A 55,925-nucleotide genomic window follows, 5' to 3' on the forward strand; every position below is an offset into this window, starting at 1 on the left:
CTGCCTTGTGCCGGGTGAGCTGCCTTTCGGCGGCAATTCTTTTCGCTCATCGCTGATTCCCGCACTTCCCAACGCTGATCGGCTCGTCCACCCGACAGCCAAGCTTACACGTTAGACTGTCAGTCAACATTCAATATAATAGACGAATTCGATTCAACCCAGGAGAAGTGCGTTCGGACAAAGAAAAACCCGGCATAGCCGGGTCTCTCGTGAGGATGAACTGGCTGGCGACGCCAATCGCCGACAATGCCCCTATCGCATGAAGGCATTTTAGCCCGCGCCATCCGACAGTTCAAGGGACTCGCGTTTTTACGCCACGGTCTTTGTTTGCCCCGCGCTCTCAATAACGAGAGGACGCGAATGGAGATGCTTGACCAAAATCCGATTACGCCTTTTGGACAGCGACCGCTATCGCTTAACTCCCTCAGGGCGCAGCGCGACGTCAGGGAATGCCCCAAGGGCAAGCCGGTGCACAAATGGCAGGTGTTCCGAAACATCTGCGAAGCGCGGGCATCGCTGCCCGTGTCTGAGCGGGCGCTCGCCGTCCTCAATGCACTGCTCTCTTTCCACCCCGACACGGTGTTGACCGCCGGCGCCGCCGACCTGGTCGTGTTCCCCTCAAATCGTCTTCTCGCCCTGCGCGCCCACGGGATGGCGGTCTCCACCTTGCGCCGCCATCTCGCGGCGCTTGTCGATCACGGACTCGTTCTCCGACGCGATAGTCCGAACGGCAAACGCTACGCGCGAAAGACGAGCTCGGGCGATATCGAACAGGCGTTTGGCTTCGATCTCGGACCGATCGTGGCCCGGGCCGAGGAATTCGCTGCTGCGGCCGAAGCCGCCATCGCCAAGCGCCAGGCGCTTGGCATTCTTCGCGAACGGATGACCTTGGCGCGGCGTGACATCGCTAAGATGATTGCAACTGGTGTGGAGCAGGGTGTCGCCGCCGATTGGGCCTCCTATCATCGGACGTTCCGAGAGATCCTGACCCGGCTCCCTCGCGTCCCGACATGCAAGGTCCTTCAACCCATCGTCGTCGAACTGGCGAGCCTGGCAAAAGCGATCGTCAAAGCTCTTGAACAACATCTTGATCCGATCGAGCCCGGTCCGCTAATTCCGCCGGCCGATCAGATTAATTCATTCCCGGAGAAGCCCAACCCACCCGAACCTGACCCGGCACCGGGCGCCCACGAGATGGCCGACTCTGACGGCTCCCGAACCGCCAACGCAATCCCCATTCGCATGGTGGTCGAACTCTGTCCCGACATCGTCGACTATGCGCGCGGCGGCATCCGCACCCCACAGGATCTAATTGCGACCGCATCAACCGTGCGTCCCATGCTCGGCATCAGTCCGAGCGCCTGGGAGGAAGCCCGCATCGCAATGGGCGATGGACAAGCCAGTGTGGTGCTCTCGGCCATCCTGCAACGCGGCAACGCCATCAAGAGCCCAGGAGGCTATCTCAGAATCCTGGCCCGCCGGGCCGCGGACGGGAAATTCTCAGTCTGGCCGATGCTCATGGCGCTTCGGCGGCAAGGGCGGGCTGCCGGTGACCGAGACCCACCCTCATCTTCCTTCCCGGATGACTTTTCGCAGAGGTGATCCTGCTTACTCGCACCCATCATTCGGTCGTCGCGTCGCCACGAATATGAGGCCTCGGCGGGACGTTTCCGTCAAAGTTCGCGCGGAGGCGGCAGGCGGCCGATCCGTTTGAGGTGGTCATAGACAATGCGGTCGATGATCCGAAGCGGATGTGTTCGCTCCTCGGCGGCCATTTGACGGACCACAAGGTCGATCGCATCGGGGAAGCGCAACGCGTAAGGTCGAGACGAGGATCGCTCACCGTAGGCATCGAATGGATTTCGATCGCGGACTTTCTGAGGGCGCGGCAGCTTGCGTGCCGCCGCACTTTCCGCCGACGCGGAGTGTACCACTGGCGCAACGACTTGATCTTCATACGCCGGCGTCACGACGACCGGCTTGGCCGCGAAAGCATCGGGCGCCGACGTGTTGACCCGATGGGCGCGGAACGCGTCGCGGGGCAGGGAAGGGCGATCGGGTTTCTGTCCTGAGGCGGGATCCGTCATGCGGCGTCACCCTGGTCGGCACCTTGGCTTGCAGCGAGCAATTCGCGGACGACCTGATCGGCGTTGTAACGGGCCTTGCGGACCGATTCGTCCTTGTCGCTCATCTGGTACAACGTGCCGTGTCCGCTTGTCATGGTGCGATATGTGACGCGCCGGTAAAGGGCATTGGCGCAGACGGGGACTTTTTCTGCATCGAAATAGGCGACGACCTCCTTGAGGGGGCGGGTGTTTCTGTCGAGGCTGTCATATTCGTTGAAAAGAACGCGATGCTGGCTCATCGGCAGCGTTGAACTGGCCGCATGCTGTTCGAGATTGCGGATGGTGCGCACGACCTGCGAGGCATCGAAGGTGTGCACCTTGCAAGGAAAGACGACGAGGTCGGCGCGCAGCGCCGACTGAATCAAGACATCACCATAATAGCCGGGGGTGTCGATGACGACGACGTCATAGCCATCCAGCCGACCGATCGCCTGGGCGAGGACAGTCTCATCGGGCGCGCGCACCAGGTCCACGCCCTGCGGGCTCAAGCCACGCGCGACCGACGACGCATGCCATTGGTAAGAGGACCCTTGGGGATCGGCATCGATGATAGCGGCCGAGTAACCGTGCTTGGCGAACTCGCCGGCGAGGATGATCGCTACCGTCGTCTTGCCGCTTCCGCCTTTCGGGTTCGCCACGGCGAAGATGCTCGGCACTTGGTTCTCCCTCCGGCATTTCGCTCCATTAACGGAATAACAACATACAACATAATGAACGCGCAGCAATCATGCATTGTCTTTTTCCGGTAGGTCAGGATTGTCGTTTTGCCGCAATGCCCTCCTGCGCCAGTCCGTCATGTCGCGAATGCGGTGATGCCTCATTGTGGCGATGTCGGGAATCGGTTGTTACGGCATTCGCGGTTTGCGGCATTGGTGCGTTACCGTGCTACGGTATTTCGTTGATGCCGCCATCACGACATGGCCGAATTGCGGTATTTCTGCAATCGCGTGCAGCGCCTCCAGGCGCTGCACGCCGTAGGGTTGGAGAGTCATACTGACAGCTCTTCGGACGCAGGCGCCCTTCATGCGCTGGGTATCTAACATTCAGTGTATTAGATATTGGTTGACAAGATACCGGTTTGTGGGCCAAACTGGAGGACGGCTGCTGGACGCAGCGGGAGAGCGCTGACCCGCGATGGCGGCAGAGCCGCGCGCGAACGGGAGGGAAGGGAGCGCCGATGGCACGCTCCGCCACAGCACCGCGACGCAAGCCTAGGCTACGAACGGAGTTGTCGGACGCCGACGAGGCGCGGCTGCAGGCGGCCGTGGTGCTGTTCGGCGTGCCGAAGGCCGAGGTCGTGCGGCGCCTGATCCGCGCGTCGGTGCAGGCCGGCCCGGCTCTGTCGGCCGACAACACCCGCACCGTCATCGAGCTCGCCCAGCAGGTCCGCATGGTCGGTCGCAACCTCTCGCAGGTCCTGCGCGCCATCCACCGCGGCCAGGCGGTGCGCATCGAGGACACCGAGCCAGTGTGGCGCGGACTGCACGAAGTGGTCGCCGCCATCAATGACGAGCTGACCGAGATAACCGTTGCCTACGGCTCGAAGCTGCGGCGCCAGGCTGGGCTTTCTCTGCCGGCTGAAGTCACAACAGAGGACGCCGGATGAACAGGGCGGCGCAGATCGCCTGGTGGGTGGCGCAGGTCGAGGCCGCCCGGACAGTCGTCGGCACGGCCGCCCAGTCGCGGCGGCAGCCGCGAGGCTTCGTCGGCCTTGACGAGGAGCCTCGACGTCGCGTGCCGCGCGTCGCGCCGCGTCCCAAATCGCCGCCGTCGGACCGGGTCATCCGCGGCCAGACGATTACCGGCGGCCGCGACGAGGAGCGCTCGCGATCATTGCCGGCGTCGTCCGCCGGGGGCGGCGGCGGTGGAGCGGCTGCCGGCCGTCCCTCCGCGCAGTCGCCAATCTCCGGCGGTTTTGGCGCGGGAGGGCAGGTTGCGGTCGGCCGCGCCCGGCAGCTCGCCTCCGGCTACCAGCCGGCCGTCATCAAGGTTCTGTCCTACGCCCACGGTACCGTCCGGGCCACCAAGACAGGGCAGTACGTGCAGCGCGAGGACGTGCCGCTCGAGACTTACGACGGGCGGATGCTGACGGACCGCGAGGCGGTCGCCGACGAGATTAAGGCCTGGTCGGTCAACTTCTCGAAGCGGGCGGAGAGCCGGGACGTCAGCGCCGTCCGCCTGTTGCTGCGCGGCGTGAAGGATGGCGAAGAGGGACGCGACGCCTACGAGAAGGCGATCGCAGCCGGCTTCGCGGGGCACCGCTACGCCTACCGGATCGACGCGACGTCGTCAGGCGAGCTCGAGGCGCGTCTGGTCGTCGCGTTGGCGGGGCCGCCGAAGGAGCGGTTTCGGGTTCGCGAGGAGCGGGTGGGGGACCAGGAGAACGGCTTCACCCGCAAGCGCTTCGACATGGCGTCGGAAGGGAAGATCAAGGACCGCATCCACGCGGCGACTGGCGTCGACACACAGACGATCGGCGTGTCGCCCGGAATGACTAACCACGGACGCAGCGGCGTCACCTACCGCCTCAACAAACTCATCGCGCAAGGCGCGGCCGTCGACGACAAGGGCAAGGCCGTCGCCAACGTCGCCGACACGCGGATCGCGGCGCGCAAGTGGGCCCCTTCGCTGCGGTCGCAGTCGGTGCGCGACACGATGCACCTGATGCTGTCGGCGAAGGCGGGCACCGACGTCGAGGCGCTACGGCGCGCCGCGCGCAGCTTCCTGCACGACCGCTTCGGCGACCACAAGTTCATGTTCGGCATCCACGTCGACAAGGAGGCGGCCGGCCACATCCACGTCCACGCGGTTATCGCCGCGAAGAGCGAATCCGGTCAGAAATTGCACCCGGGCCCGGAGACGTTTCGCGAGTGGCGCGCGGCCTACGCGCAGCACGCCCAGGCGGAGGGGCTTCGCATCGTCGCGACGGCGGCGCGGGAGCGGGCGTCCTCGCAAAGCTACGGCCCGAAGGACAAGGCTATCGTCGACGCCGCCGACCGGCCCCGTCCATCGCGAGAGGCGCGGGATCGGGCTTACGCCGCCGATCCCGCTAATCGAAACTTGATCAACAATGCGCGGCAACGCATCGCAACCGCCCTTTCCAACCCGATACGCTTGCCCATGTCGCCGCCAGACCGCAGAGCCGTGAGCGAGAGCGTGCTGGCTTGGCGCACCGTGGCGGCCGAGCAGCCCGCGAACCCGCAAGCGAAAGACATGCTGGAGCGGCTGCTGGTGGCTCAGGCGGTCGGCGGCATCCTGCAGGCGATCGGGAAGCGCGTCGAGCACCTAACCAAAAAGGACGCCGCAATGGCGATCACATCGGAGCAGATGGCGAAGGACCTTCGGACCATGACCGATGCGGTGTCGCGGACAAGCGACCTGCTCGACGGCCAGACGAAGCAGCAGTTCCGCGAGACGTCCGCGCGATACCTGGAAACGCTCGCGAACAGGATCGACCTGCAGCGGGCCCAGGAGCGCGGCGTCCAGCAGCTCAGCCGACGCGAGATGGAGGCGATCGTCGGGGAAAACGCGGACAGGCTCGTCGCCCGCGCTCAGGACGTCAGCGCGCAGGAGCGGCGCGAAGTCCCCGCAGCCGAGCGTTTCGCTGACCGCGCGCGCGATGCGAATCGGCGACAGGAAGCGAACGCCGCCATGGATCCGACTTCGCAGCGGGAGCTCCGCGCCGAAAGGGCGATCGTCGCCGGTTCGCAGCAGTCGGCCGCCAGGGACGTCCGCGAGGCCGCGGCGGCCGCGGACGCGGCGCGCATGATCGCCGGGCACCCGGAGCAGACAATTCCCGATGCCCTGGTCCAGACGGACGCTCTTGCAAAGCTGCGATCGGAGCAAGAACGGATCGTACAGGAGCTGGAGGCTGCGAAAGGCGACACCCAGTCGATCAAAGGCCAGCGGCAACGGTGACCGGAGTTCGGATGAGGCATGAGGTGAGCCCGATTCATGAGGTCGAGCCTCTGCCTTCTGAGCTCAAATCAGCGGAACGCTATCCGCCGCCAAGCGGTAGCTATGAAGCCGAAGATCGCCGCCAGCATCAGCAGAATAACTACGAGCGCTAGCCCGAGGCGGTGCGCGGCGAAGAACACCGGCGACCACAGGATGAGCGCGAGTTGCGCTTACCAGACCCACGTCGGCCAGCCACGGCGATTGCATTCGAAGGTGCGCCTGCACTACGGAAAACCAGCCTTGCGCGGGCGTGATTAGGCGGCCTTCTCGACCTCGATAGTCACATGCGAGAGCTCGTGAATATGGGCCAGCTTTTCCCGGTAAATAGATGGCTCTTGCGGGACAGCTGTGCGAATTGACACGATAGCCCCATGATGGCCGGGGCCAAGCTGCCAGACATGCAGATCGGTAATCCTGTCACCCTCGCCCTCGATGACCTCACGGATTTCCTCCGGCAATTCCTCGTCGGCCGGAACATAGTCGAGCAGCACCCGGCCGGCATCGCGGATGAGGCCCCAAGACCACCGGGCGATAACCAGACCGCCGACAATGCCCATGGCAGGGTCCATCCAGTCCCAGCCGTAGAGGCTTCCAAGCACCAAGGCGACAATTGCCAGCACAGAGGTTAGGGCGTCCGCCAACACATGGAGATAGGCTGCTCGCAGATTGTTGTCGCCTGCATGTTCTCCGTGATCGTGGACATGCGGACGCGCGTGATCGTGATCGGGATCGGGCGAATGCCCATGGTGATGGCCATGCCCATGATGCAAGTGGTCATCACGCAAGAGCCATGCGCAAAGGAGGTTCACCCCTAGGCCAATGACGGCAACGTTGATCGCCTGCGGGAAATTGATCGCCACCGGGCTGTAGAAGCGCAGCAGGCTTTCCCATCCGATCAGCAGGGCAATAAGAGCCAACACAACGGCACTGGCAAAGGCGGCCAGTTCGCCAAGCTTGCCCGTTCCAAAGGTGAAGCGTGGATTCCTCGCGTTCTTGCGGGCATAGAGATAGGCGAGCGCGGCAATAAGCATCGCGGCGGCATGGGTGGACATGTGCCAGCCATCAGCCACAAGGGCCATAGAGCCGTATATCGACCCGGCCGCGATCTCGGCCACCATCATCGTTGCCGTGATCGCAATGACAATCCATGTCCTGCGCTCGTTGCGCTCGTGATTGTCGCCCAAGAAAATATGCTCGTGTGGGCTCGAAAGCCGCGCGGAATGATCGGTCATTTTAGATACGCCCTAACGACCTCGATCAACTCGGCCGCACCTTGCGCCCGCGCTGCATTGTCGTCTTTGTCGGGGTTGGAAACATGCTCGCGGATATGATCCTCGATCAACTCGGCCGTCAGGCCGCTGACTGCGCCGCGCACGGAAGCCGCGAGGTTTAGAACCTGGCCGCAGGAGGCGTCGGCCTCCAAGGATCGCTCGATAGCTTCGATCTGCCCTTTGAGGCGGCGCACACGTGCGAGCAGCTTGGTTTTGTTCTTCGTAGTATGAGACATGATATAGGGGGGTATCCTATTATCGGGTAGAAGGCAAACTTCCATTACGGGCGATCTGAGCGTGACTTGATGTAATTTGCAGCCAAGAGACTTGAGATAACGTCCGTTGTCCCGCATGGCATCTGCGACGATCCGCAGCATTGCAAGCCCGCCGGTCGTAAACCCTGCAGCTAGGTTGCGGTGGCCAGGGACCAGATGCCTAGCCTCACAGTCTGGTCATCTGTCTTCATTCAAAATCACGCTCAAGCCGCCTTAGGTATGTCTTGCGGCGTGCCCTTCGGCAGCGCGTCGGCGGCCTTGCCGTCGCGAGGCAATCCGCGCCCCTTCGCGAGGCCGAAGATCGCCGGTATTACGATGAGGGTGAGGAGCGTGGATGAGGTCATCCCGCCGATCATCGGCACTGCGATGCGCTGCATGATCTCAGATCCATTGCCGGTGCTCCACATGATGGGCAGAAGACCCGCCATAATCGCAACTACCGTCATCACCTTGGGACGGACGCGGTCAACGGCGCCCACGATGATGGCCTCGTGGAGATCTCGCTTGGTGAGGACGCGGCCATCGCCGCTGCATTTAGCCTTCATCTCGGCTAGAGTATGGTCGAGATAGATCAGCATTACGACGCCGGTCTCGGCGGCGACACCCGCGAGCGCAATGAACCCGACCACGACGGCTACGGACAGGTTGAATCCGAGCCACCACATCATCCAGATTCCGCCGACCAGCGCAAAGGGCAGCGAGAGCATGACGATCAAGGTCTCAGTCATGGCCCTGAAGTTTAGGTACAGCAGCAGGAAGATGATCGTGAGCGTTACGGGGACCACGATTTTCAAGCGAGCGGCAGCCCTCTGCAAATATTCGTACTGGCCGCTCCAGACCACGTAGTAGCCGGACGGGAACTGGATGGCCTCGGTGACGGCGCGCTGAGCGTCGGCGACGTAGCTGCCTAAATCCCGATCACGGATGTCGACGTAGATGTAGGTCGCGAGCTGCCCGTTCTCACTCCGGATGGACGTAGGTCCCCGCGTCGGCTCGACCTTGGCGACTTCGCCCAACGGGACGGCACCGCCCGCCGGCATCGGCACCAGGATGTCGCTGGCGATGGCCTTTGGATTGTCCCTGAGATCGCGCGGATAGCGCATGTTTACCGTAAAGCGTTGCCGGCCCTCAACGGTCGTCGTGACCGTCTGGCCGCCGAGCGCGGCCGCAATGGTGTCCTGCACGTCCTGGACCAGAATCCCGTAGCGGGCGAGTGCCTCGCGGTCTGGCACGATCTCGAGATAGTACCCGCCGACCGCACGCTCCGCGTAGGCCGAGGACGTGCCGGGCACGGTTTTGATGGCGCTCTCGATTTGCTTGGCTAGGCGATCTATCTCGACCAGATCTGTGCCCATAACCTTGACGCCGACCGGCGTGCGAATGCCGGTCGAGAGCATGTCGATGCGGGCCTTGATCGGCATCGTCCAGGCATTCGAGACGCCGGGGAATTGCAACGCCCTGTCCATTTCCGCGACCAGGCTGTCGATGGTCACGCCGGGGCGCCACTGCTCTTTTGGCTTCAGGTTGACCACGGTCTCGAACATCTCGATCGGCGCAGGGTCGGTTGCGGTCGCAGCCCGTCCCGCCTTGCCATAGACGGAGGCGACCTCCGGGAACGCCTTGATGATCCGATCCTGCGTCTGCATCAGTTCGGCCGCCTTCGTGACAGAGATGCCGGGCAGCGTCGTCGGCATGTACAGCAGCGTGCCCTCGTTAAGCGTCGGCATGAATTCGGTGCCGAGCTGCCGCGCGGGCCAGATCGTTACGGCCAGTACCGCTACGGCGGCGAAGATCACCAGGATCTTCATTCGCAGCACGGCCTTGATCACGGGCCGGTAGATCCAGATCAGGAAACGGTTGATGAAATTCCTGTCCTCCGGGACGATTCTGCCTCGGACAAAGATCACCATCAGCGCCGGCACCAGGGTGACTGACAGCAGGGCCGCAGCGGCCATGGCGAATGTCTTGGTGAACGCCAGCGGGCTGAATAGCCGCCCCTCCTGCGATTCCAGCGCGAAGATCGGCATAAACGATACGGTGATGATGAGCAGGCTGAAGAACAGCGCGGGCCCGACCTCGGAGGCCGCATCGATCAGAATCTGCACACGCGACTGATCTGGTTTGGCTCGCTCGAGGTGCTTGTGCGCGTTCTCGATCATGACGATGGCGGCATCCACCATTGCGCCGATCGCGATCGCTATGCCGCCTAGGCTCATGATGTTGGACCCGAGCCCAAGCAGCTTCATGGCGCCGAACGCCATCAGGACGCCAACCGGCAGCATCAGGATCGCTACCAGCGCGCTGCGGACGTGCAGTAGGAAGACGATGCAGACAAGCCCGACGACGATGCTTTCTTCGAGCAGGGTGTGCTTGAGCGTGTCGATGGCCGCATAGATAAGGCTGGATCGGTCGTAGACGGGCACGATTTCGACGGACTTGGGTAGACTGCTCGCGATTTCCTTGAACCGCTTCTTCACATTCTCAATCACATTGAGGGCATCGACCCCAAAACGCTGGAGCACGATCCCGCTTGCGACCTCTCCCTCGCCGTTCAGTTCGGCGATTCCGCGTCGCTCGTCCGGGCCCAATTCGACGTGGGCGACGTGCCGCAGCAGCACGGGCGTGCCGTTGGCGGTCTTCAGGACGATGTTGCCAAGATCGTTGATGCTTTTGACGTAGCCTTTGCCGCGGATGACGTACTCGAACTCAGACAACTCCACCGTGCGCCCGCCTACGTCGGCGTTGCTGGCGCGGATGGCGTCGCGGATCTTTTGCAAGCTGATGCCGCGGTCCCGCATCCGCTGAGGATCGAGAACCACGTTGTACTGCTTAACGAAGCCCCCGATGCTGGCAACCTCGGCGACGCCTTCGGCCTTGGCCAGCGCGAACTTCAAATTCCAGTCCTGGATTGTACGGGTATCCGCCAAGTTCAATTCCTTGGATATGACGGCGTACTGGTATACCCAGCCAACGCCGGTCGCGTCGGGCCCGATCGTCGGTGTAACGGCGGTCGGAAGTCTTGAGGCGGCGCCGTTCAGGAACTCCATAACGCGCGAGCGCGCCCAATAGATGTCGGTGCCGTCTTCGAAGATCACGTAGACGAATGACACGCCGAAGAAGGAAAAGCCCCGCACCACCTTGGACTTCGGCACGGTCAGCATCGCAGTCGTCAGCGGGTACGTGACCTGGTCCTCTATGACCTGAGGCGCCTGCCCGGGATACTCGGTGTAGACGATGACCTGTGTGTCGGAGAGATCGGGGATCGCGTCTAGCCAAGATGCACATACGGCGTGCCTTCTCGCGCAGCAACGCCCGAGATGTCCCATCGCCGCGATAAGTTCAAAAACCGCTCGCCGTTAGGTAGGTTCTTGAGATATTCGATGACGACAGGCTCCTCTCCGGTGGGCGGATCATGGCGAACGTGTTGCGGGACGTACCGCGTCTCTCCTGTCCGACCTGATGAACGTCTACCGGCTGATCATGGGGCCGGACGTGAGTGACCGCATCCTCGCTCACGACATCATGATCATCAACGCGATCGGCCTTCTTGTCCTCAGGAATAATGGTCGGCACCACAATGTATTTCGAGGCGGCGTTGTTGTTCGCAAGGGTCGGATTTGTTTGATCATCTCTGCCTTCATTTGACCGGCGGCGTGTTCCTGTTCGTTGGATCCTTCGGCCTCGCCAAACTGCCCGACACGTTGCGGCGCCTAGGACCAAGACGACAACGTTCGGCATTGGATCGCTACTCGTCACATCTATGTTCTTTTTGTTTTTCTGCGTCAGGCGTCCGGCATCCATGAACTCCTAATCACGCCGTTCCTGTTTCTAACGGCGCCGGTGCGCGAAGATGCTCGCCAAAGCGTATGTCTTTGAAACAAGCAGGGCCGTTAGCTGATAACAGCAGCTAGTCTAACGCCACCCCATGGACCACGCGTCCGGCTAGAACTTCAAATTCGCAAACGCACGTACCCCGATGCCGGGCATGAGGACCACATCCTTGGTATAGGAAACGTGGTTCCGGATATTCTCGTTCAGCAGGTTGTTTCCCACGATGCCGACCATCATCTCGCGGGCCCCGAACCAGGAAGAATCGAGCCTTGTCCTGTAGCTGACCTCCGCCTTCAGCAGGTTATAACCTCCTGTCGGCGTCTCGCCGATTGGCGCGATATCGTTCTGGGCGAAGGCGTGCAGCAGATTGATCCGCGTCAGCCAGTTGGCATCGCGCCAGAACAGGCCGCCGCCGACGCGCACCGGCGGAATCCGTGGAACATTGGTGCCGTCGCTGAAGGTCGCGCGCACAACGTCGAACTGATTTTCAATGCCCCAGATGCCGCCATGGAGCGGCCCGACATCCAACTGGCTCTGGAACTCGCCGCCGCGGAAGGTGGCGTCGCGTTGCGAGTAGATCGCCTGGTTGAGCTCGAGTGGAAAGGCCGGATCGGCAGAACCAACGCAGGCGACATCCTCGCAGGTGTTGCCTGTGAGACGACGGTAAATAAACCCATTGAACTTGGTGTAATAGGCCGTCGCTTCGAATCTGAAAGGACCGGTCGCCCGCCGCAATCCCAACTCGATCGTCTTGGCAGTTTCCAGACCGATATTGGGGTTGCCGATGTCGAAGGTGGCGGTCGCGTCATGCGCGCCGCGCGAAAATAATTCGGCTGGCTTCGGCGCGCGCTCGACATACTGTGCGGTGATGCTGGCAGCCAGATCGCCCGGAAGATTCTGGATCAAGCCTACGCTCGCGCTCTTCGGCGTGAAGCTTAGATGGCGCGCCGTTGGCGGGCCGATATCCCCGGGGCTGGGGTTGAGGTTGAATAGCTCCGGAATGAACGCCGGCGTCGTTCCACTGAGGCTGACATGCTCGATGCGGCCGGCGATCTGCGCCTTTGTCGTCTCGGTGAACTTGAGCTCGTTGAACACGTAACCGGCGACCCTGTTGTTCTTGTTGGGATCCCACAATCCGTTGAGCGGGCTCGTCGGATCGACCGAGTTCGACGCGGTCAACTCCTGATGCCCGGCCTGCAGGCCGAAGGCGGTCGTAACAGCGGCAAAGCGTGCATTGAACGGCGCCATTTGCACCTCGAAGCGCCCTTCCTGCTCCCTGTTCGTAAAGGTCTGCAGCACGCCGGTGGATGAGAAGTCGGCGGGATCCGTAAGCCCGATTTCGTTGTGCTTGTAGTTGGTGGCGCCTGCCCAGAACCTGATCGCGTCGATCGCCGCCGCATCCGGCCGGTATTCGCCCTTGGCCGTGAACTTGGTCTGTCGCGCGTCCATGCGGATCTGGTGATCCGAGCCCTCGATACCCGGAATCCGATAGAGCGAATCGTTCTGCGTGACGGCAGCGCCGATGAAGCCGCCGTGGAAAATATAGGAGCCGCCGATCGAGGCGCCGGTCGCTTGCGCCGCAGAGTTTGGCTGGTAGCCGTCCACAGGCCGCGTCCGATCGACCAGGTATGGATAGCCGGGGATGCTGTAATCGCCAGCCTTGCGGCCATGGGCATCGGCATGAATGGCAAAATTGCCGCCGCCGCCATCGAGCAGGATGCCGCCCTCAAGGCCGCGATCGACCGAACTGACCGCCGTGCGCGTCTCGGCGTTGACGCAAGACGACGACTGCACATTCGCCAGCGGCGCCTTGACGGGCAGACCATAGCTTTGGAATGGCGCCGCAGCGCAGGCCGGCAGGGCGTCGGGAATTCGATTATTGGTCGCGCTGACGACACCGCCGATTGAGGTCGAGCCGTAGCGCAATGCTGCCGGACCGCGCACGACTTCGACCTGATTTGTTGTCAGGGGATCGATGGGTACGAAGTGATCCTCACCGAGGTCGGAGACGCCGCCGGCACCAACGCCGTTCTCGATGATGCCGACGCGATTGACGTCGAGGCCGCGGATGATCGGCCGGCTGGCGGCGCCCGGCGCGAAGCTGGAGCCGGTGATGCCGGGTTTGGAGAACAGCAGATCGCCGAGCGTCGCGCCGCCGGTACGGCGGATTTCCTCGTTAGTCACGACGGTGACGGTTGCGAACTGGTCGGTCACGACGGGCAGCACGCCCTGCTGGGGCGCTGCGGCGAGGGGCGCTGGTTGCGGTTCTGGCGTGTGCTCGCGATTCTGGCCGGGCGCTGCGCGGGCGACGCGCGTCGGCGTTCGTGCAGGCACGGGTTTGCGCCGCACGATCGGGCTCGGCGCCGTCACGGTGATTTCCGGCAGGTGTGTCGACGCAGTTGGCGACGCCGCGCCCTGCGCCAGGGCGCCGTTGCCCGCCGCGCATAGCAACAGCCAACTAGCCCCACCGATGCGGAACGCACGTTTATTCTTGAATGTCATTGTCCGATCCTGTCCGCCATGAGCGACGGATCGATTCCGATCTTCCCTCAGGAAACCGCGCCTGACGCGTCAACCTTGGGAACGGTTTAATTTTGATCGACTGTCAGAAGGCGGGTGGTGCGCGAGACTGGAACGCGAGATGGGAAAAGCTGAGATGTGCGAATTCAGCGCTGGTGACCAGGTACAGAAGTTCGACAGCCCCCGGCAACTCCAGCACGGGCGGCGTGATGAACAGGAAATTCTTTGCCAGGGAGAGGACGGCGCAGACCGCGCAGACATTGGCAGTGTGCTGGTCGTTAGCGGGGCCAGCAGGCTGCTGCGGCTGCGCGGCTTCGGGGTGCGCTTCTTGTGCGGCAATGGGCGTGGCGGTCGCGCGACTGGCGCCGGTCAGCCCGATTTGACCGGCCGGTGCGGCTGCCGTGTGAAAATGCCCCCACGACAGCGCAAGCTGGATCGCGATCGCAAACAGCGCCAGCCGAGAGCCGTGTTTGAGGTGCTTTCGAAGCCAGTTCACGACGATGACGCCCTGTCCTCCTGGGACGGCACGGGTATCCGCCATCCTATGTTATATTATAACATATCGAGGACCGCGGCGGGAGTGTCAATGAGACACCGGGCTTCCTCCTTCCGCGCCCTGACAATTCCGGAAAGTGTGAGATTCGCGCAACATCGGCGCGCTTTTACCTCGCGCCGTCTATGTTGCTAATTGACGTTCCTTGGGAGTTGGGAAGACAACTTTGCTATAACATGTGCTGAACGGCCTTGAAGGTAGCGGTGATTGAGAACCACATAAGCGAGGTCAACATCGACGTCGCCCTCGTGCGCGATTGAGGTGCGAACTATCGCGGACCGACGATGGTTGGTGAGTTCTGATCGGTCGCTTTATATGTCTTTTTGTGCGGAGGGTTGTTCCGTTGGCCCTAACGGAAATTCGCAAACAAGATCCCTGGCGTATACGCATTCGCGCTCTCATTCTGGGTCGATCAATCTCGCATCACGTTCTGCCGTCACCATTCCTGGATATTTATCGCCTTGCGGCCGGTGCCCGTCAGCCGGCGCCGATCCGGTAAGGGCTGAACTGCTCCCGAAAAGAGCCTAAGCGATCCGGACGGTCTGTTGGCGAAAGCGACCGAGACCAGCCGCAACGGCCTCTTATCCAGCAACGATTGCAGCCACTAGGTTCTTGGCATCCTTCCTCGATTGTGGCGGATCACTGCCGTGGTGCCGACGACAAGGAGCGGCGAAGATAACGATCTCGCTGCTTCGAGATGCCGCCGAGACGTTGCCGGTCACTGCTCGAGTTCTGCTTGGGGACGAGGCCGAGCCAGGCTGCGAACTGGCGCCCGGAGCGGAACTGGCTGGGCTTGCTGACGGTGGGCCAGGATCGCCGTGACTGTGATCACTCCGATGTCTGGAGAGGCCGCCAACCACCGGGCTCGCGTCGTTCTGGCGATGCCATTCGTGCAAGACCGTGTCGAGTTCCCGCAGTTTAACCAGCGTCGTCATCGCAATCTTCGGAATCTCCGGAAGAAGGGTCTGTCGATCTCGTGCACAGGGAAGAAAGCGCGCGTCAGCTTTACGGGGTCACCACACCTGTCAAAGCTAAATCAGCGCCAAAAAGCCACAGTTGTTCACCCGTCAGCCGAGCCATGATATGCTGGGACTAAACACCTAGGCCACGCGCCGACAGATGTTCAGACAAGCGGCGCTTGCGCGGCCTGATCCGCTGGCTTCCGGACTGCCGCGTTGGGCGGGACATCCATGCGCCGCTGAAATGACGAGCTTAACCTCTCAGTTCTCCAGTTTCGCGACGCGCAGGCGCAGTGCGTTTCCGACCACGCTTACCGACGACAGCGCCATGGCCGCCGCGGCGATGATCGGCGACAGCAACAGTCCGAATACCGGATACAGCACACCCGCCGCGATCGGTATTCCGGCGGCGTTGTAGATAAAGGCGAAGAACAGGTTTTGGCGGATGTTGGCCATCGTCGCTTCCGACAGGAGGCGCGCGCGGACGATGCCGCCGAGATCGCCCTTCAGCAGGGTTACGCCCGCACTTTCCATGGCGACGTCGGTGCCGGTGCCCATCGCGATCCCGACTTCGGCCGCCGCAAGGGCAGGGGCATCGTTGACGCCGTCGCCAGCCATCGCCACGATTCGTCCTTCCTTCTGTAGCTTCACGACGACGGCGCTCTTTTGATCGGGAAGCACTTCCGCCTCGACATGGGATATGCCCAGCCTCTTTGCTACGGCGCTCGCCGTGGTACGGTTGTCTCCGGTCAGCATGATGACCTTAATGCCGTCCGCAGCCAGCGCCTCCAAGGCGCCGGGCGTCGATGGTTTGATGGGATCGGCGATCGCGAAGAGTCCGGCGAGCTTTCCGTCGACCGCGATATTGATGACGGTGGCGCCGTCGCCGCGGAGCGCTTCGGCCTGCGCTTCCATCGGTCGGGTTTCGACGCTGAGCGACTCCAGGTAGCCGACGTTGCCGAGCAGTATGTTCTTGCCGTCAACCTTACCCGTCACGCCTTTGCCGGTGGGGGAATCGAATTCCTCCACGTTTGCAAGCGCCAGATCGCGCTCTTTGGCCGCGCGAATGATGGCGTCGGCCAGCGGATGTTCGCTGGCGCGCTCGACGCTCGCTGCGAAACGCAGCAACTCATCCTCCCGGAATCCGGCGGACGGTACGATGGAGACGACTTTGGGTTTGCCTTCGGTCAAGGTGCCCGTCTTGTCGACGACGAGCGTGTCGACCTTTTCCATGCGTTCGAGCGCTTCGGCGTTCTTTATCAGCACACCGACCTGCGCGCCGCGTCCGACGCCGACCATGATCGACATCGGGGTTGCGAGGCCGAGCGCACACGGACATGCGATGATCAACACGCTGACGGCCGCCACCAGACCGAACGCCAGGCGGGGCTCGGGGCCGACCATGGCCCAGACCACGAAGGCAACAAACGCGGCCACGATCACCGCAGGCACGAACCAGCCCGCGACCTGATCGGCGAGACGCTGGATCGGTGCCCGCGACCGTTGCGCTTGCGCGACCATCTGCACGATTTGCGACAACACCGTATCGCGGCCGACCTTCTCGGCCTGCATCACGAAGCTTCCGGATTGATTGAGCGTCCCGGCGATCACCTTGGCACCGGTCTCCTTGTTGACGGGCATGGACTCTCCGGTCACCAGGGATTCATCGATCGATGAACGCCCCTCCAGAATGACCCCGTCGACCGGGACTTTTTCGCCCGGACGGACGCGCAACGTGTCGCCGACGTTGAGACCATCGAGCGGGACTTCGCGGTCGGAGTCGTCCTCCGCAACGAGGCGCGCCGTCTTCGGGGCGAGGTTGAGCAGGGCCTTGATCGCGCCCGACGTTGCCTCGCGGGCACGCAATTCGAGCACCTGCCCCAGCAGCACCAGGACGGTGATCACCGCCGCCGCTTCGAAATAGACGGCGACGGCGCCGTCATGGCCGCGAAACGCGGGCGGAAATACCTCCGGGGCAACGGTGGCGACGACGCTGTAGACATAGGCGACACCGGTCCCCATCGCGATCAGGGTGAACATGTTGAGGTTGCGGGTCACCAGCGACTGCCAGCCGCGCACGAAGAACGGCCAGCCCGCCCAGATGACGACGGGTGTCGCCGAGACCAGTTGAATCTGGTTCGACAGCGTTTGGTCGACCCAGCCGTGTCCGCCGAGCAGATGCCCGCCCATTTCGAGAACGACTGCAGGCACAGCGAACACGAGGCCGATCCAGAACCGCCGGGTCATGTCCGCCAGTTCGGGGTTCGGCGCGGCGTCGAGTGTTACCACTTCGGGCTCCAGAGCCATACCGCAAATGGGGCAACTGCCGGGACCGATCTGTCGGATCTCCGGATGCATCGGGCATGTGTAAATGGTGCCTTCCGGAACAGGCTCTTTCGGTGTGGCCTTGGACTTGTCGAGATAGGTTTCCGGGGCCCCCGCGAACTTGGTGCGACAACCTGCCGAACAGAAATGATAGGTGCGACCTTGGTGATCAAACCGGTGCTTGCTCGTCGCCGGGTCGACGGTCATTCCGCAAACCGGGTCCAGAACCTTGCCGCTTTCCGCGGGAGGTTGATGATGTCCATGGTCGCCGCGGCCATGGCCGCCGTGACCGCCGCAGCAAGCCGATCCGGTTTCGTGTCCCGGAGCTGCCGTCGAGGAGCGGACCGGCTGGCCCATGGAACTTGCGTTTCGTGTCCCGGTCATTTAGGTCTCCTCATAGGCTTGAAACCGATACCCAGTAGGGGTATATAGGGTAGATGCGAAAAGACATCAAGGCGTCGTGCCAGAAGCGCCTGAGCCGAATTGAGGGACAGGTGCGCGGCCTCGCCAAGATGGTGGAGGAGGACCGCTACTGCATCGATGTCGTAACGCAGATCTCCGCTGTTCGTGCCGCATTGCGCCGCGTCGAGGAGGAGGTGTTGAAGGACCATGTCGCCCACTGCGTCGAGCAGGCGATCGCGAGTGGCGACAAGGCGGATCAGCGTCGCAAGATCGCGGAATTGATGGCGGTGGTCGGACGAGCGGAACGATGAACGCTCCGGTTCGGTCTTGGCGACACGAAGATTCGCGACTATGATTCGGAGTTCGGGCGACAGATCGAAAGCGGTGACGCATTAATGTTGGTCGGACTTACCAGGACGCAATGGCGGAGAACAGGGTGGTTCGTCGCCCTGGCTTATCTGTTCTGCGTGCTGGCGCCGACGCTTTCCTTTGCATTGCCCGGCAGTCAGGCTACGCCTTATTGCCTGAACGACGAGAATCACGTCCCAGGCATGGTCCACGTCCATCATGAAGGCGTCATGCACGTCCAAAAGGACGGACATGCTCATCATCATTCCGGCGTCCAGGTCCACGCTGATTCATCGGCGGATCATGATGCGAAGCCGCTTGCGCTCAAGAGTGACGCTGGTCCGGTAAAAGCGCCGCATTCGGCGGATGGAAAATGCTGTGGCCTCATGTGCGTCACTGCGCTTCCTGCAACCCTCGTCACGGTGGCAAAGCCATCGGTGCTGCACGCCATCCGCGTATCTGACATCCATCGGAAACTGGCAGATAACGCGCCTCCGCGGCTTTATCGTCCCCCAAATTCCTGACCTGACAACAGCATGACGCGGTGCGTGCCGTGCGAGGCACGTGAGCCTGTGGTCCATCGTCAATTTAGGGAATTTTTATGTCGGCGCAAATTGGGACGAGTGTCGCCACCGTCGGTTCGGTGGTGCGCGGGATATTCGGAAGAAGGTTTAGCACATTCGCAGGTATGGCTTTGACGGCCATGACCCTCGGTGGCTGCACGGTACCGCTGGCGCCGCTCGTCAGCGCGGACCCCGCTGATCCGGGGGCAAAGGTCGCGGGTGTCAGCTACCGGTCGACCATCGCCCCGTACGACAGCCTTCGTCCGACGACACCCTCCGGCTGGAAGGAACAGAACCAGAGCGTCGCGCGGCCACCCAAATCGGGGCATGAGCATTAGGAGCACGTCGTGAAAATCATCAGTGGCGTGTCGTCGCGTCAGAGCCGCTTCCGACACCATCGGTCGGCTTTGGCGCTCACCGTTTCCATTCTTCTTTCCGGTTGTGCGACGTTTTCGCCGGATCGAGGAATGGGCGTCGTGTCCAATATCGCCGGTCATACGATTAAGAAGGACGTGGTCGCGATCCGCTCCGTGGAAGAAGCCCAGCATGCGGACGATACCGTCAAGCGGCTACTGCGCCGCGCTCTCAACGTTGACACCGCCGTCCAGGTCGGGCTGCTCAACAATCGTGGCTTGCAGGCCGCTTACAACGAATTGGCGTTGGCGGAAACAGACCTCGTCCAGGAAAGCCTTCCGCCCAATCCGGTTTTTTCTATTTCTAGAATCGGGGGTGGCGGCGCGGTCGAAATCGAGCGTCAGGTCGTCGGGGACATTCTGGCGCTGGCGACGTTGCCCTTCCGCTCCGAGATCGCGCGGAGACGATTCCGTCAGGCGCAATTGCGGGCGGCATTGGAGACCTTGAGACTCGCGTCCGATGTGCGGCGATCCTACTACCGCGCTGTCGGCGCCAACGAAATGGTCGGGCTTCTGACAGACACCAAGTCCATGGCGCAAGCGACCGCGAAATTGGCTGCGAAGCTGGGTGAAACCGGTTCGCTCAACAAGCTCGATCAGGCTCGTGAGCAAGTCTTCTACGCGGAGACGACAGCCGATCTGGCCTCGGCGCGGCAGGAGGCGATGAGCTCGCGTGAACGTCTCGCTCGGTTGTTGGGTCTTTGGGATGGCGACCTCACGTTCCGCCTTCCGAAAACGCTCCCTGCGCTGCCGCGGCGTCCCTCTGCGTTGCCGTCGATCGAAGTGGATGCGGTAACGCATCGGATCGATCTTCAGATCGCTCGCATCGAACTGGATGCGTTGGCGAAAGCACTCGACCTCACGGAAGCAAGCCGTTTCGTCACGCTGCTCGACGTGGCCGGTATTGACCGCAAAACGCGCGATCCGGAAGGCGCGCCATTTCGGGAACGCGGTTTCGACATCCAATTTCAGATTCCGATCTTCGGCGGCGGCGAGGTCCGGGTGCGGCAAGCGACCGAAATCTACGATCAGGCGTTCAATCGCCTGACCGAGAAGGCAGTTAACGTCCGTTCGGAGGCAAGAAACGCCTACCGCGTCTATCGCTCCACTTATGACATCGCCACCCAATACCAGCGTGAAGTCTTGCCGCTGCGCAAGATCATCATCGAGGAAATGCAGCTGCGGTTCTCCAGCATGCAGGCGGGCGTCTTCGCTCTGTTGATCGAGACACGGCAGCGGATCGCCGCTCTGCGCGCATCAATCGCGGCCAAGCGCGCCTTTTGGCTGGCGCAATCGGACCTGCAATCGGCCGTCAACGGTGGCGGCACCGCAGACGCCCAAAATGAAACCCGTCTGACCACGACCGCCCAGGCGGGCGGTGGCGGTGGCCAGTGAAGGAGAGAGACATGCTATCGCGAAGAGGATTTCTCGGAACGGCGGCGCTGGTCAGCGCGAGTGCCGTCAGCGGCCGCGTGCAGGCGGCCAGCATTCCGGAAGCACCGCTCATGGATAAGATGACGATGCAGCCGCCGTTGCACCCGACCAGCGGACCGGACTATCGGCCTGTCGTGACGCTCAACGGCTGGACCTTGCCATGGCAGACGAACGGCGACTGGAAGGAGTTTCACCTTGTCGCCGAACCGGTGGTTCGCGAATTCGCCGAAGGCATGAGGGCAAATTTATGGGGTTACAACGGCCAGGCCCCGGGTCCGACAATTGAGGCTGTGGAAGGCGACAAGGTTCGCATCTTCGTCACCAACAAGCTGCCCGAACACACCACGGTTCATTGGCATGGGATGCTGGTACCGAATGGTATGGACGGAGTGGGGGGAGTGACTCAGCCTCATATTCCTCCGGGGAAAACCTTCGTATACGAGTTTGAATTGAAGACGAGCGGAACGTTTATGTACCATCCGCACTCAGACGAGATGGTGCAGATGGCGATGGGCATGATGGGAATGTTCGTGGTGCACCCGCGCGACTCGTCCTTCCGCCCGGTCGATCGCGACTTCGTCTTCGTCATGAGTTCGTACCTGATCGACCCCGGCACTTACCTTCCTCAGGTCAGCGAGATGACCGACTTCAATATGTGGACTTGGAATAGTCGCGTGTTTCCGGGTATAGATTCACTGCCGGTGCGGCTTGGCGACAAGGTGCGCGTTCGCATGGGCAATCTCACCATGACCAATCATCCGATTCATCTGCACGGCCACCACTTCGCGGTGAGTTGCACTGATGGCGGCTGGGTGCCGGAGAGCGCGCAGTGGCCCGAAACGACGATTGATGTCCCGGTCGGGGCCATTCGCGCCTTCGACCTCATCGCCGACAATCCGGGTGACTGGGCATTCCATTGTCACAAGACGCATCATGCTATGAACTCGATGGGTCACGAGGTCCAAAATTTGATCGGAGTATCCAAGAAGGATTTGGCGAAGGCGGTCGGCAAACTCGCTCCGGATGCAATGGTGATGGGTTCGACCGGAATGGCGATGGGTGCAATGGAAATGCCGATGCCTGATAACACACTGATGATGATGACGGGATCCGGCCAATTCGGCCCCATCGAGATGGGCGGTATGTTCACGGTGATGAAGATCCGCAAAGGGATGGCGCGCGATGACTATCGCGATCCAGGGCCATACAAGAACCCCGAAGGCACGGTTGCTTACGAGGTCGATGCGACGGGCGATCCGATTCCTTCGTCGTCAAAGCCCAAGGCAATGCCCCACGATATGGAAGGCATGAAAGGAATGGAAATGAAAGAATGAAACGATACGAGGAATGTAGCAGATTCGACATTCTTCGTGCCATCCTTAACGAGGGCCTCGTGAGAGCGGATCAGCCTTGTCGTTACGGCGGTGGGCAAAGGTTGTGAAGTTTTAAGCCAGAACGCTGTGCTGCCGCCTTTTGCTTGAGGTGTTCAGTATGATGTTTTCTCTTCGTTTATCGTTCACTTTGTTGGTTGAGTTGATCGAGGATGCAGATCGACGCCAGCGTCGGCGGAATAGTGCTGGTGACAATCGTGACCCGGATTAGTCGTGGTCAGTTGACCCGGAAAATCTGCCTACGCGAGAATTTTCATGGCCCATTTCTGACAATGGACTTGGCACAGCCATGTGAAGCAAACATTGAAAAGCTCTCCGACTGACAAGCGCCGACAAGGTGTTCTCGAGCTCAATCATAACTGAGGTGCAAAGCAGGGCGTATGGAGATCCATAAATGAATCGAATTATACTCGGGGCTGTCCTTCTCGGCATGATACTGCTTCTCGGAGCCGGTGCATTCATCTTCTCTGGAACTTACAACATTGGCGCGGACGTTCCGCATTGGAATTTGACCAGCAAAATCCTGGAAGTTGCCCGCGACAGGGCCATTATGGTTCGTGCACGCGAAATCAAGGTGCCAGACCTGACCGGCGATCGGCTAATTCTGAAGGGAGCGGGACAGTATGCCGCGATGTGTGTGGGCTGCCATCTTGCACCTGGCAGAAAGGATTCAGAGATCCGGTCCGGTCTTTATCCGCAGCCGCCAAATCTCTCGCGGGTTAAGATTGATCCGCAGAGGACCTTTTGGGTGACGAAGCACGGCTTGAAGATGAGCGGAATGCCGGCATGGGGGTTGGGGCATGATGATGAAACGATCTGGAGCATTGTTGCCTTCGTTCAGAAATTGCCGGATATGTCGCCGCAGGAGTACAAGGACATTGTGGCCAAGGCACCACCGGACGAAGAGATGGAATCCATGGATCAAGATGGCGCCGGCCACGAACATCAGCACGTTAACGAGTTACATCAGCACGGCGCCGAACCCGAGTCCTCAAAGGATGCGCGACGGCCGCCTGATCATTCTCGCTAGTGCTCGTTGGCCAGAGATGGGCACGCGAGTAGTCGCGACAGGCCGGAAGGACTGCGATGAGCCCTGCCATGGCCCGTCCGCCCGTATCGATGTAATGCTGTCTCAATAATCATCGCAGGTTCAATCTGAAAACGAGGCTTCCTCCGACGTGAGGAAGTTCGGGATGCCACTGTATCATTGCGCTACCATCGATCCGGAAGCCACGTTCCTGATAGAACGCGATCGCATCGGCGTTGTCCGCCCAGACATGAAGTGTTATCGAAGAAAAATACTGCTGCCGTGCCTCCTCAACAACGGCTTCGAGAAGTCGAGTGCCGACGCCTCTCCTATGATGTGCGGGATCCACGGCGATGTTGTTAAGCAAATAGCTGTGAGGGTCGTTCAAACGGGTTCGTGCCTCAAGGTGTTCCTCGCGCGCCGTCAATTTTATTCCCATCCTATCATTCTCAATGGCTTTCGCCGGAAACCCGTTTGCAAGGCCGACGATCCTGCCATCCAACTCAGCGACAAAGCAGTTCTGGTACGAAAAGAGTCCTGTGGGGCTTGCGATCATGTCGCGATAAATTAAGCGAGCGTCCGAGGTCGGATCGATGCCCTTCGCAATGAACGAAAGCGTGTCTCCGCCCGCGAGATTCGCCAAATCGGCAAGCTCACTGTAATCCGCCGCAGTGGCCTTTCGGACAACAAAGCCCCATACGTTGCGCTGCGCGCGGCCTTCAGATTGACCTCCGCTGACTAGCGGACCATCCAGTTTGCGTTCTGTTTCAGCCGCCCTCGCCGCAGAGAGCGCACCGAACATCATCGTAGCCTTTCAAAGGAACGAAGATGAGACAGAAATCCGGAACCGGGAAAGCACCAGCCGAACAGATTATCAAGGACATCCGCCGAGCGACCCGCAAGCAGTATTCAGCGGAAGAGAAGATCGGCATCGTGCTCGAGGGCTTGCGCGGCGAGGAGTCGATTGCAGCGCTGTGCTGCCGCGAAGGGATCGCCGAGAGCCTGTATACAACTGGTCGAAGGAATTCCTCGAAGCTGGCAAGAAGCGGCTCGCCGGCGACACGGCGCGCGCCGCCACCAGCGACGAGGTGAAGATGCTGCGCAAGGATCATCGCCTGGAAACTCTGCACCACGATGAAGGCTGAAGACGTCACCGACACACTGACCCTGGCGCTGCGGGCCTCCGGCTGTGACAGCGCCAAGGTGGTGCAGCGGCCACGGCTGCTGTCCGACAATGGCCGTCCTACGTGTCTTCCGACCTGGCCGCCTGGCTATCCGACAAAGGCATGGACCACACCCGCGGAGCGCCCTGCCACCCCCAGACTCAGGGCAAGATCGAACGATGGCACCAGACGCTGAAGAACCGCATCCTGCTGGAAAACTACTTTCTGCCGGGTGATATCCAACGGCAGGTCGCGGCGTTCGTCGATCATTACGACCACCGCCGCTACCACGAGAGCCTCAGCAATCTCACACCCGCCGACATCTACTTCGGGCGCGGGCGACATCATCATGCTGGAAAGGGAAAGGATCAAACGCGAAACCATCAAACAGCGCCGCTTGCTTCATCGAGAAGCGGCTAAAATGACAACCCTAATGGGCCGGAGCCTCCGTTAGCTCACGCAGCCAGAGGTCTCAAAAAACCTGACGACGGACAGTGGCCGCGAACATGAGCGGCAGCATGACCTATCTGATCGATGCGGAGACGGTGTGGGCGGTCGTCCACGTACCGGTTTCGGTACCGTTTGGACGCTGCGCATGCTCCTTGCGGCCCTCACCGTTGGTGTGGCGGTCTGGGGTCTCCGTTCAAAGGTGGCGGCGCATCACCAGAATTGGATGACCCCGCTCCTGGCCGCCGTCCTTTTGGCATCGCTCGCCGGGACGGTTCACGCCCAGATTGAGGAAGACTGGGCTGGCGTCATGCATATTGTTGCCGATGCCGTACCTCTTCTTGCCGCCGGAGCTTGGCTCGGCGACCTCATTCCGCTGGCGTTGATCCTGCATCGCTATCTCGGAATGGACCTGAACGTCGGACCGAAGGACATCGAATTCTGATGCGGTTCTCCGGCATGGGATATCTTGCGGTCGCTGCGTTGATCGGGCGGGCCTCGTCAACGGCTGGTTCCTAATCGGATCGCTGTCTAGATTGCTGAACACGCCGTACGGCCAAATCCTTCTCGAGAAGCTTGCCCTGTTTGGTGGAATGCTCGCGCTCGCGGCGCGAACCGATTCTGGCTCGCTCCGTCGAACGGGCTTCGAACAACGGATGCGGGATTGGCGAGGTCGTCCGCAAGGCTGCGCAACCAATGTGCTCGGGGAGCAGGTCTTGGGATGGATAGTTCTCCTGGTTCGGTCAGCATCCTCGGCACGATGCAGCCGGCGGTGTGGCATTGATTGCTCCGACGGTTTCCGAGGCTGCACAGAGCACCACTATTCGTGTTCACAAGGATCCGAGTTGCGGTTGCTACTCAGGCTGGGTGCGGCATCTGGAATCTGCGGGGTTCAGCGTCGCGGTTCAAGAAGACAGAAACCTTCAGGGCATCCGACAGCGCTTGGGCGTCCCGACCGATCTCGCCGCATGCCATACGGCCGAGGCGGGCGGGTACGTCATCGAGGGTCATGTTCCGGCGCCGGCCATTCTGCGCCTATCGAAAGGGCGCCCCGTTGCGACAAGCATAGCGCTCCCGGGAATGCCAGTGGGTCGCCCCGGCTTGGAGGGCGGCACACCCGAAAAGTATGCTATCATTTTGTTCGGGCCGAATGGTCGGCGCGCCTACATGGAATTCGAAAGCGTGCGTTCCGTCGGGTGAAGTGGTGCGAGCAGTCAAAACCCAGCTGACCTACTTGTCGGTAATTGGCTGCACCGACCTTGTATGTTGTGCCATCTCATGCATGGGTTTTGATTTCAATCGCTGACGCAGACGTTCAATGCGCGCTTCAATCGAGATCGAGATGGGTTTGCGCGCGCGCATGGCAGGCCGCTCAATTAACAGCCACGATGGAAGTGCGACAGCCATGGCCAACACAAGCGAAAGCAGTGTTAGCGACCAAACGCTGATGCTTGGTTGCACTAACATCAATGTTTGTGTGATTGGCCAGCCGAATATGTAAATGCCATAGGAAAGATCAATGCGATTGGTGAGACTGCGCAGATGACCGGTGGGCAGCTTGCCAAGCCAGACAATTGCGTACCCTGTCGCAAAAAGCGAAACGATGCGCTCGAGAGGAGATCCAATCGTGAACCAAAACAAAACGGATACTGCGGCCACGGCGAAGGCGGACAAAACGATCTGGTTCCGGAAAACATAAAATCCGACGCCTAGAGAAAAACACAACCAAAAGCGCGCCGCTTGATCGAGTGGGGTTGTGTCGTGTCCAGAACGAACGAACAGAATTCCTCCCGCAATGGTCCACGAGATGCCGAACAGCCAAGTAAACCGACGTTTGGTTACAAACCCAAACCACGCGATAAATGCGAGCAACAAATAGCATGCGGCCTCATACTTCAGTGTCCAGATTGACGCATTCATCACGGAAGGATGAGGGTTTCCGCCGAACACGCCGGGCAATCCGGTGGCCGCGGAATTCAGAAGCAGGGTACTCACGCCGTATCGCCAAACACGGGTGTCCGAAAGGAATTGCGTCGGTGTGCAAGTCGTAACGATCGCTCCTACGAGGACCAGGAGCAGTGCGCAGGCCCCGAGTGCAGGAAATATTCTGAGGCCGCGCGCCACCATAAACTCAGTGGTAGAGGGCGATTTAGCGAGACTTCCGGCAACCGTTAAGCCGGACAGAACGAAAAACACATTGACTGCGTGATCACCGAGATTGAAGTAGGTGATGCTGGAAAGGATTTCATCGGCCTTGTGACCAGAGTGTAAGAAGACGGCATGAGAAATGACCACGGCCGAGGCGGCCAGTAGACGTAATAGGGTAAAGTTGTTCTGTTTCGGATCAAGAATGTCTCCGACTCGGGTTAGTGCCATCTTCCCACCTATTTGAAGAACGGCGTGATGTGCCGGATTGTTACGACATGAACTGCAGTTTCAATCATCAGCAAGGAGTGCGCCAACGGTATGACTCTACGGGGAACCCGAGCGAGGCTAAGAGACCGAATCGGAAGCTGGTCGCCGACTTTACTCATCGGAAAGGCGACGACCGAGCCCCTTGAAACCTTAACCGACGGGCGTTTCTGAAAAGTTGAATTGGAGGCACGCCTGTCCAGGCAGTCATTTGTCAAATATTCACTTTGGGCTTTCCAGCCCAGCGTCGTTCCTGGCTTCGTGCGATTGTCACAATTTACTGCCTCTGATCGAAGCAGGTTTTCGACAACCGCAGCCATGGCCGCGGTTTCTCGATTACGTCTCCTCTTTTGCGGCCAGGGCCGTGTATGATCTGATTCCGTCCGCCGCGTGCGTCAAGGCGCCGGCGTGATCGACTGGACGGTATAGGTGCCGCCGGAGCTGCTCAGGGTGAAATTGACCTTATCGCCAGTCTTCACCTTGGCGAGATCGACGGACGGCGCAACGGCGAACTCCATCTTCATGGCGGGCCAGTTGATGGCCGGAATTGGACCGTGATCGAAGGTGATCTTGTGATCCGCCGCGTTCAGCGCCGTGACAGTACCGGAGGCGGTCGCCGTCTTCGCGGCCTTCTTGTCGCTCATTGGCGGCACCTTCTTCATGTCCTTCATATCGGACATGCCCGCGTCTCCCTGAGCGAGCGCGGTGCCCGCCTGCAGCGTCAATGCCGCGCCGAGCAGCGTGGCAGCAAGAACTCCGGCACGCTGGGCCCGGCGATAGTTATCGACAAAGTGCATAGATATTCTCCTGTTTGGCATGATGGTTGGCAACACCACGGCGGGCGTGGATTGCTGGGTGATGAACGATTGAACGGGAGGGGCTAAATCGCCCTCGCGCCACAGCCGCCGTTTCCGGCTCGCGATCCTTGTGTGGCCGCTCGGCGTCACTGCACGTTCTCCGCACGATGCAGGTCGAACGTCGGCGTCAAATTCCGATGCTTGCCGTCTTTCTCTTCGCCGTCCCACGGCGAGGCGGGCAATCCAATTCCTTTTACCACCGCGAAGATCGCTGGAATGACAACGAGCGTCAGTACCGTCGACGAAACCATGCCGCCGATCATCGGCACGGCAATTCGCTGCATGACCTCTGAGCCGGTCCCCGTACTCCAGAGAATCGGCACCAAGCCCGCCATGATCGCGACGACGGTCATCATCTTGGGTCGCACCCGGTCCACCGCGCCGAGCATGATCGCATTGTAAAGATCGGCTCGCGTGAATGGCTCTCCAGTGGCCGAGCGTTCCGCCTTCAATTCGGCCATGGCCTGTTCGAGGTAGATCAGCATGACGACGCCGGTCTCGGCCGCGACGCCGGCCAGCGCGATGAAGCCGACGGCGACGGCGACCGACATGTTGAATCCGAGCCACCACATCAGCCAGATGCCGCCGACCAGCGAAAACGGCAGTGACAGCATCACGATCAGGGTTTCGGCCAGTGCCCGGAAATTCAGATAGAGCAGCAGGAAGATGATCAGCAAGGTGACCGGAACGACGATCTTGAGCCGCGCTTCGGCGCGCTGCAGGTACTCGAACTGTCCGCTCCAGGAGACGTAATAGCCCGGCGGAAACTTGACTTTCTCCGCGACCGCCTGCTGTGCTTCTGCGACGTACCCGCCCAGATCGCGACCGGTGATATCGACGAAGATGTAGACTGCGAGTTGACCGTTCTCGGTGCGGATCGACGTGGGGCCGCGGGTCAATTTCACGCTGGCGACCTGGCCGAGCGGCACGCTCCCGCCGGACGCCAGCGGCACCTGGACGTCGGTGCTGATCGTTTGCGGGTTGGAACGCAACGCGCGGGGATACCGGATGTTGACGGAATAGCGTTCCCGGCCCTCGACCGTCGTGGTTACGGTTTCACCGCCGAGTGCCATGGAGATCACGTCCTGGATATCGCTGATCGTGAGTCCGTAGCGGCCCAACGCCAAACGATCGGGGATGATCTCCAAATAGTATCCGCCAATCACGCGCTCCGCGTAGGCACTTGAGGTGCCGGGCACCGATCTAACCACCCGTTCGACTTCGCGGGCGATCTTCTCCATTTCCCCAAGGTCCTTGCCGAAAATCTTGATCCCGACGGGGGTACGTATTCCGGTCGACAGCATGTCGATGCGAGCGCGGATCGGCATCGTCCAGGCATTCGAAACGCCGGGAAACTGCAGTGCTTTGTCCATCTCGGCCTTGAGACTGTCAATCGTCACGCCGGGCCGCCATTCCGACTTCGGCTTCAAATTGATGATGGTCTCGAACATTTCGGTCGGCGCCGGATCGGTGGCGGTCGAGGCGCGGCCCGCCTTGCCATAGACCGATGCTACTTCGGGGAATGACTTGATGATGCGATCCTGAGTCTGCAACAGCTCCGCAGCCTTGGTGATGGACAGCCCGGGCAGCGTCGTCGGCATGTACATCAAAGTGCCTTCATTGAGGCTCGGCATGAACTCGCTGCCGAGTTGGCGGGCAGGCCAGATCGTGATCGCAAGTGCAATCAGTGCAAGCATGATCGTCAATGTCTTGGCGTTGAGAACCCACCGGATCACCGGTCGATACACCCAGATCAGGAATCGGTTCACGGGATTCTTGTGTTCCGAGATGATGCGCCCGCGGACGAAGATGACCATCAGGGCAGGCACCAGCGTGATCGAGAGCAGGGCGGCCGCGGCCATCGAAAAGGTCTTGGTGTAGGCGAGCGGCCCGAACATGCGTCCTTCCTGCGCCTCCAGGGTAAAGATCGGCAGGAACGAGACGGTGATTACCAACAAACTGAAGAACAGCGACGGTCCGACCTCGCTCGCCGCATTGATCAAAATCTGCGTCCGCGGCGTTCCGGGCTTCGCGCGCTCCAGGTGCTTGTGCGCATTTTCGATCATGACGATCGCCGCGTCGATCATGGCACCGACCGCGATGGCGATGCCGCCAAGGCTCATGATGTTGGCGCCGAGCCCCATGAATTTCATGGCGGCGAAGGCCATTAGGATTCCTACGGGGAGCATCAGAATGGCGACGAGCGCACTGCGCAGGTGAAGCAGGAAGACAAAGCAAACCAAGGCAACGATGATGCTTTCTTCGAGCAGGGTGCCCTTGAGCGTTTCGATGGCCGCCTTGATCAGTTCGGAACGATCGTAGACCGAGATGATCTCGACGCCCTTGGGCAGGCTTGAGGCGATCTCCGTAAGACGCGCCTTGACGTTGTCGATGACGGTGAGGGCGTTGGCGCCGAAACGCTGCAGCGCGATGCCGCTGACGACCTCGCCGTCGCCGTTGAGTTCGGTAATTCCTCGCCGCTCGTCCGGACCGAGTTCGACGCGAGCAACGTCCCGCAATCGAAGCGGAGCTCCCGCGTCGGTCTTCAGAACGATGTTCTCGATGTCCTCGATGCTCCTGAGATAGCCGCGGCCGCGGACGATGAATTCAAACTCGGACAGCTCCACGGTGCGTCCACCGACGTCCGTGTTGCTCGCCCGCACGGCACTGCGGAGCTTGCCCAGTGAGATGCCTTGGGCGCGCAGTTTTTGCGGGTCGACGACGATGTTGTACTGCTTGACGAAGCCGCCGACGCTAGCCACTTCCGCGACGCCTCCGGCTTTGGAAATGCCGTACCGCACAATCCAGTCCTGCACCGACCGGAGTTCGGCAAGGGTCATGTCCTTGGCCACGACGGCGTACTGATAGACCCACCCGACACCAGTGGCATCGGGCCCAAGGCTTGGCGTGACCCCCGTGGGCAATCGTCGCGCGGCGGTGTTGAGATATTCCAGCACGCGGCTTCGCGCCCAGTAGGGATCCGTGCCGTCTTCGAAGATGACGTAGACGAAGGACACGCCGAAGAACGAGAAGCCGCGCACGACCTTCGATTTCGGAACCGTCAGCATCGCCGTGGTCAACGGATAGGTCACCTGATCCTCGACGACCTGGGGCGCCTGCCCGGGATATTCGGTGTAGACGATGACCTGCACGTCGGAGAGATCGGGGATGGCGTCGAGCGGCAGGGTGCGCAATGCATAGATGCCCGCCGTGACCGCGAACACCGTCCCGATCAGGACCAACATCAGATTCCGCGCCGACCATGCGATCAGGCGGGCGATCATTTGGCCTTCTCTGCGTCCGTAAACGCCCGCAACGCGGATTTCAGGTTGCTTTCGGCATCGATCAGGAAGTTGGCGGCGACGACGACGCGGTCGCTTTCGCCGACGCCCTCGCGGATTTCGCTGTAATCCTCGCCGCGCGTGCCGACCTTGACTTCACGCGGCTCGAAACGGCCTTCGCCCTTGTCGATGAAAACGATCTGCCGCGCTCCGGTATCAATCACCGCGCCGTTGGGTACCGCGATCACGGGCTTTTTCGCACCGAACGCGATTTCAACGTCGGCAAACATGTCGGGAATAAGCACGTCGTCCGGATTGGGTAGTTCGATACGTACCTTGGTGGTGCGCGTCTCGGTGTTGACCTGGGGATAGATCAAGGCGACGGATCCCTTGAATTCACGCCCCGGCAGGCTGCGGACCTTGATGGTTGCTGCCGAGCCGACCTTCACTGCGTCGATATCCCGTTCGGCGACGTCGGCGGTCACCCAGATCACGGAGGTGTCGGCCAGCCGAAACAACACTTCGCCCGGCATCGCCCGCATGCCCTCGACGGCCATTCGCTCCAGAATCACGCCGTCGCGCGGGGCCGTCCAGGTGATGGTCAGCGGGACCGTTTTGGTACGATCGAGGTCGGCGATTACGTCGGCGGGCACCGCCAGATTTTCGAGCCGCCGCCGCGCGCCGTCGATCAGTTGTTTGCGTCCCCCCAGATTGGCCACGCGCGCATTGTCCCCGACAGTGGACAGATACTGGGCGCTCGCCGATGCAATGTCCGGCGAATAAAGCTTGAACAAGGGTTGTCCCTTAGTGACATGATCGCCTGTCGTGACGTTCTCGACGGTTTCGATGAATGCCTGGGCCCGCAAGGAAATCACAGCCACGCGCCGCTCATCGAGCTTGATCGTTCCGGGCGCGCGGATGGGCCGCGTCACGGTGCGCAGAGCGGCGGGCTCGGAGCGCACACCGGTGCGCTGCAGCTTGCCCGGTGAAATCTGGATTGTTGAGGCGGCATCCTCGCCTTCGTAGACGGGAATGTAATCCATCCCCATCGAATCCTTTTTCGGGACGGGAGAGGTGTCGGGCAAGCCCATTGGATTGCGATAGAAGAGAATTCGTTTGGGTCCGGAGTTGTCCTGGGCCGGCGCCGCAGTTTCTGGAGGATTGTCGAAGCTGACGTCTTCGCTGGCATGGACTGCGGTATACGGACGCCCGTCCGGCGTGGTCTTGGCATCGGTTGAATAGAGCGGTTTGCCGTCGGGATCGCGGTAGTAAATGACCGGACCGGTTGCCGTAGGCTTGGCGGGCTGGGATCCGAGGAGGGCTGCGACACGAAGCGGAACCCAGCCAGGCAACGTTTGGTTAGAGTGGCCGAGTCGATAGCCAACTCCCAGCGTTACCGCGAGCGCGCTTATCGTGAACACAATGAGCACGATCCGTCTCGCGGCAGATCTTCCGGTTTGGGCGCGGGGCCTCACGCGTCCATCCTCGAATGGACGGTGTTCAGTCAACTTATCCATCGGTGTACCCCTGGCGCTGCTGCGGACTGCCGCAACTGAACCGGATTATGTCTTTCCGGCAGAACCGATTATGTCTTTCCGGCAGAACCGATGTCAGTCTGGGAAGCGATCGCAAGTGGGTCGCCCGTTTCTGGCGATCCCTCCGTACCCGACCGAGCCGTGCCGGGCACATCAGTCCGTCCACCGGTCGAAGATCCTACTTGCAGACGAACCACCGATTAGTTCGCACCGGACGGCGGACCGGTTACAGGCTCACGCCGATGTGAAAAACCCACTTGAGTGGTCGTTCGATGCCCCGAAAGCCGATTGATGCCGAGGCCGCACGATTCATGGACGCCCTTCCGAATGCGCAAAGTTCATCGATCGGCATGATGATCGGACGGTGGCTGTTTCAGCCGTGACGGTCTTTATTGTTTCGGTGCATTTTGCTTGTCGTGACGCTCGTTGCTGGCCTTCATCATTTGATTACAGCTTTCCATCATCTGCTTCATTTGACTCATCATGCCCATCATTTCCTGCATGCCTTGTGAGCCGTTGCCCATCATGGGTTGATTGGTTTCCGTCGGCCTCTTCGGTGGCGTGGACGTTTCGTCCGCCTGGACGGCGGCGGAAGCCGCTAACGACGCAATCAATGCGAGCGGGATGAGAGTGGTGATCTTCATTTGGTTGCCCTTCAAAGAATGGCGCGCGTCGGTGGTCAACGCGTGCTGCGGTGCGGTTTGGAGCAGACTGCGACGCTTGGGCGCTCACCCAGGAAAGCGAGCGTCATCTGTTAGTTCGGAAAGAGAGTATGTTCGGTTACAAGCTCACGATTTCGTTAAATCAGGCGGTCGACAGGAAAAGTCCATCGGCGTCAACTAACCCGAGGTCAGGTATCGTCTTCCGCACTTACGTCCGCCGATGGCACGGCTTTCCGTCTCGAGATGAAGCCAAGCTGGAATCCAAACACGCGGCCGATCTTGTCGAAGGTTTCCGCGGGTCGGATTCGCGCCTTCATTGCGAGTTCCGCGATCTGGCGGGTGGTCAGTCGGTTTACCAATGCAGCAATTTGGGCCCGAGTACGGCGCCGGCGACCGTACATAAAACGATTGTGCCACCGTACCAGAGCGCAATGAAGGGAAACAGGTCATCCATGCAATGCAAAGCGTAGGCGGTTGCACTGACGCCGCCCGCGACGAGTCCTGCAAGCGCGCCGGTGCGGACCAGGTCCGTAGGCGCGGCAAGGCGGACCGCCGACATGATGGCGGCGAACGGCACGACCGCGACCGTTGGGATGGCGATCAGACACTCAAGCCAATAGCTGCCGAACACGATGGTTTCCCAGTGCGACCGCGGTGCCGTGGCCAGGCTGATGGCCGCGATGATCATGATCGCGAGAAATGGTAGGACAGTGAGGGCGAACCGGACCCGAAATTCGCCGCCGGGACGGATGTACTTGACCAGGTAATGCGAGGCCAAAATCACGACCGACAAGCTGAAGGCGAGTTTCGCGATCAAGAAGACCTGGGCATGTATTTCGTTAAGGTCAGTGCGAACGCCGAGGACAAAGACGACCGCCAACAGGGACGCCGCGGCGCCAACCAAGATTGCAATCCGGACGTTCCGGACAACTTCCCGCGTATCGACCGGGTCGACCTGCGAACTGAGCATGGAAATCAATTCATTGGTTTTCACGCTTTGGTCTCCCGTGCAATCAATGCGGTGAGGATCTTCAGCCCACGGTGAATGTTGACCTTGACGGCGGATGGCGACATCCCGCTACGATCGGCGGCCTCGGCCACGCTCAGGCCGTCGAGCTTCACGTATTGGAGCGAAAGTCTCATTCGTTCCGGTAACCTTTCAAAGAGCTTGGCGAGATCGAGTTGGCTTTCGGCGGCGGCGTTGTCGTCGGATGCCAGGATGTATTCGGCGTTATCCAAGGGCACGTCCGCCGTCGTGGTCCTGGTGCGCCGCAAATGGTCGATAAGCTTGTAGCGTGCAATGGCGTAAACCCAAGGTGTCAGCGGCTGCTCCGGATCGTAAGTATGCCGCTGCGTATGGATGACAATTAGGGCCTCCTGCACGAGGTCTTCAGTTTCCTCTGCCGGGCGTCCGGATCGCAAAAGTCTGCTCTTGTAGTAGCTCCGCAGATGTCCGCTCAAAGCCGTCAGCAGCGATCGATGCGCGTTGGAGTCGCCTTGGAGACTCGCCGTCATGAGCGCTTTGAGGTCGAACTCCTTCGTCATTTCTCCCTCTTTGAATTCGAATGAAGAATGCCCACGGTTACACGCTCACGAGATCGTGAGGTCCGCGCCCAATCGCGAAGTGGGGGTCGAATGGAAATGCGTCCATTGATCAAACCGTTCCGGACTTCGAAAAGTCAGATGCGAGTATAGGTTGCATCTGACTGCGCGGGGGTTGCGGATTCGCAATGTCTCTGTCCGTCACAAGAACCGACCTACGTTAACACCATCTTCCATCTCACAGACCAAGTCAGGCGACTAGTCTCTAGATGACGCATCGATCGACTTCGCATCCGAGCGAAAGCTGCTAATCCGGCGTCAGTCGGGACGGCGTGTTGAATGCAGGTGTGGATGCGAAGTCGTTTCCGAATTCATTCATGTCCGGTCCATTCAGGATCGGACGGCTGAGGAATCGTGGGAGTTAAAAATGCGCAGATCGAGCTTGGTTGCATTGTCGTCGTTGTTAATGGTCGCTTCAGTATCGCCAAGCTTTGCGCACGCGACGGGGACCGAGGCACGTTTGGGTCCTCAGAGGACCACGACCCGGAGCGGATGGCACCTGCGGTGCCCCGCACCGATCGGGCCGCTGCTCCACGTCCGCGCCGAAAACTTGCAACTATCGTGGAGGACCCAAAACGGGCATCTGGTCGTGCGAATAATTTTCCCGGCCTCACAAGGGCAAGGCTACGCGCAGCACGGGGCAGGCTGCCTGACTGTTCCGGGAGAAGCGATCGATCGGTGCGATCCCGACCAAAAGACGCGCGTCCTTTTTGAGAACATGCGGCAACACCGCGCAGGGCATCAAACCAATGCGATGGGATCATCGCACTCGGGTCTTAACGATCGAGAACCTGATTCAATATCCGCTCTTTCGCGCAACCACTCGTGTCGCAATCATCTGATTTTGAACGGGATGATGATGTCGCCGCCGAACGTGAATGCGAACGCTTCGTTCCGGCGCCGAATGGCGTCGTTCCGTTCAACGAAGTATCGTAACGAACTCGGGCCTGACAACCAGGCCGTCGAGTTCTTTGGGTACGGGGGCTTGATCGCGAGTCCGACCGGCAGTGCGCCGTAGGTTGTCGCTCTGCCGCCGATCGCCGGCCCCAACGGATTACCATGCTCGACCCTGACAAAGTCCAGGTTGCCGGGGAATGCAGCAACGAAAAAACCACTGTTGTCGCGCCAGACTTCTCCGCGTCCGGTGATCTTGAGCCAATCGTTGAAGGCATAGGTGACGTATTGCGTGACGCCGCCCCCCGACCGCATTGAAGCCTTCCTCACGAATATAGTTCAGGTCGGTGGTGAGCGTGAGCTTGTCGGTTGCCTTCCAGACGACTGTCACATCGTTGAGATAACGCAGAGCACTATTCGGATTGACACCCGCAAGCACGACCGACGAGACATTGGGATTTTCCGGGCCGATGTGGGTCGTCGCCAGCACAGTCAGCGCGCCGTCCATCAAATTGAGTCCAATCCTACCGTGGAACGCCGCAGCCGCGTTGTTGTCGCCGCCATTGAAGCGGTCGAACCTGTTGCCGAAGGTCGTATTCACGCTGGTGTCGACGCCAGCATAAACATCGAGGAGGGGGGTTAGATGGGTAGTCGTCATGATCCCGGTGTGCTTGAACGGAATGCCGAAATTGAAGATGTAGGAGTGCGAGTAGAGCGCATTGTCCGGCGCGTAAATAATTTCGGCACCTCCAAGGTTACGTATTGTTCGACCTTGACATCCACGCCGCCCGAGGTGAGCCACGGCAAATGAAACAGAGCGTGGGCCTCGACGATGTCAAACTGATTGCGACCGCTGATCGACTGATCGAACTCACCCAGAAAGTGCGTGTACCGTGCATCCGAGCCGTACATCGCCTGGAACTTGAAGCCGAAATCGTATCCGCTCGCTTTGGGATCGAGCGGACGGGAACCGTCAGCAGCGCCTGGTTCATCAACGGGGAATTGGCCTTATCGGTGAAGAGGTGGCCAAAGTTAGTGCCGCCGGAAGGCCCCTCGTTGAAGGTGATCCCCGCTTGCACATGGCCGGTTATGGTGACGGTATCCCACCAGGACGGCAACGCAGGCACGGGATTGCGCACCTTCGTAGTCAAATCTGCAGCCGCCGCGCCGCCGACCGAAAAAACCAAAACGACCAGTCTGAACAGTACGCCCTTCCGCATTGTAGGCCCCCGCGCAACTACTGCTTGCAATTTCGTCCTGTCTTGGAATTCGTCAAAGCCGTATCAGGCCCCTTTTATGCGGGGCGGTGATGCATCACCCAGAGTTCGACCGCGGCAACGGTTGCGACGACGAGCCCCACCACGAGATGCACCTGCATCGCCATGGTATCGTCGTCATATTGCCAACCAGGTACCGATCGTCAGATTGATCCATTCTTCCGATTCGAAGAAGGCCGGAACTGAAACGGAGTCGAAAAAGTCGGCAATCGAAAAGATCGCGACTATGCTGATGGCGTTGCCGGCCATCCAGGATGTATGCCATCCGAGTTGCGATTTGAATCCGAATAACCAGGGCGACAAGACCAGAAACCCGCCCAATGCGAGATTGATGATGAAATCGACGAAAGCTTCGGTTTTCCGGTTTCGCTGGAACATGGCGACCTCGCTTCGTGAAGGCCAGACCACACTATTGTAACGACGTATAGTCTCGTTCGACGGAAATGTGCCAGCGGTTTCTGCTTGGGAGCCCAGAGGACAACGCCATGTGGCTGCTCCACGCCCTAACCGTTCGCGGGGCTGGAGAGGCCGACATGAGCCAAGCCAGTGCGGGGGGTTCCTGCGATGACGGGTTTGAAGCCGATGTTCAAAGAATCCGACGACGGCCTGTAACCATGCGTTCGCTCTGTTCGAACTAACTTAATAACAGGCGCGCGAGGAGAGATCGAGGTTCGCGAAAAGACGCGGCCCCGAGCGGTGAGGGCGCATAGCTTTGTCGTTTCGGGCGGCAGCCGAGAAAAGAAATGATATGCACTGTTTCTATTGTTCCGACTCATTGATTGAAATGCGAGGTCGAGCATCGCGTTGAGGCCATCGGATGGCCGTCCACAAACGCGGCGATTGCAGAGACAAACGCGCGCGTCAGGAGACGCAGGCGTTTTGGCCGATCAAGTATCGGTACGAGGCAAACAAATGAACGAAAGTATACTTTGGGGAGGTGCCACGATTTCAATCGTTGTCGTATCGTGGTGTTTCTACCGCCTTGTCGTGCCGAAGGGCTGGCGGGAGTGGACTCGCGCTGGAATCGTGCAGGCATTCGTCATCGCATTTTATGCCGAGATGTATGGATTTCCCCTCACGATTTACCTATTAGCCCGAGTCTTCAATCTGGACGTCGCGGGAAATCTTTGGGATGGCAATCTCTGGGTTTATCTGACGGGCAGTTGGTGGGTAATGCCAGCTTCCATGGCTCTCGGTTACACAGTTGTCTTTTTTGGAGCCGCTCTGATCATCGCCGGCTGGCGTGAAGTGTATCGAGCGAGAGCGAGAGGGCGGCTCGCCAGGGGTGGCCCTTACAGTTTGATGCGCCATCCACAATACGCTGGCATCTTTCTGGCGCTGTTTGGCGAAAGTGTTGTGCATTGGCCAACGCTATTCTCACTGACGGCCTTCCCTATCATCGTCGGCGCGTACTGGCTCCTGGCCAGAATGGAGGAGAAGCAGATGATCCAACAGTACGGTGATAAATATCGGAGCTACCAAAGACGGGTGCCGATGTTCTGGCCGGATCACCGCGGTTGGCGCGTAGCCTTTAGAAACTACTCGTTTCGACGGATGCTTTGATGGGGGCAAAGGACCGCTCAATCTGACCAGTGTTTGGAGTGGGCCCCCGGTTCTGGACAGGGATCAGGCTACTGATTTGACCATGAGCCGGGTATGTTGCTCCTCGAACTGCGCCGGGCTGAGATAGCCGAGCGCGGAATGCAGGCGACGCTGATTGTAGACGTCGTCGATGAACCTGGGCAATTGTTCAGCGACATTATCGAATGTCTCGAACGCCATCGGATAGACCGCCTCGACCTTGAGTGTCTTCATGAAGCTCTCCGCCTTGGCGTTATCGTATGGATTGCCGCGCCGGCTCATCGAGCCAACCATGCCGTGGCCGGCAAGCAATGCGCGATAGATCCCGGACGCGTATTGCGAGCCACGATCCGAATGATGAACGCATCCTGGTCGCGGGCACCGTCGCTCGATCGCCACCTTCAGTGCCGCAACCGCGAGCCGCGCGTCGATCGATCTACCGATCGCATAGCCGACGACGCGGCGCGACCAGGCGTCGAGGATGATCGCGACATAAGCAAAGCCGCCGATGATGGCGATGTAGGTCAGGTCCGCTACCCAGAGCTGGTCGGGGCCAGCGAGGATCATATCCTTCGAACGATCCGGGAAGATGGGCTGATCATGGTCGCTGTCCGTGGTGGCGATATAGCGCCTGCGGCATCGTGGCTGAAGATCGTGCTCGCGCATCAGGCGCTTGATCCGCTTGTGGTTGGCAACCACGCCTTGATGACGGAGCGCCGCGCGCACGCGGCGCCAGCCATAGGCTTCGAACTCATCGCAGATCGCGGTGATCGCGCTCAACAACTCGGCATCGCCAGTGCGCGCCGCAGGCACATCGTAGTAGGTCGATCGCGTGATGCCCATCAGCCGGCATCCTTCAGCGACGGACAGGCCGCGGGGCCGGTGATCACGGATGTAGTCGCGCTTCTCGGCCGGGGTGCGTTTTTCAGAGCCCCCTTTAAAAACTCCAGTTCGAGGGCCTGCCGGCCGACCAACCGCTCAAGCGCGGCGATGCGCGCTTCATACTCCTGGACCAGATCCGCCGCACCCGCGTCACCGTCCAGCGCGCCCGCCTCATACTTGTCGACCCAGATGCGGATCAGGTTACGCGAAAGGTCGTGGCGCTTGGCCAGCCCGTGAAGCGTCTCGCCGCCAAGAAACTCCTGGGCGACCTGACGCTTGAACTCGACGCTGTGGGATCGGTGTCTCGGCATGGGCTTTTCTCCAAAAGCCCGGCTGCCCGGTCAATCCAACTCCGCTTCCTTGTCTGGCCCAAGGGGTCCACTCCAGTTGTCGTCCAATGGAGCGTCGAGGCCGAGAACCAGCACCCTGACCTTCCAATTGTTGGAGAGATTACATTGTCCTCTTGAAAGGAGATGAAACAATGGAACTGAATAGAAATCTGACGACCCGATCTTCTGGCTCTCCGGCGGCCGGCAGAAAGCGAGGTTGGCTCAGTCGATGGAGCGGGCTTGCGGTCTGCGCGGTCGCTTTCGTCGGCGCGATCCTTGTGTTCGGTGGCGCGTTCGGCACGCAGAGCACTGGAAAACTGCTGCCACTGCTGTTCTTGCTGCCGTGTGCAATCATGATGTTCATGTGCATGAAAAATATGGGTGGCAATCAGAAAGACACGGGCAGTTCAAATGTCAAAACTGGTTTTCACAAAACCGATTCTGACGACTGACATTGACCCTGAGGCTCAGGAAAAACGTTGCCGGGTAAAAGTGTGGCTGTCGGTCCGGAGAGAAGGCGTCGTGTCTCGTGAACGCGCGATCCGAGTGTCGTTTGCGAGGATTGCATGAACCCACTTTCCTCAAGCCGCTTTAAGACCGGGCAGGGCGTGCGTTCTGCGCAATCCGACGTTGACATTGTGCTACGTGCTTATCATGCGCGTCTACAACCACACGGCGTCCGGGCTCGCGTTGACCAACGCACGTCGCCTATGCGGCTGCAGCTTCAACGTCTGGTTTGGTCATTGGACCTCCTGCGAATGCGTTCGCTGAGGCCACTATCTCCTCGCGAAAAATCGGCCCAAACCAGGCGCTCTGGACGGCTTTTAAGACGGAACGAGGCATCGAATATGCAACTTAGCCATTTTGGATTGGACTTACGCATCTCGGCTGCATCCCGCTCTCCCGTCAGGGTGACTATGACGGCTGGTTCTGCCAGTGCTACGGCTCGCAATACGACAGCGCTGGCCGGGTCCAGCGCCTTTGCCCTTCTGTCGGCGTACCAGTTTCTCGTCAGCGACGAAGATCCGGATCAGCCAAGGTACGCCCATCGTCGCCGGGTTCTTCGAAAAGCACACCTCAAGAGTTCAGTACGTTGTGTCAGATCCTAAGATCAAGAAGTGCGCGATCATCGATCCTGTTCTGGACTTTGATCCGAACTCCGGAGCCACGGCAACGCATTCCGCTGATGAGTTGCTGGACCATATCAAGCAGGAAAAATGTCAACTGCAGTGGATTCTCGACACCCCCCCCCACGCCGATCATTTCTCGGCGGCTGGCTACCTTAAGGATAAGACCGGAGTACCCACAGGCATTGGCGAGAAAGTGATCGAGGTTCAGAAGCTCTGGAAGGACATCTATAACCTCGGGGATGCTTTCCCGACCGACGGATCCCAGTGGGACAAGCTGTTCCGCGATGGAGAGCGGTTCAAGATCGGCAATATGAGTGTCGAAGTCCTGCTCACACCAGGACATACGCTGGCATCCATTGCCTTTCTCGTGGGCGATGCTGTTTTCATACACGACACCATATTAATGCCGGACGGCGGCACGGCTCGCACCGACTTTGCGGGCGGCAGCGCACGCGTTCTCTGGAACTGCATCCAACGGATGATGGCGCTTCCTGATGGCACTCGCCTGTTAACGGGGCACGATTACCGCCCTGCTGGACGTAAAAACCCCCTGTGGGAAAGCACCGTTGCTCAGCAACGCGCCGAAAATATCCATCTGCAAAGGCTAAAGACGGAAGACGCGTTCGTGAAGCTTCGCGAAGAGCGCGATCGGGAACTGCCGATGCCCATCTTGCATTAGCTGCAAGTGAATATCCGTGGTGGGGTGACCGACTCCCAGAACCGGAAGGAAACGGCAAGCGCTATCTCGCAGAGGCACCCTTATGCCTGGGAATTAACGATGCAGGGAAAATTTCTCGCGGGAGATCCGAATGGCTCAACGTGACGTGGTGATTATCACCGGCAGCAGCGGCTTTATTGGCTCCGCCCTGATAAACAGTTTCGCGGGCCAATTTTCGTTGGTCGGCTTCGATCGGATGGCGTCTCACGCGCCGCCGCCTGCTGCGGAATGCGTGTGCATCGACCTCACCTCGGAACCCGGTGCCAAAGGCGCATTCGAGCGCATCCGAATTGCGTACGGAAACCGCATTGCCTCTGTGATCCATCTCGCCGCTTATTACGATCTCTCGGGCGAACCAAGCCCGCTGTACGAACAGATCACTGTGCGCGGCACCGAACGGCTCTTGCAACACCTCCAAGAATTCCAGGTCGAACAATTCATTTTCACCAGTACGATGCTAGTCCATGCGCCGGTCGAGCCGGGGCAACGCATTAATGAGGATTCGCCGATTGATCCGAAATGGCCTTATCCATTGTCGAAGGTCGAAACCGAGTCGCTAATCCGAAAGCAACACGGCGAGATCCCTATTGTTCTGCTTCGTCTCGCCGGCGTGTACGACGACAGATGTCGCAATGCATTTTTGTCGCAGCAGATCGCGCGAATTTATGAACGGCAAATTCTGAGTCACCTCTATCCCGGCGACCTCAAGCGCGGTCAGGCATTCGTGCACCTCGACGATGTAGGCGAGGCGCTTTTCCGCATCATAGAGAAGCGAAACGAATTGCCTCCTGAGCTCTCATTGCTAGTCGGGGAGCCGGAGACGCTGAGCTACGACGAAGTACAACGCACCAGCGGCCGCCTGTTGCATGGTGAGGAATGGGAAACGCACGAAATCCCGAAGGCTGCGGCGAAAACGGGAGCATGGATTCAAGGCGATCTTTTGCAGGAAGAGCCGTTCATCAAGCCATGGATGGTGGATTTTGCGGACGATCACTACGAGCTCGACCTCACTCGGGCGCGAACCTTGGTGGGGTGGGAACCCAAACACTTGCTGCGGGCCACACTGCCCGTCATCATCGGTGCCCTAAAGTCAGATCCGGTCGCCTGGTACCGCGACAACAAGCTCAATCCGGCGCTTGTCGCGGGAGAAGCAGCTTCCGCTCCCGAGCACAAGCAGGCCGGCGATTCCCGACAAAGGACCGAGGAGATGCTGGCGGAAAAGCGGATGCTGCGGGGGCACGACGAATTGATGCTTGCCGAACATCGGCAGACCGCCTGGACGCATTTCGCGAACATCGCTCTCGGAGCTTGGCTAGCCACCAGCCCGACAATTTTCGGATTGTTCGAACCTGCTTTCTTCAGCGAAGCGATCCTTCGGGTCACGGCGGAGCGGGGACTTCCCTCGCCGGAATGGCGGAACTGGGCGCTCGGCTGGAGCGACGTCGGCGCGGGCGCGCTGATCATGCTCTTCGGCCTGCTCTCGCTTTCGCGCCGGACCAGCTGGGCTCAATGGGCCAACACATTCGTCGGGTTGTGGCTGCTGTTCGCACCCCTGCTGTTTTGGGCGCCAAGCGCGGCCTCCTATGCAAACGATACGCTCGTTGGCGCGCTTGTGATTACATTCGCCGTTCTCGTGCCCATGATGCCGGGCATGAGCATGGAGGGAATGATGGGCGGGCCGGATATACCGCCGGGATGGACCTATTGTCCATCGACGTGGGCGCAACGCCTTCCCATCATCGTTATGGGAGCAGTGGGATTTCTGATCGCGCGCTATCTCGCGGCCTATCAGATGGGCCACGTCGACTCAGTTTGGGATCCGTTCTTTGGCGGCACCGGTGACCGCAACGGGACCGAGACGATCATCACCTCGGACGTTTCGAAAGCTTGGCCGATCCCGGACGGCGGCCTCGGTGCCGTCGCCTACATGCTGGAAATCCTGATGGGCGCCATGGGCGACAAGCGCCGCTGGCGGACCATGCCGTGGATGGTGACATTCTTCGGGATCCTGGTCGTGCCGCTGGGCGTAGTGAGCATCTACTTCATCATCATCCAACCGATCGCCATCGGGACCTGGTGCACGCTGTGTCTTCTGGCCGCGCTCGCGATGCTAATCATGATCCCGTTCGCACTCGACGAACTCGTGGCCATGGGCCAGTTCCTGGTCTGGAGCCGGCGCGCCGGCAAGTCCCTGTTGCGCATGTTCTTCATGGGAGGAGCTCTCGTCGAGGGCGGGAAGGAAGACAAGGGCGTCGAGATGGATTCGTTCCGATCCGCCCTAACGGCGATGCTGCCAGGCGTGACGCTGCCGTGGACGCTTGTCGTCAGTGTCGTTTTGGGCATCTGGCTGATGTTCACGCGCCTGACGTTCGGCACTATCCCGCCGATGGCGGACAGCGATCATCTCGTCGGTGCGCTAATAGTGACGACGGCGGTGATCGCGATGGCGGAGGTTGGGCGACCGCTGCGTTTTGTGAACGTGCTGTTCGGCGCTTGGCTGGTGCTTGCTGCCTGGTTCCTCGATGGCGCGTCGCCCACGGCGCGCTGGTCGGACGCCGCTATCGGGATTGTCTTGATCGGCCTGAGCCTGCCGCGTGGCACCCGCAGCCGGGATCATTACGCGGGCTGGGATCGGTTCGTGGTCTGATCATGGAAGATGCGCTCGCCTTTGATGCCGGCGTTCTTTTGCAAGGACAGAAAGGTCTGATCACCGGCGCGAGTTCTGGTATTGGTGAAGCCATCGCCCGGCGATTTCGCCGCTGGGGCGCAGCAGTCGGCGTGAACTATCGCTCCGGTGCCGATGCGGCACGGAAAGTTGTCGAAGAGATCCGGGCGACGGGCGCCGAAACCATACCGCTACAGGCTTGTGGCGAGCGAGCAGGAAGTGCAGTCTATGTTCCGCATCTTCCATGACGCCTTCGGCCATATTGACATTCTAGTCGCGAATCCTGGAATTCAGATGGACGCGGCCGCAAGCAATATGACCCTCGAACAATGGCGGCGCGTGATCGATGTGAACCTGACCGGACAGTTTCTCTGCGCGCGGGAGGCGATCCGCTGCTTCTCGGAACAAGAGGCGAGTCCTTATTCCAGGCCGTCGGCAAGATCGTCTGCATGAGCTCGGTGCATCAGGTCATTCCCTGGAAGGGCCACGTCAACTATGCGGCCTCGAAAGGCGGAGTCATGTTGATGATGAAGAGCTTGGCGCAGGAGGTTGCGGAGAAGCGCATCCGCGTCAATGCCATTGCTCCCGGCGCGATCAAAACGCCGATCAATCGTGCCGCCTGGGATACGCCGGAGGCGGAGAGCAAGCTTCTGCGGCTCATTCCCTATGGACGCATTGGAGAGCCGGCGGATGTCGCTGAGGTAGCCATCTGGCTGGCGTCCGATCAATCCGACTACGTCACCGGAACGACGCGTGTGGTGGATGGAGGCATGACGCTTTGTCCAGCCTTCCCGGAAGGCGGATAGCGGTCGGATCTCGCCGGGAGCATGCATGGGCGGTCGTATCGAAGATTATGCGCTCATCGACGATTGCCGGAGCGCGGCGCTCGTCGGGCGCGACGGCTCGATCGATTGTTGTGTTGACCACGGTTCGATTCACAGGCTTGCTTCGCTGCGCTGCTTGGTACGCCCGACCACGGCCGTTGGCTGATCGAGCCCGCAAGCGGCAAGACCGCGACGCGGCGGCGCTATCGCGGCAAGACGTTCATCCTTGAGACCGATTTCGAGACCGGCGATGGCGCCGTGACGTTGATTGATTTCATGTCCATGGACGGGGAACGCCAGGATCTGATCCGCGTGGTCGTGGGAAGAAGCTGCCGGGTCGCGATGCGATCGGAGCTGGTCATCCGGTTCGGCTACGGCCACGTGATTCCCTGGGTGAATCGGCTGGAAGACGGAACCCTGCGCGCCATCGCAGGACCGGACCAACTGGCGCTGCGGACGACCGCACCCCTTCGCGGAGATGATTTCAAAACAATTTCCGAATTCACGGTCAGCGACGGCGAGACAGTCCCGTTTGTGTTGAGCTACGCGACGTCACACCTCCCATTGCCGAAGCCGATTGATGCTGATGCGACACTCGCCAAGACGGAGGCGTTCTGGACAGAGTGGGCAGAGCGCTGTCGTTATAAAGGTCCCTGGGCCGACGCGGTCGTCCGCTCGCATCTCGTTCTCAAGGCGTTGACCTATGAGCCGACCGGGGGCATCGTCGCGGCGCCTACGACCTCGTTGCCCGAGCTGCCGGGTGGCCCGCGCAACTGGGATTACCGCTTTTGCTGGTTGCGCGACTCCACATTTTCCCTCCTCTCGCCGATGAACGCCGGTTACTTCGATGGGGCGCGGGCTTGGCGCGATTGGCTGCTGCGCGCAGTGGCCGGCAGCCCGAGCCGCATCCAGATCATATACGGGCTCGCAGGCGAATGTGACCTGACGGAACGGGAGCTCGCCTGGCTACCGGGCTACCAACGCTCGCTGCCGGTGCGCATCGGCAATGCGGCGCATCGCCAGCTTCAGCTGGACGTGTATGGTGAGGTCATGGATACCTTCCATCATGCCCGGCGGGGCGGATTGGAACACAGCGAAGCGGTTGGGGGCAGCGCGCGCTCGTTTCGCATCTGGAGACGATTTGGCAGCGGCCCGACGAAGGCATCTGGAAATGCGCAGCGGGAGCCGCCACTTCACGCACTCCAAAGTAATGGCCTGGGTGGCGTTCGACCGCGCCATTCGCAGCGCCGAGCAGTTCACCTCGAAGCCCCGCTGGAGCGCTGGCGCGGCATACGCAGCCAAATTCACGAGGAGGTTTGTCGAAGAGGATTCAATGCTAAAATTGGCTCTTTCGTGCAGTGCTACGGCGGGAAAACCCTGGACGCCAGTCTGCTCCTGATCCCTCTCGTCGGGTTTCTTCCCGCCGGTGACCCGCGGAGCCACTGTCGAGACCGTCGAGCGCCAGCTGATGGTCGATGGCTTTGTCCTTCGCTACGATTCTTCGGCTACAGAGGATGTGATTGTCACCCGGCGAAGGAGCGTTTCTCGCTTGCAGTTTTTGGCTCGCCGACAATTTAGTCCTGCTTGGGCGCCATAACGATGCCCAAAGACTTTGCGAGCGCTTGCTTGAATGCGCAACGATGTCGGTCTCTTGGCGGAAGAATACGATCCGCGTCATCGGCGTCAGTTGGGCAACTTCCCGCACGTGTTCAGTCACGTGGCGCTCGCCGATACCGCTCGGAACCTGACAGAAGCAACGAAGCCGGCGCGACAGCGCTCAGCACGATGACGCAACTCGGCTCCCGAACCGAGGCCGTTGATAGCAAATCCCTTTTGGTGAAAGGTCGGGAAGAGATCCTGCCAAGCGCACATCACTCGGACTCATCAGCCGATGCGGATCTTTGTCTCCGAGAGAAACTCGTACGGCGGCAAATACAAATTGGCTGGCGCCGGCCCGCGACGTACCCGACCCGCTGTATCATATTGCGAGCCATGGCAGGGGCAGAACCAACCGCCATAGTCGCCTTGATGAGGAAGCGGAATGCAGCCGAGATGGGTGCAAATACCAATAACCACGAGCCATTGATCACGCCCCTCCTTTACCCGCGCCTGATCGGACTCCGGGTCGATTAGATTGTGCCAGTTGATGGAACGTGCGTCGTCGATCTCCTTCTTGGTGCGGTGGCTGATGAAGATCGGTTTACTGCGCCAGAACACCTTGATCACTTGGCCTTCGGCGATCGGGGCGAGATCGACATCGATGGGGGCGCCGGCGGCGATGGTCGAGGCGTCGGGATTCATCTGTGAGATCAAGGGCACCGCCGCCGCGGTGACGCCCACCGCACCGACGGCACCCGTGGCAATATAAAGGAAGTCGCGTCTATTGGGCTGCGCCCAGGAAACCGCTGTCATTTTGCGCACCCGCTCTTTGTTCTTCGCTACCGCGGGCCAGCTCCCAATTGTTCGCTTGCGATGCTGTCGGTCCGCGCCCTGATTTTTGGCGATAGACGGCGGCCGCCCACCTGTTTGGCCGGGCCCTTCTCGTTTCCCGCAGTCTGCTTCGCCGTACCGTTTCATGCAGAAGGGGAGAGCGCACATGATGGCGCAAGGCAGCAGCAAGACGAGTCTCGGCGCGAGGCCAGCCGCGACTAGCCAGCCCCAGTTGAGTGCAACGCCACCGGTTATGAACGACAATTGCAAGCACCATCCACACACGCCGGTCACTGGGATAATAGCGCTCGGCCTGCAGCAGCTCGCGTAGCAACGATTTCTGCTCCTGCTTGCGTTCGGCAGTCGACGAAGTGATCCCAGTCATCATCTACCTCCACTCGCGCGCAGCACTGAGATGGCAGCCGGCCTCCGCCGTACGGTGATTCGCCCTAAGATCGGGCATGCCAACGTTGGTTATGTAGTCACGGCAAAGCCAACTAATCGACAGCGCGACAATCCGTCCACGCCGCTTTCCCGTCGCACATCATGAAATAGTCCGCGCTCGCGCTCTGCGCATGTCGCGCCAACGAGGTAAGAACATCGGCACCCGCCGCATGTATTTTCGGTATGCCTCACCGAACTGCTTGATCAGCCGCGCCTCCTCGCGCCGCGCGAGGCGCACATAGGTCAGGACGATCACTGGTGCGAGCACGAGTGTCAGAATGGTCGGCCAATGCACAAGCTGGCCAAAGATAACTAGAAATATCCCGGTGTATTGGGGATGACGAACTATGCCGCAGAGACCGCCGGTCTGAAGGCGGTCGCCGTAAAATAGATTCTGGTCCATCCCTTGATGACGAGAAGCAGCCCTATGACGATGAACACTGAGCCGATTGCCATCTCGACGACCGCACCGACCGGCCCATAGCCCAGCAGCGTGGCCCAGAGGTGACCGGTTAAATGCGCGAGCGGAATGTTGAGAGGCAGCGCTGACGTCAAAAGATAGATCGTGAGCGGAAATCCATACATCTCCGCGTACAGGGCAATGATGAAGGCCTGCAACAGTCCCGCGCCAGTCCATTCGCGCCAGCTCGCGGGAGCGAGGAAATGATAGAACGCCCACGAAGCGATCACGATCATCAACAGGGCGTAGGGCCATAACCCGAGCCATTTCTGGAAGCCAGTTTCCATTTTAACCCGATCCCACGCTCGGTATTTTTCGATTCATTATTGCGGCGGACCACATCCAAGCAAGCTCTGGTGTGCGCCATTCTCAGATGAGTTGTAGCAATAACAACCAACCCTGCGGCGGCGAGATGACGATGGCCGTCGGGCGGAGGATACCCGACGGCCGGGCGCGTAATCTCGGTGGGGCATACCGAACTGAGTTTACGCGCCGAGAGGTGGACCGAAATCCTGCCGGCCGCCAGCTTCGTTAATTGCCGAGTGCGGCCGGTGCTTACCACGACCGTCTTTCTTCCGTGGGTCCGTGTTCTGGCGTCGTCTCTGGTCTGCATCATGCGAATGCAGTTTTCCATCATCTTGTTCATCTCACCCATCATGTTCATCATACCACGCATGTCATCTCATCTCCCATCATGCGATGGTCGCCGGCGGCCCGGGCGTGGCTGGGATCTCTTGGGCGCGAAGTGCGGGCGTAAACATCAGCGCACCACCGACCGCGAGCAGCGCCAGTGACAAATGTTGCAGTCGTTTTCATCCGAGTAGATCCTTTTTCCATTTGTTTACCTTTGCGAAATCCACCCCATGATCTGCCGCTTCGCTTGTCCCGTGGTGCCTCGGCAATTCACGCCGTCGGCTTCGTATTCCGCCCGTCGCCCTGACCCATCTTTCCGGATGCAAAGATGCAGGGCGCACATTGCCACGCGTGGAGGCGAAGCGAAAGGAATGGGGAGCACTCCCGCAGCGACGAGCCAACTCCAACCCGATCAACGAAACGGCTCCCAAGACCAACCACGGCCAGCGGTTGCGCCAAAACGAATTGCCGCGGCTGCAACTGGCTGACTCCGCTATTCGAGAAGCTCCTAATGATAATTTCGTCAGCTGCCCTTCGTGGGTTACATGTTCACGGACACGTGAAAATCGGCGCGACTCCTATACGGTCGCTGCGGGGAAGCGCAAACGTTGACGTTCAGCTTCAGGTAAGCGCGCCAATCGAGAGCGCTTTCAGCCGCGACATGATCGTCGCGCGCAATGAAGTGTCCGGCATCCTCGATCGGAACGTCAGCCATGGAGGCACGTGTGCGGCGCAGATAATCGATGAGCTTTTAGCGTCGCCGAGGCGTCAGTGGTTCGCCCGGATCGTAAGTGTGCCGCTGCATATGGACGGCCATCAACGCGTCATGCACGAGATCCTCGGTTTCGTCGGCTTTGCGGCCGGCCCGCACCAGCTGCTCCTGTAGTAGGCCCGCAATGCCCCGGCTAACGCTCCAAGCAGCACCCGGTTTAGCGTCGCCCTTGAGCCGGCAATCATCAGCGCTCTAAGTTCAGCCTGCTCATTCATTTGCCTCAACGTTACTTCGCAGGCAGGGCACTCCCGGTTACACGTTCACGTAGCCGTGAACGTGTAACCGGCGTGGCCTCTCCCTCGAACTGACGTTGTGAGACACCGCCAAAGGAGGCTGCCTCGTTAGTTGTGTGCAAGATGATCCGCAGATTAAGTCCCTTGGTCCTTTCGTCGTTCTTGCTCGTATCAGCTGCGGCGGAGAGTTATGCCGGAACCACTTCAAGAGATACTCGCTTGGACGCTCGAAAGACACGGCCTGCAGGTCAAGCGGTGCCTACGGCTACTGGATGATCCACTGCCACATCACCGATCATCAGGTCTCAGGACTGATGGCCGTCATTCGTATTGCGTGAGCGGGAATCAGATGAAGATAATCTCACAATTCTTTGGACTTGCCGCCGCCGTGATTTTCGTCTCGGCGGCTCTTAATGCGGCGCATGCGGGCGGCGATCCTCGACGCGGCGCTAAGATCTATGGTGCTTGCGCCGTCTGCCATTCGCTTGAACCCAATATGAATCTGACCGGGCCGAGCCTTGCCGGTCTGTGGGGCAAGAAGGCGGCTTCGGTACCGGACTTCCCTAGATATTCGAGCGCTCTCAAGGCGAAGGATTTTGTCTGGGACGAGAACACGCTTTATGCCTGGCTCGCGGATCCGAGCGCATTCGTTCGCGGCACCTACATGACGTTTCGTGGAATCCGTGACGACAAGGCGCGAGGCGATCTCATCGCGTTTCTAAAAATCGCTTTGGTGCCAGACGGGGCCAAGACGGTCGTTGCGCAGGGATTGGTTCCCGCCGAAGAAGCGCGCGGTCAGGCGCCCGAACCGCTCAAAATTGCCGCACCCGATGAGCGGGTCACGGCGATACGGCACTGCAAGAACACCTTCTTCGTGACAACGGCGGACGGAAAGGAACGGCCTTTCTGGGAGATGAACCTGCGCCTCAAAGTGGATTCCAGCGCGACCGGTCCGCTGGGCGGCAAGCCCGTGCTCTTACCAGCGGGCATGCAAGGAGACCGCGCTTCGCTCGTCTTCTCCACGGCCGCCGAGATCGGAAATTTGATTAAGCAAACGTGCCCGGAGCAATAGGTCAAAACAGAAGGCCGCGTTAATCGCCGCAAGCCCAACGAAAGGATAACTGCCAATGTCTTTTGTGCGACGACGCAGTGTTCATCGCCGCTCGTTCCTGGTCACGACGGTGGGTCTGGTAGGGGCTCTATCGGTTGCTCGCCGGGCTCAAGCAAGCGAGTTGGCTGCAACACGTTCTCAGCCAGAAGCATCCTTGGGACAAAGAGGCGCCCCATCTTTGAATCTCAAAACGATTGGCCCGATGCACGAAGTGGTATCGATCCGATCATCGAACAACGGATATCGCCTGACGATGGCTTCCGGCGCAACGGTCTCGCTCTCGGAATTCAATCTGCATTTCAAAACCGATTCAAGCGAACGCGGACCCGTTAAAGGCCGGCCGGTGTTGCTGCGGACCGGCATGCAAGGCGACAGAGCAACGATCATTTTTTCCGATCCGTCTGAGATTGGTCCAGCGATTAGCATGTGACAAATGGAACGCACCTATTCAAGTGGAGAATGCACATGAACCGCAGGACGATGATGATCTCGACGGCTTTGGTCACGCTCACAGCGCTGAGTGACCGGGCATTCGCCGACAGCAAACCCACCGCCACTCTCTACCGGAATCCGAACTGCGATTGCTGCCTGGAGTACGCCAAATATCTCCGCAGCAACGGCTTCGACGTGACGGTGGATGCGAAGCAAGATCTCGCTTTGATCAGAAAGCAGATGCACATTTCTGAAAAATACGAGGGCTGCCACGTGATGGTCATCGGCCATTATGCGGTCGAAGGACACGTTCCGGTCCACACGCTCAACAAGCTGCTTACCGAAAAACCGAACATCATCGGCATCTCCTTGCCGGGCATGCCAACGGGCACGCCGGGCATGATGGGTCCGAAAGTGGGACCGTTCACGATTTATGAGATCGCAAGCGGATCTGTTCCGGAGAAGGTCTTTGCAGTCGAACAGGGGCCGGGCGGCATGATGCCGATGCGAGAGTTCAATCTATGACGAGTGCCGAACCGGTCGTCGCAAGACCTAGTTCCGTTGTTGGCGAAACGATGCCGTGGACGCGTCGGTTGATCCTCGTCGTCCCTCTGATTGGGTTCCTGGGCCTCGCGCTCGCGCTTGCCTGGGGCATGTCGCGCAATCCGACGGCGATCCCGTCTGCGCTGATCGGGAAGGCCGTGCCACAGTTCAGCCTGCCGCCGGTCAAGGGACGCACACTGGGGCTGTCGAGCGCCGACCTCAACGGCCAAGTCTCGCTCATAAATGTTTTTGCCTCGTGGTGCGTCGCATGCCGCGAGGAACACCCGGTATTGATGCAAATGAAAGCCGATAACGTCGTGCCCATTCGCGGTCTCAGCTACAAGGACCTGCCTGATAACGCGGCGCGCTGGCTCAACACGATGGGCGATCCCTACACGCGCACGGGCGCCGATATGGATGGCCGCGTGGCGATCGATTGGGGGTGTCTACGGCGTGCCCGAGACCTTCGTGGTCACCAAGGACGGCCGCATTGCGTACAAGCAAATCTGCGCGGTGATGCCGAAAACTCTTGATGAAAAAATCTCCCGTTGATCCGAAAGCTGCAACGGCAATGACACGAACAAAAGAACAAAATTCCCGACGCATCCGCTGCCGGATCGCCATAATCGCGGCGATTGCTGCGGTTTCGACGACGGCCGCTGCGAAGCCTCTGGAAGAGAAGATCATTCTGCGTGACAAGCCGAAGCCCGTTCAAGCGTTCCAGTTTGTGGACGGAGAAGGAAAGTCGCGCGGCCTTTCGGATTTCCACGGCAAATCCGTTCTCCTCAACATCTGGACGACCTGGTGCGTCCCGTGCCGCAAGGAGATGCCGGCGCTCGACCGTCTGCAGGCCGCCTTGGGCGGGCCCAATTTCCAGGTGGTGCCGCTGTCGATCGACCGCGGCGGAGCGAATGTGGTGCGCAACTTCTTCGATCGGGATCAAGACGCTTGAAATATATCGACGTTTCGGGAGTCCCGACGCGCAAGCTGAGCGTCGTCGGGCTTCCGACCACGCTCATTATCGATCGCGAGGGTCGTGAAATCGGCCGGCTCATCGGACCCGCGGAGTGGGACGAGCCCGCAAATATAGAGTTCGTCGCCCGATGAGCGGGAAGCAGGCCACCGCCGCCGAAGTGCCGCCGCTTAACGGGAGCCCTTCGAATTGATCACTTGCGTGAGGACAAAACTGAAATGAGCCGCCTTGATCGGTTTGCGCGTGGCTTCGGCGCAGCGACGGTGTTGATCGCGCTGCTCTTTGGCATTGGGGCGGCACCAGCCGCCGCGGAGAAGTCGGCGCAAGGACGCGTTGTTGCGCTCGCCTACGATTCCCACTCGGACGCTTTGCTGAAGGCGTATCCGCACGCACTCTACCGAAGCGACGATGGCGGAAAGAGCTGGCGGAAAATTGCGGTCCCCGCTGTGGAAGATGGCGAGATCGCCAGCTTAGCGGACTCTCCGGCGATCAAGGGGGTAATGTATATCGCCGGCCGAGGTCTCGGCGTGCTCTTGACGGATGACAGAGGCAAGACCTGGGTCGAACGCAACGACGGACTTCCAAACCGCGCCGTCATTTCGATTGCCGCACATACCACACAGCCAGAAACGGTCTACGCTGTCGTACAGGACAGCGGCGTCTATCGTAGCCAGGACGGCGGCAAAAGCTGGCGCTTAATGGATCGCAGCTCCCAAGGCGGGATACACCAGCTGATCCACTCCAATATGGCCGGAAGCATGCAGACCGGCTGGCTGTTTGCCGCGACGCCAAAGGGCGTTCGGCGAGTCATGGATTGCTTCTGCTTGTGGCAGGACGCCGGAGCACTCGGCAGCCCTGCGCGCAGTGTCGCTTTTGACCCGCGACAGCCGGCGCACATTTTTGTCGCCACCGAGAAGGGACTCTTTCGCAGCGCTGACGGCGGCGAAAATTGGACTCAGATGAAGTCTCCAAACTCCAAGATTTCTGCGCTCGCGTTTGCTCCGTCCGGGATTCTTTACGCCATAACCGAAGACGGCGCCCTGTTCCAGAGCGCGGATCAAGGCGACGCCTGGAACCAGGTGAATGCATAAGCTCATGATTGGCGCGATGATCGCTGCGGCAGGTCACATTGCAATAGCCCGGGCGGCAGACGATTTGCCGCCGCTCGATCCTCACGTCGTCAACTTCGGCCGCGAGGTTTACCAGCAGTATTGCGCCTCGTGTCATGGCGCCAAAGCAGAGGGGACACCGAACTGGCAAAAGCGTGACGAGCGTGGAGAACTCCCCGCCCCTCCGCACAATGAGGAAGGGCACACGTGGCGGCACTCAGATGCAATGCTCTACGACATGATCAGCAAAGGTCTGCGCGATCCGTTCAACAAGACCACACGGTTGACCATGCCTGCCTTCGCCGACGTGCTCTCGCCCGAGCAAATCCGTGCCGTCATCACGTATCTGAAGACGCTTTGGACTCCGGAACAACGCCAATTTCAAGCAGAGGAAAGCCGTAGCCAATCACCGATGAAGCCGTAGCTGGGTGGTGGTCGGTTTCGGTCACAGGGGAATGGAAGATCAAATCATGAAGTGCGCGAAAGCATCCCGATGAAACTCCGGTTCAAGCCGCTCATAGCTGTAATGCTCGCGCTTACGGGAGCGAGCGCCGTTGCGGCGGGGCTTGCGTTGTTCGTATCGGAGCCGGCGCTGGTCGTCACCACATCGGGCGACATCGGCGGGCCGTTTACGCTGGTTTCGACCAGAGCGCGCGAAGTCGTAGGGAGATGTTAATGAGGCTCGCAGGTCATTGGATTGCAGCCGTCTTGATCGCGTTCGTTGTGAGTGGTCATGCGCAAGCGCAAACGTCTGCCCCGAGCACGATTCGTGTGGAGAATGCCTGGGCGCGGGCCACGCCTGCGCGGGCGAAAACGGGCGCAGCCTATGTGACCGTGATCAACGATGGCAGCTCCGCGGATAGCTTGTTGAGCGCAACGACGCCATTGGCGCAAAAAGTCCAATTTCATAGGGAAACCGAAGATAACGGCATCTCGCGCATGCGCGAACTGCGCACCGTGGAAATCGATCGCGGAGCAAAAGTTATCTTCAAGCCGGGAGACATGCACATGATGATGGTCGGACTGAAACAACCGCTGAAGGAAGGCGAGACGTTTCCGCTTACTCTGACCTTCGAAAAAGCCGGCAAGATCGACGTGACGGTTTCCGTGGCGAAGGTCGGCGCCATGCAA

The 55,925-nt window shown here is 60.1% G+C and carries 56 protein-coding genes and 8 pseudogenes (2 of these 64 running past the window's edge); 33 read left to right on the forward strand and 31 right to left on the reverse strand.

Annotated elements, in window-relative coordinates; translation table 11 throughout:
* Positions 1-50, reverse strand: the beginning of a protein-coding gene (locus NWI01_RS06475; protein WP_141383096.1) for a helix-turn-helix domain-containing protein. Its footprint begins 262 nt before the window's first position; the window shows 50 of its 312 coding nt (coding positions 1-50); its start codon is at positions 48-50; its stop codon lies off the left edge, out of view.
* 316 nt (positions 51-366) lie between these two features.
* Between NWI01_RS06475 and repC the strand changes: the two genes are divergently transcribed.
* Positions 367-1,602 (forward strand): plasmid replication protein RepC, encoded by a 1,236-nt coding sequence (gene repC, locus NWI01_RS06480; RefSeq protein WP_141383173.1) that lies wholly within the window; start codon positions 367-369, stop codon positions 1,600-1,602.
* A gap of 71 nt (positions 1,603-1,673) precedes the next feature.
* Here the strand turns inward: repC and NWI01_RS06485 are convergent, their stop codons facing one another.
* The 3 genes from NWI01_RS06485 to NWI01_RS18815 form a co-directional block, all read right to left on the reverse strand.
* A complete protein-coding gene (locus NWI01_RS06485) occupies positions 1,674-2,087 on the reverse strand; it encodes a hypothetical protein (RefSeq protein WP_141383097.1) in 414 nt (137 codons plus the stop codon).
* Complete coding sequence (locus NWI01_RS06490; RefSeq protein WP_141383098.1) at positions 2,084-2,782, reverse strand: ParA family protein; 699 nt, start codon at positions 2,780-2,782, stop codon at positions 2,084-2,086. The genes NWI01_RS06485 and NWI01_RS06490 overlap by 4 nt, the downstream gene beginning before the upstream one ends.
* Positions 2,783-2,971: 189 nt before the next feature.
* Entirely contained in the window at positions 2,972-3,118 is a 147-nt protein-coding gene (locus tag NWI01_RS18815; RefSeq protein WP_181410395.1) for a hypothetical protein, read from the reverse strand.
* A 185-nt stretch (positions 3,119-3,303) separates the two neighbouring features.
* Between NWI01_RS18815 and NWI01_RS06495 the strand changes: the two genes are divergently transcribed.
* Together NWI01_RS06495 and NWI01_RS06500 are read left to right on the forward strand one after the other, a co-directional pair.
* Positions 3,304-3,732, forward strand: coding sequence for a hypothetical protein (locus NWI01_RS06495; protein ID WP_141383099.1), 429 nt, complete (start codon positions 3,304-3,306; stop codon positions 3,730-3,732).
* Positions 3,729-6,044, forward strand: a complete 2,316-nt coding sequence (locus NWI01_RS06500; protein WP_141383100.1) for a relaxase/mobilization nuclease domain-containing protein — start codon at positions 3,729-3,731, stop codon at positions 6,042-6,044. The genes NWI01_RS06495 and NWI01_RS06500 overlap by 4 nt, the downstream gene beginning before the upstream one ends.
* A 68-nt stretch (positions 6,045-6,112) precedes the next feature.
* Here the strand turns inward: NWI01_RS06500 and NWI01_RS06505 are convergent, their stop codons facing one another.
* The 7 genes from NWI01_RS06505 to NWI01_RS06540 form a co-directional block, all read right to left on the reverse strand.
* Positions 6,113-6,238, reverse strand: a complete 126-nt coding sequence (locus tag NWI01_RS06505) for a tryptophan-rich sensory protein (RefSeq protein ID WP_141383174.1) — start codon at positions 6,236-6,238, stop codon at positions 6,113-6,115.
* A gap of 99 nt (positions 6,239-6,337) precedes the next feature.
* On the reverse strand, positions 6,338-7,315 hold the full coding sequence (gene dmeF, locus NWI01_RS06510; protein ID WP_141383101.1) for a CDF family Co(II)/Ni(II) efflux transporter DmeF: 978 nt from the start codon (positions 7,313-7,315) through the stop codon (positions 6,338-6,340).
* A complete protein-coding gene (locus NWI01_RS06515; RefSeq protein WP_141383175.1) occupies positions 7,312-7,590 on the reverse strand; it encodes a metal/formaldehyde-sensitive transcriptional repressor in 279 nt (92 codons plus the stop codon). The genes dmeF and NWI01_RS06515 overlap by 4 nt, the downstream gene beginning before the upstream one ends.
* Before the next feature lie 242 nt (positions 7,591-7,832).
* A complete protein-coding gene (locus tag NWI01_RS06520; RefSeq protein WP_244613666.1) occupies positions 7,833-10,955 on the reverse strand; it encodes an efflux RND transporter permease subunit in 3,123 nt (1,040 codons plus the stop codon).
* Positions 10,956-10,968: 13 nt separating this feature from the next.
* On the reverse strand, positions 10,969-11,430 hold the full coding sequence (locus NWI01_RS20180) for a hypothetical protein (RefSeq protein WP_210242946.1): 462 nt from the start codon (positions 11,428-11,430) through the stop codon (positions 10,969-10,971).
* A 141-nt stretch (positions 11,431-11,571) separates the two neighbouring features.
* Complete coding sequence (locus NWI01_RS06535) at positions 11,572-13,962, reverse strand: TonB-dependent receptor (RefSeq protein ID WP_141383102.1); 2,391 nt, start codon at positions 13,960-13,962, stop codon at positions 11,572-11,574.
* Positions 13,963-14,065: 103 nt separating this feature from the next.
* Positions 14,066-14,521: a DUF2946 family protein gene (locus NWI01_RS06540; RefSeq protein ID WP_141383103.1), complete on the reverse strand. Its 456-nt coding sequence runs from the start codon at positions 14,519-14,521 to the stop codon at positions 14,066-14,068.
* A gap of 157 nt (positions 14,522-14,678) precedes the next feature.
* Here NWI01_RS06540 and NWI01_RS20025 point away from each other — a divergent pair.
* Positions 14,679-14,790, forward strand: a pseudogene (locus tag NWI01_RS20025) (GTP-binding protein); the annotation flags it as partial.
* Between the two features lie 382 nt (positions 14,791-15,172).
* Here NWI01_RS20025 and NWI01_RS20250 read toward each other — a convergent pair.
* Together NWI01_RS20250 and NWI01_RS06555 are read right to left on the reverse strand one after the other, a co-directional pair.
* Positions 15,173-15,274, reverse strand: a pseudogene (locus NWI01_RS20250) (hypothetical protein); the annotation flags it as partial.
* Between the two features lie 479 nt (positions 15,275-15,753).
* A complete protein-coding gene (locus NWI01_RS06555) occupies positions 15,754-18,201 on the reverse strand; it encodes a heavy metal translocating P-type ATPase (RefSeq protein ID WP_141383104.1) in 2,448 nt (815 codons plus the stop codon).
* Positions 18,202-18,254: 53 nt separating this feature from the next.
* Between NWI01_RS06555 and NWI01_RS06560 the strand changes: the two genes are divergently transcribed.
* The 6 genes from NWI01_RS06560 to NWI01_RS06585 all read left to right on the forward strand — a co-directional run bounded on the left by NWI01_RS06560 (position 18,255) and on the right by NWI01_RS06585 (position 23,398).
* Positions 18,255-18,530 carry a metal-sensitive transcriptional regulator gene (locus tag NWI01_RS06560; protein ID WP_141383105.1) on the forward strand — a complete coding sequence of 92 codons (276 nt, stop codon included), beginning with the start codon at positions 18,255-18,257 and terminating at the stop codon, positions 18,528-18,530.
* An 84-nt stretch (positions 18,531-18,614) separates the two neighbouring features.
* Positions 18,615-19,091, forward strand: a complete 477-nt coding sequence (locus NWI01_RS06565) for a hypothetical protein (protein ID WP_141383106.1) — start codon at positions 18,615-18,617, stop codon at positions 19,089-19,091.
* A 77-nt stretch (positions 19,092-19,168) separates the two neighbouring features.
* Positions 19,169-19,468 (forward strand): hypothetical protein, encoded by a 300-nt coding sequence (locus NWI01_RS06570; protein WP_141383107.1) that lies wholly within the window; start codon positions 19,169-19,171, stop codon positions 19,466-19,468.
* Positions 19,469-19,477: 9 nt separating this feature from the next.
* Positions 19,478-20,938 carry a TolC family protein gene (locus tag NWI01_RS06575; protein WP_141383108.1) on the forward strand — a complete coding sequence of 487 codons (1,461 nt, stop codon included), beginning with the start codon at positions 19,478-19,480 and terminating at the stop codon, positions 20,936-20,938.
* An 11-nt stretch (positions 20,939-20,949) separates the two neighbouring features.
* A complete protein-coding gene (locus tag NWI01_RS06580) occupies positions 20,950-22,311 on the forward strand; it encodes a multicopper oxidase family protein (RefSeq protein ID WP_141383176.1) in 1,362 nt (453 codons plus the stop codon).
* A gap of 451 nt (positions 22,312-22,762) precedes the next feature.
* Entirely contained in the window at positions 22,763-23,398 is a 636-nt protein-coding gene (locus NWI01_RS06585; RefSeq protein WP_141383109.1) for a c-type cytochrome, read from the forward strand.
* 109 nt (positions 23,399-23,507) lie between these two features.
* On the opposite strand, the gene NWI01_RS06590 is transcribed toward NWI01_RS06585, so the two are convergent.
* Positions 23,508-24,200 carry a GNAT family N-acetyltransferase gene (locus tag NWI01_RS06590; protein ID WP_244613667.1) on the reverse strand — a complete coding sequence of 231 codons (693 nt, stop codon included), beginning with the start codon at positions 24,198-24,200 and terminating at the stop codon, positions 23,508-23,510.
* Positions 24,201-24,223: 23 nt separating this feature from the next.
* Between NWI01_RS06590 and NWI01_RS06595 the strand changes: the two are divergent.
* From NWI01_RS06595 to NWI01_RS06610, 4 genes and pseudogenes are all read left to right on the forward strand, one after another.
* Positions 24,224-25,012: pseudogene (locus tag NWI01_RS06595) on the forward strand (integrase core domain-containing protein).
* Between the two features lie 141 nt (positions 25,013-25,153).
* Complete coding sequence (locus tag NWI01_RS06600) at positions 25,154-25,450, forward strand: hypothetical protein (protein ID WP_141383110.1); 297 nt, start codon at positions 25,154-25,156, stop codon at positions 25,448-25,450.
* A gap of 91 nt (positions 25,451-25,541) precedes the next feature.
* Positions 25,542-25,682: pseudogene (locus NWI01_RS20255) on the forward strand (hypothetical protein); the annotation flags it as partial.
* Between the two features lie 190 nt (positions 25,683-25,872).
* Positions 25,873-26,205 carry a DUF411 domain-containing protein gene (locus tag NWI01_RS06610; RefSeq protein ID WP_375782170.1) on the forward strand — a complete coding sequence of 111 codons (333 nt, stop codon included), beginning with the start codon at positions 25,873-25,875 and terminating at the stop codon, positions 26,203-26,205.
* Positions 26,206-26,235: 30 nt separating this feature from the next.
* Here NWI01_RS06610 and NWI01_RS06615 read toward each other — a convergent pair whose 3' ends face one another.
* The 12 genes and pseudogenes from NWI01_RS06615 to NWI01_RS06655 form a co-directional block, all read right to left on the reverse strand.
* Positions 26,236-27,381 (reverse strand): acyltransferase family protein, encoded by a 1,146-nt coding sequence (locus NWI01_RS06615; protein WP_181410397.1) that lies wholly within the window; start codon positions 27,379-27,381, stop codon positions 26,236-26,238.
* Positions 27,382-27,812: 431 nt separating this feature from the next.
* On the reverse strand, positions 27,813-28,214 hold the full coding sequence (locus NWI01_RS06620) for a copper-binding protein (RefSeq protein ID WP_141383112.1): 402 nt from the start codon (positions 28,212-28,214) through the stop codon (positions 27,813-27,815).
* 146 nt (positions 28,215-28,360) lie between these two features.
* On the reverse strand, positions 28,361-31,558 hold the full coding sequence (locus NWI01_RS06625; RefSeq protein WP_141383113.1) for an efflux RND transporter permease subunit: 3,198 nt from the start codon (positions 31,556-31,558) through the stop codon (positions 28,361-28,363).
* Entirely contained in the window at positions 31,555-33,072 is a 1,518-nt protein-coding gene (locus NWI01_RS06630; protein WP_141383114.1) for an efflux RND transporter periplasmic adaptor subunit, read from the reverse strand. The genes NWI01_RS06625 and NWI01_RS06630 overlap by 4 nt, the downstream gene beginning before the upstream one ends.
* Before the next feature lie 407 nt (positions 33,073-33,479).
* Entirely contained in the window at positions 33,480-33,773 is a 294-nt protein-coding gene (locus NWI01_RS06635) for a hypothetical protein (protein ID WP_244613668.1), read from the reverse strand.
* A 167-nt stretch (positions 33,774-33,940) separates the two neighbouring features.
* Positions 33,941-34,069 (reverse strand): hypothetical protein, encoded by a 129-nt coding sequence (locus NWI01_RS20030; protein WP_283809239.1) that lies wholly within the window; start codon positions 34,067-34,069, stop codon positions 33,941-33,943.
* 35 nt (positions 34,070-34,104) lie between these two features.
* Positions 34,105-34,746, reverse strand: a complete 642-nt coding sequence (locus tag NWI01_RS06640) for an NrsF family protein (RefSeq protein WP_141383115.1) — start codon at positions 34,744-34,746, stop codon at positions 34,105-34,107.
* Positions 34,743-35,297: a sigma-70 family RNA polymerase sigma factor gene (locus tag NWI01_RS06645; RefSeq protein WP_141383116.1), complete on the reverse strand. Its 555-nt coding sequence runs from the start codon at positions 35,295-35,297 to the stop codon at positions 34,743-34,745. Before NWI01_RS06645 ends, NWI01_RS06640 begins: the two co-directional genes overlap by 4 nt.
* 891 nt (positions 35,298-36,188) lie before the next feature.
* Entirely contained in the window at positions 36,189-36,503 is a 315-nt protein-coding gene (locus NWI01_RS20260) for a hypothetical protein (protein ID WP_367399582.1), read from the reverse strand.
* Positions 36,409-37,050: an outer membrane beta-barrel protein gene (locus NWI01_RS19550; protein ID WP_244613669.1), complete on the reverse strand. Its 642-nt coding sequence runs from the start codon at positions 37,048-37,050 to the stop codon at positions 36,409-36,411. Before NWI01_RS19550 ends, NWI01_RS20260 begins: the two co-directional genes overlap by 95 nt.
* An 8-nt stretch (positions 37,051-37,058) precedes the next feature.
* Positions 37,059-37,160, reverse strand: a pseudogene (locus NWI01_RS20035) (hypothetical protein); the annotation flags it as partial.
* 482 nt (positions 37,161-37,642) lie between these two features.
* Entirely contained in the window at positions 37,643-37,903 is a 261-nt protein-coding gene (locus NWI01_RS06655) for an SPW repeat domain-containing protein (protein ID WP_244613670.1), read from the reverse strand.
* Positions 37,904-38,437: 534 nt separating this feature from the next.
* Here NWI01_RS06655 and NWI01_RS06660 point away from each other — a divergent pair.
* Complete coding sequence (locus tag NWI01_RS06660) at positions 38,438-39,088, forward strand: methyltransferase family protein (protein ID WP_141383180.1); 651 nt, start codon at positions 38,438-38,440, stop codon at positions 39,086-39,088.
* Between the two features lie 63 nt (positions 39,089-39,151).
* On the opposite strand, the gene NWI01_RS06665 is transcribed toward NWI01_RS06660, so the two are convergent.
* Both NWI01_RS06665 and NWI01_RS06670 read right to left on the reverse strand, forming a co-directional pair.
* On the reverse strand, positions 39,152-40,000 hold the full coding sequence (locus tag NWI01_RS06665) for an IS3 family transposase (RefSeq protein WP_141383117.1): 849 nt from the start codon (positions 39,998-40,000) through the stop codon (positions 39,152-39,154).
* Complete coding sequence (locus NWI01_RS06670) at positions 39,949-40,299, reverse strand: transposase (RefSeq protein ID WP_141383118.1); 351 nt, start codon at positions 40,297-40,299, stop codon at positions 39,949-39,951. Before NWI01_RS06670 ends, NWI01_RS06665 begins: the two co-directional genes overlap by 52 nt.
* A gap of 170 nt (positions 40,300-40,469) precedes the next feature.
* On the opposite strand from NWI01_RS06670, the gene NWI01_RS06675 reads away from it, so the two are divergent.
* The 8 genes and pseudogenes from NWI01_RS06675 to NWI01_RS06700 all read left to right on the forward strand — a co-directional run bounded on the left by NWI01_RS06675 (position 40,470) and on the right by NWI01_RS06700 (position 47,443).
* Entirely contained in the window at positions 40,470-40,769 is a 300-nt protein-coding gene (locus NWI01_RS06675) for a DUF2933 domain-containing protein (protein WP_181410398.1), read from the forward strand.
* 425 nt (positions 40,770-41,194) lie between these two features.
* Positions 41,195-41,308: pseudogene (locus NWI01_RS19560) on the forward strand (ubiquinol-cytochrome c reductase iron-sulfur subunit); the annotation flags it as partial.
* Positions 41,309-41,340: 32 nt separating this feature from the next.
* Positions 41,341-42,278, forward strand: a pseudogene (locus NWI01_RS06685) (MBL fold metallo-hydrolase).
* On the forward strand, positions 42,257-44,812 hold the full coding sequence (locus NWI01_RS06690) for a vitamin K epoxide reductase family protein (RefSeq protein ID WP_141383120.1): 2,556 nt from the start codon (positions 42,257-42,259) through the stop codon (positions 44,810-44,812). The pseudogene NWI01_RS06685 and the gene NWI01_RS06690 overlap by 22 nt, the downstream one beginning before the upstream one ends.
* A 2-nt stretch (positions 44,813-44,814) precedes the next feature.
* On the forward strand, positions 44,815-45,078 hold the full coding sequence (locus NWI01_RS20040) for an SDR family NAD(P)-dependent oxidoreductase (RefSeq protein ID WP_253356573.1): 264 nt from the start codon (positions 44,815-44,817) through the stop codon (positions 45,076-45,078).
* The gene (locus NWI01_RS20045) at positions 45,059-45,283 is read left to right on the forward strand and encodes an SDR family NAD(P)-dependent oxidoreductase (RefSeq protein WP_253356575.1); all 225 of its coding nucleotides are present in this window, start codon (positions 45,059-45,061) and stop codon (positions 45,281-45,283) included. The genes NWI01_RS20040 and NWI01_RS20045 overlap by 20 nt, the downstream gene beginning before the upstream one ends.
* Entirely contained in the window at positions 45,280-45,636 is a 357-nt protein-coding gene (locus NWI01_RS20050) for an SDR family oxidoreductase (protein ID WP_253356577.1), read from the forward strand. Before NWI01_RS20045 ends, NWI01_RS20050 begins: the two co-directional genes overlap by 4 nt.
* 25 nt (positions 45,637-45,661) lie before the next feature.
* Positions 45,662-47,443 (forward strand): annotated as a pseudogene (locus tag NWI01_RS06700) (glycoside hydrolase family 15 protein).
* A gap of 95 nt (positions 47,444-47,538) precedes the next feature.
* Here the strand turns inward: NWI01_RS06700 and petA are convergent.
* The 3 genes from petA to NWI01_RS19315 all read right to left on the reverse strand — a co-directional run bounded on the left by petA (position 47,539) and on the right by NWI01_RS19315 (position 49,275).
* On the reverse strand, positions 47,539-48,066 hold the full coding sequence (petA, locus tag NWI01_RS06705) for a ubiquinol-cytochrome c reductase iron-sulfur subunit (protein ID WP_141383121.1): 528 nt from the start codon (positions 48,064-48,066) through the stop codon (positions 47,539-47,541).
* A gap of 562 nt (positions 48,067-48,628) precedes the next feature.
* Positions 48,629-48,931 carry a methyltransferase family protein gene (locus NWI01_RS19310; protein ID WP_210242947.1) on the reverse strand — a complete coding sequence of 101 codons (303 nt, stop codon included), beginning with the start codon at positions 48,929-48,931 and terminating at the stop codon, positions 48,629-48,631.
* Complete coding sequence (locus tag NWI01_RS19315; RefSeq protein WP_210242948.1) at positions 48,874-49,275, reverse strand: hypothetical protein; 402 nt, start codon at positions 49,273-49,275, stop codon at positions 48,874-48,876. Before NWI01_RS19315 ends, NWI01_RS19310 begins: the two co-directional genes overlap by 58 nt.
* A 1,007-nt stretch (positions 49,276-50,282) precedes the next feature.
* On the opposite strand from NWI01_RS19315, the gene NWI01_RS06715 reads away from it, so the two are divergent.
* From NWI01_RS06715 to NWI01_RS06765, 10 genes are all read left to right on the forward strand, one after another.
* Positions 50,283-50,507 (forward strand): hypothetical protein, encoded by a 225-nt coding sequence (locus tag NWI01_RS06715; protein ID WP_181410399.1) that lies wholly within the window; start codon positions 50,283-50,285, stop codon positions 50,505-50,507.
* A 391-nt stretch (positions 50,508-50,898) separates the two neighbouring features.
* Positions 50,899-50,964 (forward strand): hypothetical protein, encoded by a 66-nt coding sequence (locus NWI01_RS20265; protein WP_367399583.1) that lies wholly within the window; start codon positions 50,899-50,901, stop codon positions 50,962-50,964.
* A gap of 50 nt (positions 50,965-51,014) precedes the next feature.
* Positions 51,015-51,698: a c-type cytochrome gene (locus tag NWI01_RS06725; RefSeq protein ID WP_244613671.1), complete on the forward strand. Its 684-nt coding sequence runs from the start codon at positions 51,015-51,017 to the stop codon at positions 51,696-51,698.
* Positions 51,699-51,753: 55 nt separating this feature from the next.
* Positions 51,754-52,167 carry a hypothetical protein gene (locus NWI01_RS06730; RefSeq protein WP_141383124.1) on the forward strand — a complete coding sequence of 138 codons (414 nt, stop codon included), beginning with the start codon at positions 51,754-51,756 and terminating at the stop codon, positions 52,165-52,167.
* Positions 52,168-52,202: 35 nt separating this feature from the next.
* Positions 52,203-52,694: a DUF411 domain-containing protein gene (locus tag NWI01_RS06735; protein WP_141383125.1), complete on the forward strand. Its 492-nt coding sequence runs from the start codon at positions 52,203-52,205 to the stop codon at positions 52,692-52,694.
* Between the two features lie 50 nt (positions 52,695-52,744).
* Positions 52,745-53,245, forward strand: coding sequence for a redoxin domain-containing protein (locus NWI01_RS06740; RefSeq protein WP_244613672.1), 501 nt, complete (start codon positions 52,745-52,747; stop codon positions 53,243-53,245).
* 38 nt (positions 53,246-53,283) lie between these two features.
* Positions 53,284-53,664: a TlpA disulfide reductase family protein gene (locus tag NWI01_RS06745; RefSeq protein WP_244613673.1), complete on the forward strand. Its 381-nt coding sequence runs from the start codon at positions 53,284-53,286 to the stop codon at positions 53,662-53,664.
* Positions 53,665-53,882: 218 nt separating this feature from the next.
* A complete protein-coding gene (locus NWI01_RS06750) occupies positions 53,883-54,776 on the forward strand; it encodes a WD40/YVTN/BNR-like repeat-containing protein (RefSeq protein WP_210242949.1) in 894 nt (297 codons plus the stop codon).
* The gene (locus NWI01_RS06755; RefSeq protein WP_141383127.1) at positions 54,769-55,218 is read left to right on the forward strand and encodes a c-type cytochrome; all 450 of its coding nucleotides are present in this window, start codon (positions 54,769-54,771) and stop codon (positions 55,216-55,218) included. Before NWI01_RS06750 ends, NWI01_RS06755 begins: the two co-directional genes overlap by 8 nt.
* A gap of 251 nt (positions 55,219-55,469) precedes the next feature.
* A protein-coding gene (locus NWI01_RS06765; RefSeq protein ID WP_181410401.1) for a copper chaperone PCu(A)C crosses the window boundary here: on the forward strand, positions 55,470-55,925 show its 5' portion. The gene runs 54 nt beyond the window's last position; only the first 456 of its 510 coding nucleotides appear in the window; it begins with the start codon at positions 55,470-55,472; its stop codon lies beyond the right edge, outside the window.

It is taken from the genome of Nitrobacter winogradskyi (genome assembly GCF_006539545.1).
Classification (GTDB): domain Bacteria; phylum Pseudomonadota; class Alphaproteobacteria; order Rhizobiales; family Xanthobacteraceae; genus Nitrobacter; species Nitrobacter winogradskyi_A.

Coding starts and splice junctions, on each gene's coding strand:
- NWI01_RS06520 (WP_244613666.1), bottom strand. CDS start 10,955: ATGGGACATCTCGGGCGTTGCTGCGCGAGAAGGCACGCCGTATGTGCA.
- NWI01_RS06620 (WP_141383112.1), bottom strand. CDS start 28,214: ATGCACTTTGTCGATAACTATCGCCGGGCCCAGCGTGCCGGAGTTCTT.
- NWI01_RS06565 (WP_141383106.1), top strand. CDS start 18,615: ATGTTGGTCGGACTTACCAGGACGCAATGGCGGAGAACAGGGTGGTTC.
- NWI01_RS06730 (WP_141383124.1), top strand. CDS start 51,754: ATGTCTTTTGTGCGACGACGCAGTGTTCATCGCCGCTCGTTCCTGGTC.
- NWI01_RS19315 (WP_210242948.1), bottom strand. CDS start 49,275: ATGGAAACTGGCTTCCAGAAATGGCTCGGGTTATGGCCCTACGCCCTG.
- NWI01_RS06675 (WP_181410398.1), top strand. CDS start 40,470: ATGGAACTGAATAGAAATCTGACGACCCGATCTTCTGGCTCTCCGGCG.
- NWI01_RS06670 (WP_141383118.1), bottom strand. CDS start 40,299: ATGCCGAGACACCGATCCCACAGCGTCGAGTTCAAGCGTCAGGTCGCC.
- NWI01_RS20050 (WP_253356577.1), top strand. CDS start 45,280: ATGAGCTCGGTGCATCAGGTCATTCCCTGGAAGGGCCACGTCAACTAT.
- NWI01_RS06600 (WP_141383110.1), top strand. CDS start 25,154: ATGCTCCTTGCGGCCCTCACCGTTGGTGTGGCGGTCTGGGGTCTCCGT.
- NWI01_RS06625 (WP_141383113.1), bottom strand. CDS start 31,558: ATGATCGCCCGCCTGATCGCATGGTCGGCGCGGAATCTGATGTTGGTC.
- NWI01_RS06485 (WP_141383097.1), bottom strand. CDS start 2,087: ATGACGGATCCCGCCTCAGGACAGAAACCCGATCGCCCTTCCCTGCCC.
- NWI01_RS06715 (WP_181410399.1), top strand. CDS start 50,283: ATGATCGTCGCGCGCAATGAAGTGTCCGGCATCCTCGATCGGAACGTC.
- NWI01_RS06535 (WP_141383102.1), bottom strand. CDS start 13,962: ATGACATTCAAGAATAAACGTGCGTTCCGCATCGGTGGGGCTAGTTGG.
- NWI01_RS06495 (WP_141383099.1), top strand. CDS start 3,304: ATGGCACGCTCCGCCACAGCACCGCGACGCAAGCCTAGGCTACGAACG.
- NWI01_RS06585 (WP_141383109.1), top strand. CDS start 22,763: ATGAATCGAATTATACTCGGGGCTGTCCTTCTCGGCATGATACTGCTT.
- NWI01_RS20030 (WP_283809239.1), bottom strand. CDS start 34,069: ATGAAGGCGCGAATCCGACCCGCGGAAACCTTCGACAAGATCGGCCGC.
- NWI01_RS06615 (WP_181410397.1), bottom strand. CDS start 27,381: ATGGCACTAACCCGAGTCGGAGACATTCTTGATCCGAAACAGAACAAC.
- NWI01_RS06590 (WP_244613667.1), bottom strand. CDS start 24,200: ATGATGTTCGGTGCGCTCTCTGCGGCGAGGGCGGCTGAAACAGAACGC.
- NWI01_RS20040 (WP_253356573.1), top strand. CDS start 44,815: ATGGAAGATGCGCTCGCCTTTGATGCCGGCGTTCTTTTGCAAGGACAG.
- NWI01_RS06580 (WP_141383176.1), top strand. CDS start 20,950: ATGCTATCGCGAAGAGGATTTCTCGGAACGGCGGCGCTGGTCAGCGCG.
- NWI01_RS06500 (WP_141383100.1), top strand. CDS start 3,729: ATGAACAGGGCGGCGCAGATCGCCTGGTGGGTGGCGCAGGTCGAGGCC.
- NWI01_RS19310 (WP_210242947.1), bottom strand. CDS start 48,931: ATGGACCAGAATCTATTTTACGGCGACCGCCTTCAGACCGGCGGTCTC.
- NWI01_RS06745 (WP_244613673.1), top strand. CDS start 53,284: ATGACACGAACAAAAGAACAAAATTCCCGACGCATCCGCTGCCGGATC.
- NWI01_RS06560 (WP_141383105.1), top strand. CDS start 18,255: ATGCGAAAAGACATCAAGGCGTCGTGCCAGAAGCGCCTGAGCCGAATT.
- NWI01_RS06515 (WP_141383175.1), bottom strand. CDS start 7,590: ATGTCTCATACTACGAAGAACAAAACCAAGCTGCTCGCACGTGTGCGC.
- NWI01_RS06740 (WP_244613672.1), top strand. CDS start 52,745: ATGCCGTGGACGCGTCGGTTGATCCTCGTCGTCCCTCTGATTGGGTTC.
- NWI01_RS18815 (WP_181410395.1), bottom strand. CDS start 3,118: ATGACTCTCCAACCCTACGGCGTGCAGCGCCTGGAGGCGCTGCACGCG.
- NWI01_RS06630 (WP_141383114.1), bottom strand. CDS start 33,072: ATGGATAAGTTGACTGAACACCGTCCATTCGAGGATGGACGCGTGAGG.
- petA (WP_141383121.1), bottom strand. CDS start 48,066: ATGACAGCGGTTTCCTGGGCGCAGCCCAATAGACGCGACTTCCTTTAT.
- NWI01_RS06645 (WP_141383116.1), bottom strand. CDS start 35,297: ATGACGAAGGAGTTCGACCTCAAAGCGCTCATGACGGCGAGTCTCCAA.
- NWI01_RS06570 (WP_141383107.1), top strand. CDS start 19,169: ATGTCGGCGCAAATTGGGACGAGTGTCGCCACCGTCGGTTCGGTGGTG.
- NWI01_RS06735 (WP_141383125.1), top strand. CDS start 52,203: ATGAACCGCAGGACGATGATGATCTCGACGGCTTTGGTCACGCTCACA.
- NWI01_RS06755 (WP_141383127.1), top strand. CDS start 54,769: ATGCATAAGCTCATGATTGGCGCGATGATCGCTGCGGCAGGTCACATT.
- NWI01_RS20045 (WP_253356575.1), top strand. CDS start 45,059: ATGTTCCGCATCTTCCATGACGCCTTCGGCCATATTGACATTCTAGTC.
- NWI01_RS06655 (WP_244613670.1), bottom strand. CDS start 37,903: ATGTTCCAGCGAAACCGGAAAACCGAAGCTTTCGTCGATTTCATCATC.
- NWI01_RS06660 (WP_141383180.1), top strand. CDS start 38,438: ATGAACGAAAGTATACTTTGGGGAGGTGCCACGATTTCAATCGTTGTC.
- NWI01_RS06540 (WP_141383103.1), bottom strand. CDS start 14,521: ATGGCGGATACCCGTGCCGTCCCAGGAGGACAGGGCGTCATCGTCGTG.
- dmeF (WP_141383101.1), bottom strand. CDS start 7,315: ATGACCGATCATTCCGCGCGGCTTTCGAGCCCACACGAGCATATTTTC.
- repC (WP_141383173.1), top strand. CDS start 367: ATGCTTGACCAAAATCCGATTACGCCTTTTGGACAGCGACCGCTATCG.
- NWI01_RS20180 (WP_210242946.1), bottom strand. CDS start 11,430: ATGGATGCCGGACGCCTGACGCAGAAAAACAAAAAGAACATAGATGTG.
- NWI01_RS06555 (WP_141383104.1), bottom strand. CDS start 18,201: ATGACCGGGACACGAAACGCAAGTTCCATGGGCCAGCCGGTCCGCTCC.
- NWI01_RS06690 (WP_141383120.1), top strand. CDS start 42,257: ATGGCTCAACGTGACGTGGTGATTATCACCGGCAGCAGCGGCTTTATT.